This is a genomic window from Colwellia sp. MB02u-9 (genome assembly GCF_014077085.1).
GTDB lineage: Bacteria > Pseudomonadota > Gammaproteobacteria > Enterobacterales > Alteromonadaceae > Cognaticolwellia.
On sequence record NZ_JACGVF010000100.1, the window covers coordinates 173,014 to 230,684 of the forward strand.

General features: G+C 40.6%; 54 protein-coding genes and 1 riboswitch (1 of these 55 running past the window's edge). Of the genes, 27 read left to right on the forward strand and 27 right to left on the reverse strand.

Annotated elements, in window-relative coordinates:
• The 3 genes from H4J65_RS16905 to H4J65_RS16915 form a co-directional block, all read right to left on the reverse strand.
• Nucleotides 1–206: the 5' end (the start) of a M20/M25/M40 family metallo-hydrolase gene (locus H4J65_RS16905; protein ID WP_182198896.1), read on the reverse strand. The gene continues 1,204 nt to the left of window position 1, outside the view; the window shows 206 of its 1,410 coding nt (coding positions 1–206); the start codon lies at nucleotides 204–206; its stop codon lies beyond the left edge, outside the window.
• Nucleotides 207–495: 289 nt separating this feature from the next.
• Nucleotides 496–837, reverse strand: coding sequence for an iron-sulfur cluster insertion protein ErpA (gene erpA / locus H4J65_RS16910; protein WP_146879306.1), 342 nt, complete (start codon nucleotides 835–837; stop codon nucleotides 496–498).
• A gap of 64 nt (nucleotides 838–901) precedes the next feature.
• Nucleotides 902–1,645 (reverse strand): DUF6776 family protein, encoded by a 744-nt coding sequence (locus H4J65_RS16915; RefSeq protein ID WP_182198897.1) that lies wholly within the window; start codon nucleotides 1,643–1,645, stop codon nucleotides 902–904.
• Between the two features lie 58 nt (nucleotides 1,646–1,703).
• Between H4J65_RS16915 and H4J65_RS16920 the strand changes: the two genes are divergently transcribed.
• The 4 genes from H4J65_RS16920 to hemL all read left to right on the forward strand — a co-directional run bounded on the left by H4J65_RS16920 (nucleotide 1,704) and on the right by hemL (nucleotide 6,698).
• Entirely contained in the window at nucleotides 1,704–3,392 is a 1,689-nt protein-coding gene (locus tag H4J65_RS16920) for a chloride channel protein (RefSeq protein WP_182198898.1), read from the forward strand.
• A complete protein-coding gene (locus H4J65_RS16925) occupies nucleotides 3,392–3,823 on the forward strand; it encodes a CopD family protein (protein WP_182183855.1) in 432 nt (143 codons plus the stop codon). Before H4J65_RS16920 ends, H4J65_RS16925 begins: the two co-directional genes overlap by 1 nt.
• A 535-nt stretch (nucleotides 3,824–4,358) precedes the next feature.
• Nucleotides 4,359–5,369 carry an aspartate carbamoyltransferase gene (locus H4J65_RS16930; RefSeq protein WP_220464247.1) on the forward strand — a complete coding sequence of 337 codons (1,011 nt, stop codon included), beginning with the start codon at nucleotides 4,359–4,361 and terminating at the stop codon, nucleotides 5,367–5,369.
• A gap of 45 nt (nucleotides 5,370–5,414) precedes the next feature.
• The gene (gene hemL / locus H4J65_RS16935; RefSeq protein ID WP_182198899.1) at nucleotides 5,415–6,698 is read left to right on the forward strand and encodes a glutamate-1-semialdehyde 2,1-aminomutase; all 1,284 of its coding nucleotides are present in this window, start codon (nucleotides 5,415–5,417) and stop codon (nucleotides 6,696–6,698) included.
• Between the two features lie 90 nt (nucleotides 6,699–6,788).
• Here the strand turns inward: hemL and H4J65_RS16940 are convergent, their stop codons facing one another.
• From H4J65_RS16940 to zapE, 9 genes are all read right to left on the reverse strand, one after another.
• Nucleotides 6,789–7,271, reverse strand: coding sequence for a ClpXP protease specificity-enhancing factor (locus tag H4J65_RS16940; protein WP_259363083.1), 483 nt, complete (start codon nucleotides 7,269–7,271; stop codon nucleotides 6,789–6,791).
• Between the two features lie 11 nt (nucleotides 7,272–7,282).
• Nucleotides 7,283–7,924, reverse strand: a complete 642-nt coding sequence (gene sspA / locus H4J65_RS16945; RefSeq protein ID WP_182136666.1) for a stringent starvation protein SspA — start codon at nucleotides 7,922–7,924, stop codon at nucleotides 7,283–7,285.
• A gap of 96 nt (nucleotides 7,925–8,020) precedes the next feature.
• A complete protein-coding gene (locus H4J65_RS16950; protein WP_182198900.1) occupies nucleotides 8,021–8,719 on the reverse strand; it encodes a cytochrome c1 in 699 nt (232 codons plus the stop codon).
• Entirely contained in the window at nucleotides 8,716–9,984 is a 1,269-nt protein-coding gene (locus tag H4J65_RS16955; protein WP_182136668.1) for a cytochrome bc complex cytochrome b subunit, read from the reverse strand. The genes H4J65_RS16950 and H4J65_RS16955 overlap by 4 nt, the downstream gene beginning before the upstream one ends.
• Nucleotides 9,984–10,574 carry a ubiquinol-cytochrome c reductase iron-sulfur subunit gene (gene petA / locus H4J65_RS16960; protein ID WP_182136669.1) on the reverse strand — a complete coding sequence of 197 codons (591 nt, stop codon included), beginning with the start codon at nucleotides 10,572–10,574 and terminating at the stop codon, nucleotides 9,984–9,986. Before petA ends, H4J65_RS16955 begins: the two co-directional genes overlap by 1 nt.
• A gap of 1,019 nt (nucleotides 10,575–11,593) precedes the next feature.
• The gene (gene rpsI / locus H4J65_RS16965; protein WP_182136670.1) at nucleotides 11,594–11,986 is read right to left on the reverse strand and encodes a 30S ribosomal protein S9; all 393 of its coding nucleotides are present in this window, start codon (nucleotides 11,984–11,986) and stop codon (nucleotides 11,594–11,596) included.
• A gap of 3 nt (nucleotides 11,987–11,989) precedes the next feature.
• A complete protein-coding gene (rplM, locus tag H4J65_RS16970) occupies nucleotides 11,990–12,418 on the reverse strand; it encodes a 50S ribosomal protein L13 (protein ID WP_182136671.1) in 429 nt (142 codons plus the stop codon).
• Nucleotides 12,419–12,647: 229 nt separating this feature from the next.
• Nucleotides 12,648–13,622 (reverse strand): hypothetical protein, encoded by a 975-nt coding sequence (locus tag H4J65_RS16975; RefSeq protein WP_182198901.1) that lies wholly within the window; start codon nucleotides 13,620–13,622, stop codon nucleotides 12,648–12,650.
• Between the two features lie 62 nt (nucleotides 13,623–13,684).
• Nucleotides 13,685–14,800, reverse strand: coding sequence for a cell division protein ZapE (zapE, locus tag H4J65_RS16980; protein WP_182183849.1), 1,116 nt, complete (start codon nucleotides 14,798–14,800; stop codon nucleotides 13,685–13,687).
• Nucleotides 14,801–14,978: 178 nt separating this feature from the next.
• On the opposite strand from zapE, the gene H4J65_RS16985 reads away from it, so the two are divergent.
• Both H4J65_RS16985 and H4J65_RS16990 read left to right on the forward strand, forming a co-directional pair.
• On the forward strand, nucleotides 14,979–15,443 hold the full coding sequence (locus H4J65_RS16985) for a YhcB family protein (protein WP_182183847.1): 465 nt from the start codon (nucleotides 14,979–14,981) through the stop codon (nucleotides 15,441–15,443).
• A gap of 118 nt (nucleotides 15,444–15,561) precedes the next feature.
• On the forward strand, nucleotides 15,562–16,929 hold the full coding sequence (locus tag H4J65_RS16990) for a Do family serine endopeptidase (protein ID WP_182198902.1): 1,368 nt from the start codon (nucleotides 15,562–15,564) through the stop codon (nucleotides 16,927–16,929).
• A 10-nt stretch (nucleotides 16,930–16,939) separates the two neighbouring features.
• Here the strand turns inward: H4J65_RS16990 and H4J65_RS16995 are convergent, their stop codons facing one another.
• On the reverse strand, nucleotides 16,940–17,113 hold the full coding sequence (locus H4J65_RS16995; RefSeq protein ID WP_182198903.1) for a hypothetical protein: 174 nt from the start codon (nucleotides 17,111–17,113) through the stop codon (nucleotides 16,940–16,942).
• A gap of 395 nt (nucleotides 17,114–17,508) precedes the next feature.
• Between H4J65_RS16995 and H4J65_RS17000 the strand changes: the two genes are divergently transcribed.
• Nucleotides 17,509–18,198 carry a glucosaminidase domain-containing protein gene (locus H4J65_RS17000; RefSeq protein WP_182198904.1) on the forward strand — a complete coding sequence of 230 codons (690 nt, stop codon included), beginning with the start codon at nucleotides 17,509–17,511 and terminating at the stop codon, nucleotides 18,196–18,198.
• A 221-nt stretch (nucleotides 18,199–18,419) separates the two neighbouring features.
• Here H4J65_RS17000 and H4J65_RS17005 read toward each other — a convergent pair whose 3' ends face one another.
• A complete protein-coding gene (locus H4J65_RS17005; protein WP_182198905.1) occupies nucleotides 18,420–21,833 on the reverse strand; it encodes an EAL domain-containing protein in 3,414 nt (1,137 codons plus the stop codon).
• A gap of 491 nt (nucleotides 21,834–22,324) precedes the next feature.
• On the opposite strand from H4J65_RS17005, the gene H4J65_RS17010 reads away from it, so the two are divergent.
• On the forward strand, nucleotides 22,325–23,383 hold the full coding sequence (locus H4J65_RS17010; protein ID WP_259367642.1) for a trypsin-like peptidase domain-containing protein: 1,059 nt from the start codon (nucleotides 22,325–22,327) through the stop codon (nucleotides 23,381–23,383).
• A gap of 95 nt (nucleotides 23,384–23,478) precedes the next feature.
• Here the strand turns inward: H4J65_RS17010 and murA are convergent, their stop codons facing one another.
• The 7 genes from murA to mlaF all read right to left on the reverse strand — a co-directional run bounded on the left by murA (nucleotide 23,479) and on the right by mlaF (nucleotide 28,169).
• Entirely contained in the window at nucleotides 23,479–24,741 is a 1,263-nt protein-coding gene (murA, locus tag H4J65_RS17015) for a UDP-N-acetylglucosamine 1-carboxyvinyltransferase (RefSeq protein WP_182136678.1), read from the reverse strand.
• Between the two features lie 27 nt (nucleotides 24,742–24,768).
• On the reverse strand, nucleotides 24,769–25,026 hold the full coding sequence (locus tag H4J65_RS17020; RefSeq protein ID WP_182136679.1) for a BolA family protein: 258 nt from the start codon (nucleotides 25,024–25,026) through the stop codon (nucleotides 24,769–24,771).
• A 24-nt stretch (nucleotides 25,027–25,050) separates the two neighbouring features.
• Nucleotides 25,051–25,347: a lipid asymmetry maintenance protein MlaB gene (locus H4J65_RS17025; RefSeq protein ID WP_182136680.1), complete on the reverse strand. Its 297-nt coding sequence runs from the start codon at nucleotides 25,345–25,347 to the stop codon at nucleotides 25,051–25,053.
• A gap of 62 nt (nucleotides 25,348–25,409) precedes the next feature.
• A complete protein-coding gene (locus H4J65_RS17030; protein ID WP_259367643.1) occupies nucleotides 25,410–26,057 on the reverse strand; it encodes an ABC transporter substrate-binding protein in 648 nt (215 codons plus the stop codon).
• The gene (gene mlaD / locus H4J65_RS17035; RefSeq protein ID WP_182136681.1) at nucleotides 26,057–26,527 is read right to left on the reverse strand and encodes an outer membrane lipid asymmetry maintenance protein MlaD; all 471 of its coding nucleotides are present in this window, start codon (nucleotides 26,525–26,527) and stop codon (nucleotides 26,057–26,059) included. Before mlaD ends, H4J65_RS17030 begins: the two co-directional genes overlap by 1 nt.
• 59 nt (nucleotides 26,528–26,586) lie before the next feature.
• On the reverse strand, nucleotides 26,587–27,363 hold the full coding sequence (mlaE, locus tag H4J65_RS17040; protein ID WP_182198906.1) for a lipid asymmetry maintenance ABC transporter permease subunit MlaE: 777 nt from the start codon (nucleotides 27,361–27,363) through the stop codon (nucleotides 26,587–26,589).
• On the reverse strand, nucleotides 27,360–28,169 hold the full coding sequence (mlaF, locus tag H4J65_RS17045) for a phospholipid ABC transporter ATP-binding protein MlaF (RefSeq protein ID WP_182136726.1): 810 nt from the start codon (nucleotides 28,167–28,169) through the stop codon (nucleotides 27,360–27,362). Before mlaF ends, mlaE begins: the two co-directional genes overlap by 4 nt.
• 366 nt (nucleotides 28,170–28,535) lie before the next feature.
• On the opposite strand from mlaF, the gene H4J65_RS17050 reads away from it, so the two are divergent.
• The 12 genes from H4J65_RS17050 to mgtE all read left to right on the forward strand — a co-directional run bounded on the left by H4J65_RS17050 (nucleotide 28,536) and on the right by mgtE (nucleotide 38,243).
• The gene (locus H4J65_RS17050; RefSeq protein WP_182136683.1) at nucleotides 28,536–29,516 is read left to right on the forward strand and encodes a calcium/sodium antiporter; all 981 of its coding nucleotides are present in this window, start codon (nucleotides 28,536–28,538) and stop codon (nucleotides 29,514–29,516) included.
• Between the two features lie 16 nt (nucleotides 29,517–29,532).
• Nucleotides 29,533–30,498 carry a KpsF/GutQ family sugar-phosphate isomerase gene (locus H4J65_RS17055; RefSeq protein WP_182198907.1) on the forward strand — a complete coding sequence of 322 codons (966 nt, stop codon included), beginning with the start codon at nucleotides 29,533–29,535 and terminating at the stop codon, nucleotides 30,496–30,498.
• A 2-nt stretch (nucleotides 30,499–30,500) separates the two neighbouring features.
• Nucleotides 30,501–31,046: a 3-deoxy-manno-octulosonate-8-phosphatase KdsC gene (gene kdsC, locus H4J65_RS17060; protein WP_182198908.1), complete on the forward strand. Its 546-nt coding sequence runs from the start codon at nucleotides 30,501–30,503 to the stop codon at nucleotides 31,044–31,046.
• Nucleotides 31,043–31,609, forward strand: a complete 567-nt coding sequence (gene lptC / locus H4J65_RS17065; RefSeq protein WP_182136686.1) for an LPS export ABC transporter periplasmic protein LptC — start codon at nucleotides 31,043–31,045, stop codon at nucleotides 31,607–31,609. The genes kdsC and lptC overlap by 4 nt, the downstream gene beginning before the upstream one ends.
• A gap of 31 nt (nucleotides 31,610–31,640) precedes the next feature.
• Nucleotides 31,641–32,120 (forward strand): lipopolysaccharide transport periplasmic protein LptA, encoded by a 480-nt coding sequence (lptA, locus tag H4J65_RS17070; protein WP_182198909.1) that lies wholly within the window; start codon nucleotides 31,641–31,643, stop codon nucleotides 32,118–32,120.
• Nucleotides 32,121–32,852 (forward strand): LPS export ABC transporter ATP-binding protein, encoded by a 732-nt coding sequence (gene lptB / locus H4J65_RS17075; protein ID WP_182136688.1) that lies wholly within the window; start codon nucleotides 32,121–32,123, stop codon nucleotides 32,850–32,852.
• 51 nt (nucleotides 32,853–32,903) lie between these two features.
• Nucleotides 32,904–34,409, forward strand: a complete 1,506-nt coding sequence (locus tag H4J65_RS17080) for an RNA polymerase factor sigma-54 (protein WP_182136689.1) — start codon at nucleotides 32,904–32,906, stop codon at nucleotides 34,407–34,409.
• 36 nt (nucleotides 34,410–34,445) lie between these two features.
• Nucleotides 34,446–34,733: a ribosome hibernation promoting factor gene (gene hpf / locus H4J65_RS17085; protein ID WP_146879615.1), complete on the forward strand. Its 288-nt coding sequence runs from the start codon at nucleotides 34,446–34,448 to the stop codon at nucleotides 34,731–34,733.
• A 29-nt stretch (nucleotides 34,734–34,762) separates the two neighbouring features.
• Complete coding sequence (gene ptsN / locus H4J65_RS17090; RefSeq protein ID WP_182136690.1) at nucleotides 34,763–35,221, forward strand: PTS IIA-like nitrogen regulatory protein PtsN; 459 nt, start codon at nucleotides 34,763–34,765, stop codon at nucleotides 35,219–35,221.
• Between the two features lie 6 nt (nucleotides 35,222–35,227).
• On the forward strand, nucleotides 35,228–36,082 hold the full coding sequence (rapZ, locus tag H4J65_RS17095) for an RNase adapter RapZ (RefSeq protein WP_182136691.1): 855 nt from the start codon (nucleotides 35,228–35,230) through the stop codon (nucleotides 36,080–36,082).
• 6 nt (nucleotides 36,083–36,088) lie between these two features.
• Nucleotides 36,089–36,367 (forward strand): HPr family phosphocarrier protein, encoded by a 279-nt coding sequence (locus H4J65_RS17100; RefSeq protein ID WP_182198910.1) that lies wholly within the window; start codon nucleotides 36,089–36,091, stop codon nucleotides 36,365–36,367.
• Nucleotides 36,368–36,881: 514 nt separating this feature from the next.
• Nucleotides 36,882–38,243 (forward strand): magnesium transporter, encoded by a 1,362-nt coding sequence (gene mgtE / locus H4J65_RS17105; RefSeq protein ID WP_182136693.1) that lies wholly within the window; start codon nucleotides 36,882–36,884, stop codon nucleotides 38,241–38,243.
• Nucleotides 38,244–38,355: 112 nt separating this feature from the next.
• Here the strand turns inward: mgtE and pmbA are convergent, their stop codons facing one another.
• A complete protein-coding gene (pmbA, locus tag H4J65_RS17110) occupies nucleotides 38,356–39,711 on the reverse strand; it encodes a metalloprotease PmbA (protein ID WP_182198911.1) in 1,356 nt (451 codons plus the stop codon).
• Nucleotides 39,712–39,816: 105 nt separating this feature from the next.
• Here pmbA and yjgA point away from each other — a divergent pair, with 105 nt between their 5' ends.
• On the forward strand, nucleotides 39,817–40,338 hold the full coding sequence (gene yjgA / locus H4J65_RS17115) for a ribosome biogenesis factor YjgA (protein WP_182136727.1): 522 nt from the start codon (nucleotides 39,817–39,819) through the stop codon (nucleotides 40,336–40,338).
• A 135-nt stretch (nucleotides 40,339–40,473) separates the two neighbouring features.
• On the opposite strand, the gene H4J65_RS17120 is transcribed toward yjgA, so the two are convergent.
• Genes H4J65_RS17120 through dapA form a run of 4 tightly spaced genes read right to left on the reverse strand, consistent with a single transcriptional unit; the run spans nucleotide 40,474 to nucleotide 44,690 of the window.
• Nucleotides 40,474–41,622, reverse strand: coding sequence for a succinylglutamate desuccinylase/aspartoacylase family protein (locus H4J65_RS17120; protein WP_182198912.1), 1,149 nt, complete (start codon nucleotides 41,620–41,622; stop codon nucleotides 40,474–40,476).
• A 39-nt stretch (nucleotides 41,623–41,661) separates the two neighbouring features.
• Nucleotides 41,662–42,924 carry a PLP-dependent decarboxylase gene (locus tag H4J65_RS17125; RefSeq protein ID WP_259367644.1) on the reverse strand — a complete coding sequence of 421 codons (1,263 nt, stop codon included), beginning with the start codon at nucleotides 42,922–42,924 and terminating at the stop codon, nucleotides 41,662–41,664.
• Between the two features lie 9 nt (nucleotides 42,925–42,933).
• Nucleotides 42,934–43,683, reverse strand: coding sequence for a 2,3,4,5-tetrahydropyridine-2,6-dicarboxylate N-succinyltransferase (locus H4J65_RS17130; RefSeq protein WP_182198913.1), 750 nt, complete (start codon nucleotides 43,681–43,683; stop codon nucleotides 42,934–42,936).
• Nucleotides 43,680–44,690, reverse strand: a complete 1,011-nt coding sequence (dapA, locus tag H4J65_RS17135; protein ID WP_182198914.1) for a 4-hydroxy-tetrahydrodipicolinate synthase — start codon at nucleotides 44,688–44,690, stop codon at nucleotides 43,680–43,682. Before dapA ends, H4J65_RS17130 begins: the two co-directional genes overlap by 4 nt.
• 80 nt (nucleotides 44,691–44,770) lie before the next feature.
• A riboswitch (Lysine riboswitch) is annotated at nucleotides 44,771–45,006 on the reverse strand.
• A gap of 481 nt (nucleotides 45,007–45,487) precedes the next feature.
• On the opposite strand from dapA, the gene H4J65_RS17140 reads away from it, so the two are divergent.
• From H4J65_RS17140 to arcA, 3 genes are all read left to right on the forward strand, one after another.
• Nucleotides 45,488–46,537 carry a methyltransferase gene (locus H4J65_RS17140; RefSeq protein WP_182198915.1) on the forward strand — a complete coding sequence of 350 codons (1,050 nt, stop codon included), beginning with the start codon at nucleotides 45,488–45,490 and terminating at the stop codon, nucleotides 46,535–46,537.
• A 91-nt stretch (nucleotides 46,538–46,628) separates the two neighbouring features.
• Nucleotides 46,629–48,245, forward strand: coding sequence for a sensor histidine kinase (locus H4J65_RS17145; RefSeq protein ID WP_182198916.1), 1,617 nt, complete (start codon nucleotides 46,629–46,631; stop codon nucleotides 48,243–48,245).
• A gap of 369 nt (nucleotides 48,246–48,614) precedes the next feature.
• Complete coding sequence (gene arcA, locus H4J65_RS17150) at nucleotides 48,615–49,316, forward strand: two-component system response regulator ArcA (protein WP_182136729.1); 702 nt, start codon at nucleotides 48,615–48,617, stop codon at nucleotides 49,314–49,316.
• Nucleotides 49,317–49,384: 68 nt separating this feature from the next.
• On the opposite strand, the gene H4J65_RS17155 is transcribed toward arcA, so the two are convergent.
• Nucleotides 49,385–49,732, reverse strand: coding sequence for an Hpt domain-containing protein (locus tag H4J65_RS17155; RefSeq protein ID WP_182136700.1), 348 nt, complete (start codon nucleotides 49,730–49,732; stop codon nucleotides 49,385–49,387).
• Nucleotides 49,733–50,097: 365 nt separating this feature from the next.
• On the opposite strand from H4J65_RS17155, the gene folE2 reads away from it, so the two are divergent.
• From folE2 to H4J65_RS17170, 3 genes are all read left to right on the forward strand, one after another.
• On the forward strand, nucleotides 50,098–51,024 hold the full coding sequence (gene folE2 / locus H4J65_RS17160) for a GTP cyclohydrolase FolE2 (RefSeq protein ID WP_182136701.1): 927 nt from the start codon (nucleotides 50,098–50,100) through the stop codon (nucleotides 51,022–51,024).
• Between the two features lie 685 nt (nucleotides 51,025–51,709).
• Nucleotides 51,710–56,170: a glutamate synthase large subunit gene (gene gltB, locus H4J65_RS17165; RefSeq protein ID WP_182198917.1), complete on the forward strand. Its 4,461-nt coding sequence runs from the start codon at nucleotides 51,710–51,712 to the stop codon at nucleotides 56,168–56,170.
• Between the two features lie 27 nt (nucleotides 56,171–56,197).
• Nucleotides 56,198–57,646 (forward strand): FAD-dependent oxidoreductase, encoded by a 1,449-nt coding sequence (locus H4J65_RS17170; RefSeq protein WP_182198918.1) that lies wholly within the window; start codon nucleotides 56,198–56,200, stop codon nucleotides 57,644–57,646.
• Nucleotides 57,647–57,671: the final 25 nt, after the last annotated feature.

The window sequence follows — 57,671 nt, forward strand, 5'->3', positions numbered from 1 at the left end:
GTTGAGCCCATCATGCGATGACCTACTTCGGTAGTTAATGACTCGATTAATTGGTAGGATAAATCTGATTGCAATGCCGTTGTTTTTAACTGCTTTAATTGCGCTTGTTGCTCAGTATTGAGTTGTTGTGCACTAGTAGCAAAACTACCCACACTCATTAAAATGGCGAGACAAGTGCCGGCAATCAATTTTGTTTTTGGGAACATGTTTTTCCTTAACTGAATTATTTTTTATTGATGGTATCGTTATCATTAATCAACCTAGTATAAGTATCTATAAAAGGTAATTAACTTGCAATCACTTCGCCTGATTTGGGTCATATCACCCATAATAAACCCTAGGTAAGTGTAAAGATAAACTGCCTTTAAAACGCAAAACAAAGAGCCTGTTGCTTTATAACGACAAGTTAGTGATGTGGCATTAGATTTTTAATTCTCGCTCAGCCAAGATCAAAAAAGCCGACAGTCGTCGGCTTTTATTTACAATCGATGGTGATTAAATCGAGAAAGAAGAACCACAACCACAAGTTGTACTCGCATTTGGGTTGTTTACCAAGAAACGACTGCCTTCCAAGCCTTCAGTATAATCAACTTCGCCGTCAACTAAATACTGTAAACTCATGGGGTCAATCACCATGGTAACGCCTTTTTTGACTATGGTCATATCGCCGTCATTGACTTTTTCGTCAAAGGTAAAACCATACTGAAATCCTGAGCAGCCGCCGCCTGTAACGTAGACACGCAATTTCAAGTCTGGGTTTTCTTCTTCCGTGATCAACGATAATACTTTGGTCGCTGCAGCATCGGAAAATTTAATAGGTAATTCAGTATTTGACATATAACTCAACTTAAAACGGATGAACTGAAGTAATTATCTTAAACTTGACTGTTTTAGTCAAGTATTATGGTGAAGTCTGCGTAATATTATCAATACTTTTCAGCCATGGATAACTATGATCGATACGATTATATTTTTGCCATCTGGTTTTTGGCAATATTGCTGCCACATTGATGGTTTCAGGGACAAAGTTTTCCGGTAATGTTAACTCGCCACTTATAATTTGAAAGTATTGAAAGCTAAAAGATAGGTCGTCTTTGTTTAGTATCGTCAACTCAGACAAGGCAATACTCGTTGGCTTATTATTTAAACTCCCAATGATGGTTAGCTCAATAAAACCTTTCGCATAACGCTTACGTAATACTTGTTGCACCAACACCACTTGAAAACGGTAATGAGCAGGACTTTGGCTTTTTGTTAAGGTCACACCGTCAATGACTAGGCCATTTGCTTGTTTCTCAGGTGCCATGACTTTTTCATAAAAAGCGAGTTCTTTTTTAACTTGAAAGTGCGCTTGTTCAATCAATTTTAAGGTTTGTTGGCTGCGTGCATTCGCCATACGTTCAACTTCAAGCTCAACTTCTAACGTGTTGATGTGTTGAGTCTTCTCAGCTAATTGTTGATAGATAAAATCTAAGCGAGCTTTCTGCTGTGCTAAGGTCTGAGTCTGATAGCCATGATAAAAATTACCTAGGCGATAGCCGCAGAAGAATACAATGGCCAAGATGACCAGCAGTAAAATCGCTGAACTAAAGCTTCCAAGGCGCATCACCACAGTGCGAAAATTTATTTTTGCTAACCAATTCATTTGAAAGTATTATGATATCCAGAGTGTCTGTAAGTATGTCCAATAAAAATAACTCAATATGAAGACAATAACTCAACTAAAAAAACGTCTCGCCGTGCCACAAACGTCATGGCAACTCTGTTTACTAGCCGCTATTGGGGGGTTTGCATCGGCGTTGTTAGTTGTGCTATTTATTTTTACCATTGAAGGCATTCAGTTATTTTTTCTGCCCGAAAAAGACGACTATAACAGCATCAGCGCTTTAAGTCGTTTTCAATTACCTATTATGGGTGCTGTCGTTATTCTCTTATTTGCCTGGCTAACCGGTTACAAGTATATCCGCAGCGGCATTCCCTTTGTCTTACATCGCTTAAAAGTTGCCAATGGTGTCATGCCATTTCGTAACACGGTTAATCAATTTATTGGTAGTGCCACCGCACTTGCTGCTGGTTTTTCAGTGGGCAGAGAAGGTCCGGCTGTGCATTTAGGCGCCGCCTGTAGCAGTTATATTGCCAACAAGTTAAATTTACCTTATAACGCCATTCGTAGTTTAAGTGCTTGCGGTATTGCGGCGGGTATTGCCGCTTGTTTTAATACCCCAATAGCCGCGGTTTTGTTTGTGATGGAAGTTATCTTACGAGAGTATAAAGTTCATATTTTTATACCGGTAATGATTGCGGCTCTGGTTGGGTCGATGACCACCAGTCATATTTTTGGTGTCAACCATGAATTTGGCCATTTTACCGCCATTACTTTAAACATCGACCATTATCTTGTTTTGGCTATACTCGGCATGGTGCTAGGTGTTTTCGCCTTTATTTTTAATCGCAACCTAATATTAGTGATCAAACACAGTGCTCGTTTTCATCTTGTGCCAAGAATACTGACTGCGGCATTAATTACTGGCAGCTTGGGTTATGCATTGCCTTATGCGATGGGAACCGATTTAAGTGCAATTAATTTTTCTTTGCAAAATAGTCTTGAATTGCAACTACTCCTGGGTTTATTAGTCGCAAAAGTACTGATGACCATTTTTGCGCTTGGCTTAGGCATTCCCGGCGGTGTTATTGGCCCTATTCTTGGTATCGGCGCTATCGCAGGTACCTGTGGCTCTGTGGTCGCAAGCTACTTTATCGGCGGTAACATTTCTGCCAGTGACTTTGCATTAATGGGCATGGCCGGCTTTATGGCTGCGACACTTAATGCCCCATTAGCTGCATTGCTCTGTGTGGTGGAATTGTCTAATCAGATAGAGATTATTGTACCCGCCATGATAGTTATCACTAGTGCTTGTGTGTTTTCTGGACAATTTTTTGGTAATCGTTCAATTTTCATTCTCCAGCTTGAGATTCAGGGCTTACCCTACCGACAACCCCCTATTGAGAAGTTCTTACAGCGCATTGGAGTCATTGGGGTGATGGATGAGCGCATCACCCTGTTGCGACAAGTCGATGATAAGACTATTGCCACGGCATTATCAAAGCAAAAACCACAGGATAATATTATCCACCAGATAAAACGGCCTGATGAAACAACACAATTTGTTTTTTACCAGCAAAGTATGACGGATATAGACGCTAAGCCGACGCTAACAAAACACACACTGATCCCGCTTTCTAGCCAATCGACACTGACTGAAGCCTATTTACTGCTAATGAAAAAAAGGACGGGTGGTGTTTATATATATCAAGATAATCCAGATGAAATTATGGGTATAATAACCTTTGATTATATTAGCTCTTATTTATTAAAAGGAAAAACCAACTGATGGTTACCATTCTCTGGCTTAAAGCATTCCATGTTTTTTTTATGGTCGCGTGGTTTGCCGGTATCTTTTATTTACCGCGCATTTTTGTTAATCATGCCGAATCAGCTGAACCTCTTGTACATCAACATCTTAAAGGCATGGAGCGACGATTACTTTATTTTGTTACCCCCTTTGCCCTATTGACGGTTTTATTAGGTATTGCCATTATTTATCAATATGGCTACCCCTGGTTTGTGGCGGCAAAATGGTTACATGTAAAAATATCCTTGGTGCTGCTATTACTCATTTATCATGGTTACTGCTTTAAATTAGTCAAAATATTTGCTGCTGATAAAAATACTCGTTCTGGCAAGTTTTATCGCATTTTCAACGAAGTGCCTGTAATTATCTTACTGATTGTCATACTGCTAGTTTACCTAAAACCTTTTTAAGTTTGGCATATTAAGCTGTTGGATATAACCTGATATATCCAACGCGAATTAAAGCTCAAAGGCTATACTCATCAGTGCTGAAAGGTGCAATTATACTGCCCTGTACAACACGTACAGGGTGTTAGGTAAGCCTTACTCTAGCCTATTAAATTGACGGTGAAAAGTAAGACTTATCCGCTATAGCAAGTCGTAATATCTAAGCATAATATCAAGCCGTAATACCAAACCGTAGACTTAAATGCTGAACAAGCAAACAGGCATCTTATGCTGTCTCTCAGTGGCGCTTAGTCACCTTACTATAACCCTTGAATTGCCCAGGCTATAATCTTGTTTAACCCTCTCAACCTTTCAGTCAAACTCCAGATATTTTCTTAATTCAAATCTTGATAATACATTCTCAGCATTGAACTTTTATGCTATATTTCGCAACAATTTTTCGTTGTTGGCTCAACAGCAACGGTCCACTATATAATGAAATTATCAAATCAGCTGGCACAGTGCCTTGCTCAAGATTTCGATAATGTAGGTATTATCTATGATGAAATTTGAAGGAAGCCATATCTTATCTGTATCGCAGTTCGATAGAGAGAGTATTTCCCGTATTTTAGAGATTTCAACCTTAATGGCGCCCTACGCCATGCGAAAAAAGCGCTGTCATGTGCTTGAAGGCGCAATATTAAGTAATTTATTTTTTGAGCCCAGCACCCGCACCCGTGTTAGCTTTGGTACCGCCTTTAATTTACTGGGTGGCTTTGTCAGAGAAACCGTTGGACAAGAGAACTCTTCGCTTTCAAAAGGCGAGTCATTATTTGACACTGCCCGTGTTATTAGTGGTTATTCAGACGTGATTGCCATGCGCCACCCCACCATGCACTCGGTTGCTGACTTTGCTAAAGGCAGCAGTGTGCCTGTGATTAATGGTGGCGACGGCGCTAACGAACACCCGACACAGGCGCTACTGGATTTATTTACCATACAGTCAGAAATGGCGCGTTATGACATGGGGCTAGACGGCTTAAACATTGTCTTAATGGGCGATCTTAAACATGGTAGAACCGTGCATTCTCTGTCAAAATTAATTAGCTTATATAACAATATCAAAATCACTATGATTGCCCCTAAGGCTCTGCAAATGCCAGATAGCATAGTGGCTACCTTAACTGACGCCGGACACCAAGTGGTTATTACTGACAAAATTGAAGGCAATTTGGCCTGCGATGTTATTTACCAAACCCGTATTCAACAAGAGCGTTTTGCCAGTAAAGATGAAGCCGACTTATACCGTGGCCACTTTAGTTTGAATCGAAAAATTTATCAGCAATATTGTCACGAACATACGGTGATCATGCACCCATTACCGCGCGATTCTCGCGCTGAAGCTAATGAACTCGATATCGATTTAAATGACCTAGATAATTTAGCAATATTTCGCCAAGCGCAAAACGGTGTACTGGTACGTATGGCATTATTTGCCCTAAGTTTAGGGGTTGAAAACCAACTTAGCCATTATGAAAAGCCGGTAATTTGGCACACCAATAAATACTAATTTTAACCTCAATAGTTAGGTTACCTTAACAGCGAGTAGCATATTATGACAAAAAATTCTCAGCAATTATTTAATGCCGCCCAAGACATTATTCCTGGTGGCGTAAATTCACCGGTTCGTGCCTTTAATGGCGTAGGTGGCACACCACTGTTTATCAAGAAAGCTCAAGGGGCTTATATTTTTGACGTTGATGGTAAGCAGTATGTCGATTATGTTGGTTCATGGGGACCGATGATTTTAGGCCACAATCACCCAGCAATTCTGGCCGCCGTGATTGAAACTGCCCAGAACGGGCTTAGCTTTGGCGCTCCAACAGAACTCGAAATAACCATGGCTGCAAAAGTGCGTGAAATGGTTCCTTCAATGGAAAAATTACGTATGACCAGTTCAGGCACTGAAGCAACCATGAGCTCTATACGATTAGCCCGTGGCTTTACGGGTCGTGACAAAATATTAAAATTTGAAGGTTGTTATCACGGCCATGCCGACTCTTTATTGGTCAAGGCTGGCTCAGGCATGTTAACCATGGGCGTGCCAAGCTCTCCCGGTATTCCTGAAGATGTTGCTAAACACACGTTAACCGTTAGCTTTAATAACCTTGATGAAGTCAAACAAATTTTCGCTGAAATGGGTGATGAAATCGCTTGTATCATTGTGGAACCTGTTGCTGGCAATATGAACTGTGTACCACCGATCGAAGGTTTCTTGGAAGGATTACGCGCCATTTGTGATCAATATAAAAGCCTGTTAATTTTTGATGAAGTCATGACCGGCTTTCGCATTGCTTTAGGTGGAGCCCAAGCTCACTACAACATAGTGCCTGATTTAACTACTTTAGGTAAAGTTATCGGTGGTGGCATGCCGGTAGGAGCTTTTGGTGGTAAAAAAGAAATCATGGATTACATTGCCCCTATTGGACCTGTTTATCAAGCGGGTACATTATCAGGCAACCCTATTGCTATGGCAGCCGGTTTGGCGACGTTAAATGAGCTATCTAAAGGTAATAAGCACGAACAACTCAGTGCTACGACAGAAAAGCTAGCAATGGGCTTAAAAGCCGCTGCAGAGCGCAATGGTATATCATTAGCGGTTAATTATGTTGGCGGTATGTTCGGTTTCTTTTTTACTGAGGAAGAGACCGTGACTTGCTTTGCTCAGGCAACCGCATGTGATGGTGAAAAGTTTAAACGCTTCTTTCATTTAATGTTGGATGAAGGCGTTTATCTTGCCCCTTCTTCATTTGAAGCCGCCTTTGTATCAACGGCACACGGTGAAGTAGAAGTTGAATTTACCCTAGCCGCAGCTGATCGTTGTTTCGCTCAACTGTAAACTTTACATTATCAAGCAGACATTAAAAAAGGTAAGCATAACGCTTACCTTTTTTAATGGTTAACAAAATTATAATATACTTAATTTTGCTTAATTTTTTACTACCGACAGGCTGGGCTTTTTCACTTTTGATGCTTGAGTGCTTTGCTGCTTAGCTGACGTTTTAGTCGTTGTCTTGCTATCTACTGCTTTGACTGAAGACATTTTCACCGGTGAAGGTAAAGGTTCCTCAGTAATAGTGCCTGGCTCAGGGTGCTCAATCGCTAGCGATGTGCCAGCACCATTTTCTTTGGCATAAATAGCCACAACAGCACCATAAGGTATGCTCATGTTTTCAAGCTTGCCGCCAAAACGTGCGCTAAGCTCGATAATTTCTTCACCCATGGCAATACTACCGACAGCTGACGGCGAAACATTTAACACGATTTGACCGTCATTAACATAAGACATAGGCACCATAACACCATAAACATTCACATCAACAACAATGTAAGGTGTTAAGCCGTTGTCAAAAATCCAGTCATAAAAAGCCTTAACAACATAAGGCTTATTTGAACTCATTTCACTTGTCATAGCTGACGACTTTATACTGGAGCGCCAAAGCGTAGTTCACGCTCAGACTCAGTTAATGCCGCTTGAAATGATTCACGTTCAAACACTCTTAACATGTAAGTTTTTAATTCTTTTGAGCCTTCACCATCCAGCTCAATACCCATAACAGGTAAACGCCACAATAGTGGAGCTAAATAACAATCAACCAAACTGAATTCTTCACTCATAAAATAAGGTGCTTCATTCAAAATAGGCGCAACACTTAACAAGCTTTCTTTCAATTCTTGACGTGCTTTTGCGGCTGCATCGGCTGGTCCACTGTAGATGATTTTAGCTAGGCTGTACCAGTCTTGTTCGATACGATGCATCATTAAACGGCTACGACCACGAGATACCGGGTAAACTGGCATAAGTGGTGGATGCGGAAAACGTTCATCCAAGTATTCGATAATAATTGACGCTTCATAAAGCGCTAATTCGCGATCAATTAACGTAGGCACTGTTCCATACGGATTTAAATCCAATAAATCCTCAGGTAAATCGGCTAAGTCAACCAAGTTAATGTCAACTCCGACACCTTTCTCTGCCAACACGATGCGGGTTTGATGACTATACATATCATCTGCATGCGAATATAAAGTCATAACAGAGCGTTTGTTTGCGGCGATGGCCATAATGCCTCCAAAAAATTCTTATTTAAAAAACTAACAAAGGGGGCCAAAGCCCCCAGTAATATCTAAAGTTTACACGGTTTCACAAAACATTTGTAATTAGTGTACATCTCTCCAGTATTCTTTCTTCAGTAAATAGGCAAAGAACAACAAGATAAAGAGGAAACCAATAACCCAATAACCTAGGCTTTCACGCTCAAGTTTATTTGGCTCACCGGTGTATTCCAAGAAGTTGGTTATATCACGAACAAAAGTATCATATTCTTCTGTTGTCATTGAACCGCCAGTAGCCTCAGAAAGATTACCGTGCTCATCTATTGTTTTAACACCTTGAAGGTTTTGTAATACATGTGGCATACCCACATCTTTAAAAACTTTATTGTTCACACCAAACGGACGACTTTCATCAACATAAAAAGATCGCAAGTAAGTGTAAATCCAATCAGGGCTTCTAAAGCGTGCTTCAAGTGTTAAATCTGGTGGCGCGCCACCAAACCACTTAGCCGCATCTTTAGCTGGCATAGTATTGGTTATATGATCACCCACTTTTTCACCGGTGTACATATAATTTGCTAGGCCATCTTCATCAGAAATACCCAGGTCAGCAAAAGTGCGATTATAACGCTGATACTGCAACTGGTGACAAGCTAAACAATTATCAATAAAAGCTTCAAAACCACGTTTTAACGAGGCTTTATCACGTAAGTCATTATTAGCCTCATCTAATTGTATGCTGGGCCCAGCTGCCGATGCGAGCATAGGAAGCACAGCTAAAATTGCTATAATAAATTTTTTCATTTTCCTGTCACCCTATCTGGAACTGGCTTCGTTTTTTCGTTTTTACTGTAAATCCAGATAGCCACGAAAAAGCCAAAGTAACCGAAACTTGCCACAACACCAATCATGTTATTCAGTGGCGATGCAGGTAAAGTACCTAAAACACCTAAAATAATAAAACAAATAGCGAATTGAACAAGGTTTACCGTATGAGCGGTACAACGGTAACGTATTGATTTAACCACACCACGGTCACACCAAGGCAACATGAACAAGGCGATAATCGCACCAAACATACCCACAGCGCCTAAAAGCTTATCAGGAATAATACGTAAAATGGTGTAGAAGGGACCAAAGTACCATACAGGTGCTATATGCTCTGGTGTTTTCAGGCCATTAGCCGGCTCAAAGTTTGGCGCTTCTATAAAGTAGCCACCACCTTCTGGCGCAAAGAACATAACCCCACAGAATATAATTAAGAAGATCACAATAGCGACCAAATCTTTTACTGTGTAGTAAGGATGAAAAGGTATAGCGTCAACAATGTCGTACTTCTTAGTGTACTGCTCATGAAAGGCAAATTTACTTAACTCTTCGGGAGCCACGCTGCCTTTAGGCTTTTTAATATTAGTGCCGTCTGGGTTGTTTGAACCCACTTCATGTAGCGCTAAAATATGTAGGAAAACTAACACGACCAGCACTAATGGCAAGGCAATAACATGTAAGGCAAAGAAACGATTTAATGTCGCTCCTGAGATAACATAATCACCACGTATCCACAGCGTTAAGTCATCACCAATGATCGGAATAGCACCAAAAATGGAGATAATGACTTGCGCTCCCCAATATGACATATTACCCCAAGGTAATAAGTAGCCCATAAAGGCTTCAGCCATTAGTACCAAGAAAATCAGCATACCAAACAGCCACAATAATTCACGAGGTTTTTGGTAAGAGCCATACATCATGCCACGGAACATATGCATGTAAATAACAACAAAAAATGCTGATGCACCCGTTGAGTGCATATAACGTAATAACCAACCGTAGTCGACGTCACGCATAATATACTCTACAGAAGCAAAGGCACCTTCACCTGATGGTTCGTAGTTCATTGTTAACCAAACACCCGTTAACAATTGGTTGACTAAAACAACACTCGCTAAAATACCAAACACATACCAAAAGTTGAAATTTTTTGGTGCTGGGTATTGTGTAACATGCTTGTTTATTGCTTCCATTAAAGGTAGACGCTGTTCGATCCAATCCATTAATTTAAAAGACATTATGCTTCTCCTCCAGACACACCAATGAGTAAGGTATCTTCATTTGGGAAAGAGTGTTCAGGCACCATCAAGTTAGTCGGTGCTGGGACATTTTGGAAAACACGACCGGCCATATCAAATTTAGAGCCATGACAAGGACAGTAAAAACCGTCTTTAACACCAGCAACTTCCTGATCAAAATCACCTTTGCGGTAAGTTGGTGCACAACCTAAATGTGTACATACACCCAGTGCCACCAATAAATCAGGTTTAATCGAGCGATGTGCATTCATCGCATAAGCAGGTTGTTGTGGCACTTCTGATTGTGGATCTTTTAATTGGTCATCATGTGTACTTAAACCAGAAAGAATTTCTTCTGATCTACGTACCACATACACTGGTTTACCGCGCCATTCAGCACGAATTAATTGACCAGGCTCTATTTTGCTTACATTGACTTCTACTGGCGCACCTGCGGCTTTCGCACGAGCACTAGGGTTCCAAGAACCAATGAAAGGCACAGCCACACCGACAACACCAATACCACCGACTACCGAAGTAGCTGCAGTCAAAAAGCGTCGACGACCGTTGTTAACAGGCGCATTGCTCATTCAAACTCTCCAATTATTATCTAGCTAATACAACAACACATGACTAAGAGGATTACCTAGTAATTGTGTAGATTGTTGATCTACTAAATCAACGATAAAAAAATTGCTCTGATAATAAAGAAAACCCTCGTTTTTTACAAGGCAATTAACCTTTTTCAAGACAGGTTTATGCAAATAAAAGTCAATTATTATAACCACACACTAAGTGAATAAAAACCATTCGTATTTAGATTTTTTTAACTTGCAAGTTGCCATAAAATGGCGGTCAGTTTTAAGTGTTTAACTGGCTATTAAAAAGAAAAAGCACCACGCTGTTGGTTAAAAGTTTACTTGTAGGCTGGGGATGTTTGCCATCTTGGCGACATGATCACTGAGCTAAAAGTGACCTTGCACCTTAAAGCTCATTTGTTGATTAAAGTACACAGATACATTACACCCATGGAGTAAAATTCAATCCGGATAATGGCGATAAATAATCATATTCTCATGGCTATGGTTATAGTTATGGCTCCAGACTAAACATAAGTACCTACATCCCTGCAGGTAATGCGCTTAATGGAGGCTTACATGGCAGTAAACCGTTAAAACAACACATGAGCATATTCTTGAGTAATAGCTCGCGTATATGCTCGTTCACAACGTATTAGCTTATTATGTTGCGCATTGGCATAGTGAACAGTTGATTTATCGTTTGGGTACAGAACACTTTGCTACAGAATAAGTAATATATAACACCCAGAAAATTTTGCCATCGCCGCACTTTCACATCGACGTGCATGAATGCACGAGTGCCATAGAGCCATCCTCTTAAAGGGATATAAGACTAATCTCATTAATTTCTTGTTCATTTCACTGAGTTAAAGTAAGCGGATAGTTAATCCATTTAGTATCAGTCATTAGAGTAATGCAGGAGCAATTACCGAGATGGCTAAGAACGACCCTATAATCGTGAGATAGACGGTATTTTTGACATAAAAAAACCGGCAGAAGCCGGTTTTTGAAATAACATAACGTAAATATTAACGTTTTGAAAATTGTGGCTTTTTACGAGCCTTGTGTAGACCAACTTTCTTACGTTCAACTTTACGAGCATCACGAGTAACGAAACCAGCATTACGTAGAGCACCACGTAAAGTTTCATCGAACTCCATTAATGCACGAGTAATACCGTGACGAATTGCGCCAGCTTGACCAGAAATACCACCACCTGTAACAGTGATGTTAAAATCAAACTTTTCTAACATTTCAACTAAGTCTAATGGTTGACGAACAACCATACGAGCCGTTTCACGGCCAAAGTATACAGAAATGTCACGTTTGTTAATTGTGATTGCACCGTTACCAGCTTTCATGAACACACGAGCAGTTGAGCTCTTGCGACGACCAGTACCGTAATATTGATTATCAGCCATGACTTACAGCTCCAAAAGTTGTGGTTGTTGTGCAGTATGTTTATGTTCAGTACCCGCGTAAACTTTAAGCTTACGGAACATTTCACGACCTAAAGGACCTTTAGGTAACATACCCTTAACTGCGAATTCAATAACGCGCTCTGGAGCTTTTGCGATTAGCTTTTCAAAACTAATTTGCTTAAGACCACCAACAAATTCTGTATGCGAGTAGTAAATTTTACCCTTCGCTTTATTACCAGTTACTTTTACTTTCTCAGCATTGATAACAACGATGTAATCGCCAGTATCTACATGAGGAGTAAATTCTGCTTTATGCTTACCGCGCAAACGGCTTGCAATTTCAGTAGCGATACGGCCTAAAGTTTTATTTTCGGCGTCCACTAAGAACCATTCGCGTTGTACGCTCTCTGGTTTAGCTACAAAAGTTTTCATTAAAAAACCCAATTATATAAATGTTACTTAAATAATAACCTAAGAAAACCTCAAGTTATCCGTTAAAGACTACGCCATTGCCCCTTCGAGCATCGAGTCCGTTGCCGGTCCTCTGGAAAAAGAACAGGCTTTGTAACGTAGGGAAGCCGGATTATACAGAACAATACGCAAAAGATCACGCCTAATCATTGATCTTTCTTTATAAGCCAAACGAAATTAACAAAAAGTGCTACTCGTGCTGATTAAACGCTTCATTCAACTGTGATTTACTCATTTTCAATCTACTCAACTGCAATTTTACATAACTAATAGTATGAGCTTCAATGCGCTGATATAGCTCAGGATAAAGCACTCTAATTTGCCTTAATGCTGATATTGTTGCTAACTTGTAGGCATACGTTGCCGATAAACTGGCGGCCTGGGCATAACTTGCTCGCCAAAGCTCGTCAGGTAATTTTTTACCTTTTACTTCGCTATACGCCTGAGTTATTTCTTTCATCAGTAAATGGTTATATTGATAGCTACCGCTAAGAGCAGAAAATGCACTGATTGCCTTTTCATTTTGTTGCATCATGGCATAAATTTCTGCATCTATGATGTGAGCAAATGCTTGTTGGCGTTTAATAAAGGCCGCAACAAAATGCTGATTAACCACACGCATTGAAAATAAATCAGCTTGCCATGTTTTAAACTCGGTTTGATCAGTTAGTTGCCAAGGTACTATAGGCAAATCATCAGACGGATACTGTTGTGATATTGTCTTAGCATGCGCACATAAATCTGCACTGATTTCAGGGTGATATTGCTGAATTATTCTCAGTCGTTCTGTATAAGCATAGGCGTATACTCTGCTAAAAACTTGGTAATACAACTTATTACTATCTTGCAATATCAGTTTAGCGTTTTCATCAATTAGCTGATGATTTATTATCGCTTGATCAATAATGACTTGATTCACTAAAGTAAATCCGGCATTAATCGCGTGCTTTACCGCTTGAGTATTTTCCTCGCACGCGCGATTAAATAACTGAGCACGCCATATCAAATGCTCACTCTGCCACATAGTCAAAATAGCTTTTGGCAGATATGCTTCTGTTATTTCGAGTGATTTCCTAAAAGGATTATCAGTGACCCCAGCAAATACATTTAACGACACTAGCGCCATGAATATGACGCTAAAGCTAACCACCCGCTTGTTAATCATTTTTTATAAACTCCTTTTCAATATAAAAACAACTTATGATGTTTTACTCATAAAAACATTAATTATGGTAAATGCTCACTCGCTAAATAACTGTGTGACTGCATTTCTTGTAGTCGACTTAAACAACGCTTGAATTCAAAGCTTAAACGACCGTTAACATATAAACACTCTAAAGCGACTTCTGCCGAGATGATTAATTTAACATTGCGCTCATAAAATTCATCGACTAAGGCAATAAATCGCCGTGTACTGTCATCATTATCAACGCCCATTTGCGTAACATTAGCCAGTAATACCGTATGATATAGACGGCTGAGCTCCATATAGTCGCTCTGACTACGCGCAGACTCACACAAGGTTGAAAACTCAAAGTGCACCACGCCATCTGATTCCTGAACCGTGGGTAATGGGCGATTATTAATTTCAATAACCTTGTCTTTTTGACCCGCTTCAAGTGACAAACTTTGAAAGTAATGCCTTAAATTGTCATCAGCTTGTTGATCCAAGGGAAAATGAAATATTTCTGCTTGCTCCAAAGTACGAAGACGATAATCGACACCGCTATCAACATTGATAATATCGCAACATTGATTAATTAACTTTATTGCCGGCATAAAACGTTCACGTTGTAAGCCATTGCGATATAAGTCATCTGGAATAATATTTGATGTCGCCACAAGCGTGACATTGTGGGCAAATAATTCTTCAAATAAAGTCCCTAAAATCATAGCGTCGGTAATGTCTGAAACAAAAAACTCATCAAAGCAGATAATGCAGGTTTCATCGGCAAAACGTTTGGCAATAATTTTTAGTGGGTCAGATTGCCCTTGAAGCAATTTTAACTCTTCATGCACACGATGCATAAAGCGGTGGAAATGCACGCGCATTTTATTAGAAAAGGGTAAGCCATCATAAAAGGTATCAACCAGATAGGTTTTACCACGCCCAACACCCCCCCAAAAATAAATGCCCTTTATCTGCTTAATTTCTGGTTTTTTTACCACGCGCTTCCAGCGATTAAGCACCTTTTTAAAGCCCGTTACCGGTAAGGGTTGAGTCATTAAATCGTCGTACAAACGTTGTAAATTTTTAACTGCATTTTCTTGTGCCGCGTCAAAGAGAAAATCATCGCGGGTTAAATCTTGTGTGTATTTTCCAATTGGAGATAATTTGATCATTTAACTGCCATTTAATTAATACTGACTTTATTTTTTATAACGTTTAAGCCAACTAAGCTTGAAATATTTTTTTTTACAAATATATTCATTAGGTAAGTAGCGTGAAGCACGTTATATTAAATTTATTGAAGCTTATTTTCTCTAATTTTTTCCATGAATACAATGAAGGTAAAGAAATATGAATGTTGTTTTAGGGCTCGGACTATTTATCGTTGGCGCAATTGTCGGTTTTTTTGCTAACAGAACGCTTTTCTCATCGGCACAAGAAACACAAAAACTTGCGACTAAAGCCAGTCAAAGTGAAGCAGAATTAGCACGATATAAACTGGACGTAGCAGATCATCTTGCAAACTCCGCCAATTTACTTGAGCAAATGAACAGTACCTGCCAAGTTGCTATGACTCAAATGGCGCAAAGCACCCAACTGTTGCAACAAGTAACCCCTGATCATATTGAAAGTATGCCCTTTTTCTCTAAAGAAACCCAAGAGCAATTAGCGGAAACGGTAAATTTACGACACGACAAAAATCTACGTAAAAATGACGAAACAACATCAGAGCCTCCGTTAGATTATTCCGGCGCGCCCAGTGGCTTGTTTAATGATAAGAAATATAGTGCTACAAATGCTGAAAAAAATAATTAGGAACTAATCTTTTTATTGCAGGTCTTTAATTGAGTGACCCAACAGGTTTGTTTAACTGATTTATGTAACTAAACAATCCTGTTGCTTATACATACTTTAATTAGGAGTTTTCTGTTACATGAAGAATTTATCAGTTTTAATCAATATTGTCTTACTTTCCTCAACGATTGCCATGGCAAGTTTACCCGCACAAGCCAAATTACCTCAATCGTTCAATGGGCAAAATATGCCTAGCCTTGCACCTATGTTAGAACAAGTAACACCGGGAGTTGTGCTCATTTCAGTTCGTGGCACCCATGAAGTTGAACAGCGTGTGCCAGAAGCTTTCAAATTTTTCTTTGGTAACCCCCGCCAAGGTCAAGGCCAAAGCCAACAAAAAGAACGACAGTTTAGGGGTTTGGGCTCAGGTGTCATTCTTGACGCTGACAAAGGTTACATTGTCACTAACAGCCATGTGATTAACGATGCTGACGAAATTCAAATTACGCTAAAAGATGGTCGCCAACTTGACGCTAAAAAAATTGGTGGTGATGAAGCCAGCGATATCGCTTTATTACAGATAGTAGCGGATGACCTTGTTGCAGTAAAAATCGCAGACTCTGACAACATACGTGTGGGTGATTTTGCGGTTGCTATAGGCAGCCCATTTGGCTTAGGACAAACGGTTACCTCTGGTATCGTCAGCGCCCTAGGTCGTAGTGGCCTAAATGTTGAAAACTACGAAGATTTCATTCAAACCGATGCCGCGATTAATAGTGGTAATTCAGGGGGTGCCTTGATCAACTTACGTGGTGAGCTTATTGGTATCAACACCGCCATTTTAGGTCCTAACGGTGGCAATGTTGGTATTGGTTTTGCTATTCCAAGTAACATGGTACAAAACTTGGTTAATCAAATTATTGAGTTTGGCGAAGTACGACGCGGCGTTTTAGGTGTTGCCGGTCGCAGTGTAACCAGTGAAATTGCTAAAGCAATGGAACTTGATATTAATCAAGGCGGTTTTGTCGAACAAGTCATGCCAGATTCAGCCGCTGATGAAGCCGGTATTCGTGCCGGTGATGTTATTATTAAAGTTAACGGTAAAATGATTAAAACCTTTAACGCACTCAGAGGTAAAATTGGTTCAATTGGCGCTGGGCAAACAGTAAAAATTACCGTGATCAGAAAAGACGGTAAAGAAAAAACCTATGACGTTACTTTGAAAAAAGCTGACATGGCTAATATTGAAGCCGCGAGTTTACATCCCATGCTTGATGGTGCTGAGCTAGAAAATAACAGTCAAGGTACTGGTATCAGTGTTGCTGAAGTTGCTGAAAACAGCCCTGCTGCTGCCGTGGGTTTACGCAAAGGTGATGTTATTAATGGTATTAATCGCCAACCCATTAATAACATTGGTGAACTACGTGGTTACTTAAGTGATCATAAGGGCGTTTTTGCACTGAATGTTCAGCGTAACAATACGTCATTGTTCTTGATGATCCGCTAATACTTTCACCTTAAGAGCTATCACTAGCTGCTAACGGCACGGTATAAACCCTAACCGCCAACCTAAGCACTAAACCTAAGCCTGTCAAACGACAGGCTTTTTTTATAATATTTATTCTACCGCGATCAACGATTAAACCTTTAACTTGCCATGGATTAAGACGTATTTGACCACTATGTCTCACGTTGCAGGCTCGCCTTTACTTTAACTGTGAACAAAATTACCAGCAATATAGCTAGAACTTATGCTAAACAGCTTCACTAACAAAGGGATAAGTGCGCTAAGTATTATTGAGACTGAAATCTAATAACACTTGCTTGTATCCCATCTGGGTAAACTAAAGGCCCACCTCTTGTCAACTGAACAAGTCTGTTGCTCAGTTCAACTTTCACCAATGTTTAGTCTTTGGCCAGCAAGTTTGAACAGGTAGACTATTACAAGTAAAAAGTGGCTGGGTAAACCAACAACTTTTATTGTCGAACAAGGTAAACGCTCAGCTCAGTGAGCGATTTTTCAGCAGAGATAAATTATATGCTATTATAGCTTAATATTTTTTTTACCCTTTAAGTAAGGCTTTATATGAAATTAACTTCTTTGCAATCAAAACTATTAGCTGCACTTATTGCCATACTCTTATTCTCTGCCGTTATTTATTTTTACTCATCAAAAGATACAGCGCTGCCTAAAATGACAGTGCAAGAAAAAAAGGCCAGGTTTAAAAACCTTATTATTCCGGCAGTAAACGATGTTTATGCTGAGCTTATGGTCCGATATAATAAGGTTTCAGCGTCACTAGAATCAGGTAGTGATGCCGATAGAATAGCCAAGCTGAAAGTGGAATATAAAGCAAAAAGCGATGCAGAGCTGTTAATGGCACTGAAACCGCACCCTAAAAGTATTGCGATTGCACAAGCCGCAATGGAAAGTTCTTGGGCAACATCTCGTTTTTTTAGAGAAGCTTATAATATATTCGGTGTTTGGTCGTTTGATAAAGATGAACCTAGAATTGCTGCCCTTAAAAAACGCGGTGATAAAACTATTTGGGTCAAAGAATATCCATCGATAAAAGCCTCTGTTAGCGACTATTATCGAACCATTGCCCGTGGTGGTGCATTTAAAGAGTTTAGAAAATTAAAAATGAAAACCGATGACCCATTTGCTTTAGTTAAAAAATTAGACCGTTATTCTGAAAAAGGTGCAGAATATGGTCATGAATTAACCTCGATTATTAAGTTTAATAAATTTCATCAACTTGATGCTAATAACTAAAATACGCATAATTCAAGTAGTATGCGCTAAAATTAGCGATGAAATTAGCTATGATATTTAATCTCACCTTAGATTTATAGCATTGAAATATTTCATATAGGCTAGAGAAATAAGTTAGAGAAATTTTTAAGCGACAACAAGCCTATTGATGACAGCCTGCAACAGATTTTATTGCAGGCTCATTGATGATGATGTTATGTCTCAGATCCAAAAAATTTTAGTTATTTGCGCAGTGGTTGGGGTTTTCCAACTGCATATCCTTGGACATAATTCACTCCCAGTGTTTTCAATACAGCTAACGTCTGATCATCTTCAACCCACTCGGTAATAGTTTGCATATCCATCACCTGAGCAACATCATTGATCGACTTTACCATCGCTAAATCTATTGGGTCTTGAGCACAATTTTTGACCAAACTGCCATCAATTTTCAAATAATCTACCTGCAGGTTTTTCAAGTAAGTAAAAGAATACATACCTGAGCCAAAATCATCTAGGGCAAAACGACATCCCAATGCTTTTAAGCTACTAATAAAGCGTTTAGCTTGCTGTATATTTCTTATCGCTGAGCTTTCTGTGATTTCGAAACAGAGTTTATTGCACCATTGAGGATTGTTTTTTAAACTATTTGTCAGCAAAGCTAAAAATCCCTCATCACTCAAAGATTGAGCAGAGATGTTGATACTGCAAAGTAATAAGCCATTGAGTTCATCAGGATATTGTTGGAAAAATTTAAGCGCGGAATTAAGCACCCAACGATCAATCTGGATCATCATGTTATATCGCTCAGCCGCAGGTAAAAATGCCCTAGGGCTAACCAATGTGCCATCGTCTTCTTCTAGACGTATTAATAGCTCATAGTACTTACCCGGTGGGTTTTCATCCAGTGGCAGTATGGCCTGACGATAAAGTACAAAGCTGTCATTTTCAAGTGCGGCGGTAATACGCGCCACCCAATGCATTTCTCCATGACGCTTTGATGTTTCTTCATCTTCTTCGGTATACACATGTACGCGATTGCGGCCAGCATCTTTAGCCATATAACAAGCGACATCTGCGGTACTTAAGCTCTGACTGTAGTTTGCTGTATTTTTATCAATAACCACTAAACCTATGCTAAGCCCTAAAGTAAAACTTTTGTCATGCCATATAAAGCGAAATTCTTCCACTTGTTGGCGTAACATCTCAGCAGTATTTGTAGCCTGCGCTAGAGTACAATTGAGCAATAGCACACCAAACTCATCGCCCCCTAGTCGCGCTAAAGTATCACTACCTCTTATGCGAGCTTGTAAGAGTGATGTCAATTGCACTAACAATTCATCACCGGCCAAATGGCCACAAGTATCATTAACTATTTTGAATTGATCTAAATCAATGTAGAGCAAGCTGTGTTGAGAATTTTCCACCCTAGCAACCGACACGGCATGTTCAAGTCGTTCTTCAAATTCGATGCGGTTAACCAAGCCGGTTAGCGAGTCATGTTTAGCCCTATGTTCTAACTTTTGCGTAATCAAATGCATTTCAGTAATATCGTACAAAATCAATACGCAACCAATGGCCTGACCGAGTTTATTTTTAATCGAAGTTAAGGTGCATCGTAAAATGTATTTTTGTGCACTAATTAATAAACCCATGGTTGCAGAGCTGTCGCCAGACATCGCCTCATCAATGCAATTTAATAATAATTTTTCCATCGAATGGTGATCTGTAATATCCAATAAAGGCATTACCTGATACAACAGTTGTCCTTGAGCTTTTTTTGATGACCACTGGGTAATAGTTTCAGCTACTGGGTTGAGATTATTAATTTTACCGTTTATGTCCATAGTGATCACGCCCTCACCAATCGACAATAAGGTAACCTGAGATAACTCTTTCTCGCGATATAAAGCGTCTTGCGCTGCGCTGAGTTGTTTATAACGTTGTTGTAACTCTGTACGAGCCCGCAATAATATAAACATGATCCAAAATACACCGATAGCTAAACTAAAGGCTAATAACGACAACACAATAATATCCCAACGCCACAACTGACTTTGGTAGCGATCAAGTCGCAGAGCAATATTATAGCCCGGTGGCGACAATGCTACTGTTTGGCTAAGACGTATATCCTCGTTATCTTTTAGTAAGCTACGATCAACCACCTGGCCATCATGGGTGATCATGCTGACACCAAATTGATGTAAAATTTCATCACTAACCACAGTTTTAAACAAAGCGGGAATTGAATATACCCCGGCGAACAAACCCATAAATTCATTACCACGATAAACCGGCACCCAAACCTCAAAAGACGCAGGCCCCTGAATGGCGACGAATGGGTGAGTGTAAACTGGCAAACGCAACTCTTTTGCTAAGCGAGACGCACGACGAGGCTCTTTAAGGTCAACTTTAAGACCTATGATTTGTTCATTTCCGGTTAAGGGAGCAACGTTGCGAATGATAAATTGCGCATCAATCCAAGTAATATTGATCAACTCTGGATGAGCACTGACATAATGACTCACTCGCTGTTGAAATTTCTGATGGGTTAAGTTATCTGATGTACGCGCCAAATTTAATAGCCCAATATAATCTAGGCTTTCCTTCAAGCGTTGACGAATATCAACTCGAATGGTTTCCGCTTTTTCAAGTAGTTGTTGGCGTTGTGCATTATTGATTGAATAGTAGCTTAACCCTGTGATGACCGCACAAAGCAAAATAAAAGCCCCTGCCAGTGCTGCTGGGCCAGTCCAGGTTAACTTATAGAGCATTTGTCTGAAAAAACATATCAGCAATACAATCGCCATGCAGGCCACTATAACAATATTTGATATTAGCGTTAACGGTTGAGTATCTTGTTTTATCGCCAACTGCCAAACACTATTGGGTAGGTCAATATTAACCATTACGGCTGTTTTGTCTGCCTCGCTAAACAAATCATTATTGCCCCAGAATGCTGGCTGCCATCTATTGTTGATTTGTTTACGTAAAGCTAGGCTTTGCTCATTCCCCAAACTAAGCAGATCTGTCTCTTGTAATAACTCATCCCAGTCTAAGAGCAGAATGCTTAAGCCCCAGCTTTGTGTGCTCTGATTAGCCTTGTTTTTGATATGAACCGGTTGACGAACGATCAAAGCAAGCCCGCCCTGTCGTAAATTTAAGGGCCCTGAAATAGTGGCGGTGTTACTCTGATAAGCCAATAACACGTCCGCTTTCCGATTAACATCGGCGAGGAGATCATGCCCCAAAGCAGCTTTATTATTGGTCAAAGGATAAATATGTGATAACACGCTATTACGTGCTAATTGCAGGCTACGTAAACTTGGATGGCGTTCAAACATACTATGTGCAATGACTTCAAAATCAGATTGATCTATTTCTGGTGATAACTGCACATAAGACTCAAGCTCATCAAGCATAAATAGCCGTGAATCGATGCTGTCTTCAATCTTGTCCGACATGAGCGATAATTTTTGCTTAAGAATATTATTTCGCTCATTAGCCACGTTGGAGATGTAAATATTGCTGAGTAAAAATAATGCGCCAATAATTAAGGCGAGAAAAAATAGAAAGGTTCCTGAAGTACCAAAACCAAAAAACCTCAACACATCAAGTTTTTTCTGGGGTAATTCTTGCTGATTATATGGTTTCAACAGCGGCTCCGTTAGGCGTAAAAATTACAAATAGTATTCTGAATTTCATCAATTTTGTACCTTATATTAAGCCAGAATATCACAAGTTTGGTTTTCTACATCAGCTAATAATGATGATTAAAAATTTTAATTTCAACAGATAGATTAAAAAATTAGAACCTTGGTATCACTCGATGCCGAGCAGGCATTAATCACTTTATCTTTTTATCGTAAGCTTTGTTGCTTTTTGGCGTTGACGGTTATTATCTAGCGAACAGGCAATTTGCTCACCGCTAGCAGGATAAAAATACAACTTAATAACGCTGCAAGTCCTCGCTGATATTAAAGCTTTGAACTATTTAGCTAACAAAATCAGTCTTTCAACTCGTTAACCCAGGCTAATCTCTAGCCCATACTCAACGTCAGCTCAGTGATTATCTAAGACAAAAACTTTATAACAACAAAGGCTTTATGTTAATCTATAAAAAATCAGACCAATAAAAATAATCCTGTTGAAAATTATCACTGCCCTAAAGTTTTTCATTCGTTCAGCTAGCTACGGTGTCATGTTTGCGTTGGTTTTGTTGATACTAGTCCCTGAGCTGCGTGAAAAAAACATACTTCCTTGGCAATTATTTACCAGCGTCGAGAAAATACAAGCGCCTTTGTCTTATGCAAAAGCAGTGCGTTTAGCTGGCCCTGCTGTAGTAAATATTTACTCTGAAGAAATTCAAGTAAACCCAACTTATGGCCGCCAACCGCGCAAAGTAACCCGCTTAGGTAGTGGCGTTATTATGCACGGCCAAGGTTATATTTTAACCAACTACCATGTGGTACAAAGTGCTGATTTAACTGTAGTGGTGTTACAACGAGGCCAAGAGCTTCATGCTGAACTCATTGGTTATGATGTTTTGACCGATCTTGCTGTCTTAAAAGTACAAGCGAACAATTTGCCGGTTATTCCTCAAATGAGCACATTAACACCGCAAGTCGGTGACGTAGTATTAGCCATAGGTAATCCGCTAAATTTAGGACAAACGGTTACTCAAGGCATTGTCAGCGCAACCGGACAAAGTGGGCTAAGCACCAGTTATTTACAATTTTTACAAATGGATGCTGCTATTAATGAGGGCAACTCTGGTGGTGCTCTGATAAATTCTAATGGTGAGTTAGTCGGCATTAATTCAAGAAAATTTACCCAAGCGAATCCTAATCTCAATATTCAGGGCATATTTTTTGCTGTACCTTATCAATTAGCACGTACCATTATGTTAAAAATTATTGAACATGGTCGCGTGGTGCGTGGCTGGCTTGGTGTTGAGGCAAACGATTCTGTGACCAATCTTAAGGGCTTTATTATTGGTGCAGTAACGCCAGAGAGTCCGGCCATGAAAGCTGGATTACAATCAGGTGATGTGGTTTATCAAATAGACGATATTCGATTACAAAATGCCAAACAAGGCTTAGACGTTGTAGCTGAGGCTGCGCCAGGTACAGTATTGAGCTTTATGATCTCTCGCGATAATCAACAATTAACCTTACCTGTAACTATTGTTGAAGTGCCAAAGTAAATCCTGCTAGCAATTCACCAAACAACTCACCAAGCAAATAAAAATCCCAGCAAAGTAGCTGGGATTTTTTATCACTCGCTAACCATTAATTAAGCTTAGTTAATGGTGATACGGGTGATATTTGCGCCTAACGCTTGCAGCTTATCTTCAATTTTTTGATAGCCACGATCAATATGATAAATACGGTCTACTTGCGTTTCAGTACTTGCAACGAGTCCGGCGATAACTAAGCTCGCAGAGGCACGTAAATCAGTCGCCATCACTTGCGCACCATTTAACTGCTCCACACCGGTACTTATGGCTATATTGCCTTCAAGACTTATATTTGCCCCCATACGCTGTAGTTCAGGCACATGCATAAAGCGATTTTCAAAAATCGTTTCGGTTGTTGTTGCCGTGCCATCAGCTATCGCATTAAGGGCAACAAATTGTGCTTGCATATCGGTTGGAAATGCCGGATGAGGTGCGGTGCGTATATTGACCGCTTTTGGCCTTGAGGTCATTTCCAGCTCTATCCAGTCATCACCTGTAGTGATATCTGCGCCAGCTTCTCTTAACTTAGCCAGTACCGCGTCTAAAGCTTTAGGATCAGTGTTTAAACACTTTACTTTACCTTGAGTGACCGCCGCTGCAACTAAAAATGTACCGGTTTCTATGCGATCTGGCATGACTGAATAACTTGCACCATGCAGTTTTTCAACGCCGGTAATCGTTAAGGTGTCTGTGCCTGCGCCTGAAACTTTAGCACCCATGCCGTTTAAACAATGCGCTAGATCGACAATTTCAGGCTCTCGCGCTGCATTCTCGATAATAGTAATGCCATCAGCCAAAGCTGCAGCCATCATTAGATTTTCAGTACCGGTAACACTGACGGTGTCCATAAAGATAGTCGCACCTTTAAGTCGACCACTATTGCGCGCAATGATATAACCATTTTCAACCGCTATGTCTGCACCCATCAGCTTTAAGCCATGAATATGCAAGTTAACCGGTCGCGCGCCAATGGCACAACCGCCAGGTAAAGACACTTCAGCATGACCAAAACGTGCCAGTAAAGGCCCTAAAACCAAGATAGAAGCGCGCATAGTTTTCACTAACTCATATGACGCGCGACAATGCGCGATGCTACTAGCATCAATCATCAAGCTACTCTCACTAAGCCACTGGCATTTAGCACCTAATTGTGACAAGAGTTTAATCGTCGTTTCTATATCATTAAGTTTCGGAACATTGGAAAAAGTAACCGGAGTTTCTGAGAGCAATGCCGACATTAGAATAGGTAATGCCGCATTTTTTGCACCTGAAATAGTCACTTCGCCATGTAGTGGTTGCCCACCAATAATTTTAAATGCGTCCAAGAGTATATTCTTTTATGTCGGTGTGAATTAAAGGGGTAGGTTAAACATTTTTTCACGGCGCCAGTCAGACGTTGTGAAGGTTTTAATGGATACCGCGTGAATGACACCTTCGTTAATAATTTTCGCTAAAGGGGCATAAATAGTTTGTTGTTTTTTCACTCGGCTTAAATCACCTAAAAAGTCAGCAATGGCAATTACTTTACATTGTGAACCATCGAATGCTACATGAATCTCGTCTAATTCAACGGCATCGGTAATTAATTTTTCTATCTCTTTTACTTCCACTTTTTGCTCCAAATAGCGTGTAGATTAAGGGGTTTCTATCGGCAATAACGTATCAACTGCACTTAAGGTTGCCAGTTTTAATAAATCTTCAGGTAAATTAATCAAACTGATATGACAAGCTTTGCTGGCCGCCAGTTCAATTAATAATAAAATCCATGCTAAGCCTGCGGTGTCAACTTGACTCACCTTAGCCAAGTCAATAATAATTCGTTCATTATTGACTAATTTACGGTACTTTTTATCAAATGCAGGCGTTATTGTAGCACGGGTTAACGCACCACTAAAAATCGCTTTTTGCTCTGCTTGTTGGACTTCTATCATTTTTATCTACTAACAACCTTATAATACGCTACTTTGTCTGTATGCTTGGCAAAAATTAACTTTTATGATTTAAAAACAATACTCTTTGCACTTTTTTCTTTTAGCATTTCAGTGACATGAGCTAGCCCTTTTTGACGGATCAAACCACTTAACTCCGCTTGTTTGCTGTCAAGTAAGCTGACACCTTCTGCTACCATATCATAGGCTTTCCAGTCGCCGGTTTTTTTATGCTTACGCACACGAAAGGAAATATTAATTGGACCGCGACCTGGCTCTATTACACTCGTATCAACAGACACTACGCGATGTTCAGCAAAATCTTCTGCCGGTGCAAATTCGACCTTTTGGTTATCGTACAAGGTAAAAACCTGCGCATAAGCGGTGATAAGATACTCACGAAATGCCGGTACAAACTCAGCTCGGTCAGCCTGATTGGTTTTCTTGAAGTTGCTGCCAATCACTTTATAAGCGGCATATTGATAATTTATATACGGCATTAATTCTTCGCGAACGATGGTTTTCAATAAATTAGGCTCTGCACGTATCGCCACTTGTTCATCAGCAAAACGCTTAAAAGTAATCTCGGCAACCGTTTTAATCATTTGATAAGGGTCTTTTTTATCAACATCTCCTGTGGCGCTAACCGATATCGAAAAACCTAGCAGTGCTAAACAAAAAAAGCATTTTTTCATCGCATTATTTATCATCATTAATCACCGCTGCCTTGGCTGAATAAAAATTGACCGATCAGTTCTTCTAATATCAATGCAGGTTTGGTGTCTTCAATATAATCACCTGGTTTTAAGATTTCAACTGAGCTATGAATAAAGCCTGGTAACAAACCTACATATTGTTCACCTAATAAACCCGCCGTTAATATTGACACTGAAGTCGCTTCTGAGAAGTTATTATACTCGGCAAAAATTTCTAACGTCACTAAAGGCGTATAATCTGCACTGTCTAACGAAATTGCACTGACACGGCCGATAACAACACCCCCGACTTTTATTGGCGAGCGAACTTTCAAGCCGCCAATGTTGTCAAATTTGGCATATAACTGATATGTATTGCCAGTTCCTGTAATACCGCTGTCAGCTACTTTTAGTGCTAGCATTAACAATGCAGCAATACCAATTGCAGCAAAGAGTCCGACCAATAATTCTATTTTTTTCGACACCATGTCTTCCACCAAATTCAAATAATATTTAACTAAATAACCGCTATAAATTTTTACAAAAATTAACTTGTAAACATTATCGCGGTTAATACAAAATCTAATCCTAAAACTAATAGTGACGATTGCACTACGGTTGAAGTGGTTGCTCGGCTAATACCTTCAGAGGTTGGCTCACAAGCATAACCTTTATAAACCGCGATCCAAGTCACCACAAAAGCAAATACTACGCTTTTAATAATGCCATTTAAAACGTCTTTTTCGAAAGACACTTGTGACTGCATTACCGACCAAAACGTACCGCTGTCAACACCTAACCAATCAACACCGACTAAATGAGCGCCTAAAATACCCACCGCAGAGAATATAGCCGCTAACAGTGGCAAACTGATAAAACCAGCCCAAAAGCGCGGGGCAATAACACGACGCAAAGGATCTACGGCCATCATTTCAAGGCTAGAAAGTTGCTCTGTTGCTTTCATCAAACCTATTTCAGCGGTCAGCGCAGACCCAGCTCGACCAGCAAAAAGTAAGGCGGCAACCACTGGACCTAACTCACGTAATAACGACAAGGCGACCATTGGTCCTAAGCTAGCTTCAGCGCCAAAATCAACCAGAATAGTATAGCCCTGTAAAGCCAATACCATGCCAATAAACAAACCCGAAACAACGATGATAACTAAAGATAATACGCCAACAGAGTACAATTGGCTCAACAACAAAGGAAAACCTTTGCGTGGGTTTGGAATATGCAAGAGCGCTGATGCTAACATCAACAAAGCTCTGCCTAAGCCTGAGATTTGTTCGATAATGCTATGACCCAATATTTGCAGCTGATTCACTTCTCAACACCTCGACCAATTAACTCTTCACTATATGACGCCGCAGGATAATGAAATGGCACTGGGCCATCAGCTTCACCTTTAACAAATTGCTGCACTAAAGGTGAGGTGTGCGCGTAGATTTCTTCTGGCGTACCTTGGCCAATAATTTTTTGCTCGGCAATAATATAAATATAATCTGCAATACTCATCGCTTCTGGAACATCATGAGAAACCACCACAGAGGTTAATCCCAATGCATCACCTAGTTGATGAATGAGCCGGACAATCACACCCATAGAAATAGGATCTTGGCCAGCAAAAGGCTCATCGTAAAGTATCAATTCAGGATCAAGCGCAATTGAACGAGCTAATGCTGCTCGACGCGCCATACCACCAGAGAGTTCATTGGGGCGTAAATTTCTTGCACCACGCAAACCCACCGCTTCTAATTTCATTAGCACCATTTTTTCAATGATGTCTTCTGATAACTGAGTATGCTCGCGTATAGGAAAGGCGATATTGTCGTAAACACTCATGTCGGTAAACAAGGCACCACTTTGAAATAACATACTCATACGTTTACGTATGTCATATAACGCACTACGAGACAATTTAGGAATGTCGTGGCCATCGAAAAGGATCTGCCCAGACTCTGGTTTAATTTGACCACCAATTAAGCGCAATAACGTTGTTTTACCAATACCACTTGGCCCCATTATCGCGGTAACTTTACCTTTAGGAATAGACAAACTAATGCCATCATAAATAACACGCTCGTTACGCTTAAAGGTCATGTTTTTGATATCAACTAAAATTTCAGACATATCGCTTGGAATAACATCACTGTTAATTATTGTTTTATGTAGTAGAATTCTACCGCAGCGCAACACCTCAGTCATTACAAATTCACAACTATTTAGTGCTAAAAGAGTAACCAAAAGTATATAAATGTAACGCAAGTGTAAAGTTAGCGTAATGAATAAGCCTTTTTTTTGGCTTAGTTATTTTATTGTGAATCCACGTGCCAATAATATCAGAAAAAGTTTATAATGCTTTTCGCTCACGTTATGTTAGCAAAATGAGTATTAATTGAGTGTCATCGGTTACCATCAGTGGTTTATAATTCCTCTTTGTCTTTCATCAATTAGCACAAACACTATTTATTTATCTTAGCCAAACAGGAGCTTTGAATGTTCATCCAAATTTTGATCTTATTACTTTCACTAATCACTTTAGTGTGGAGTGCAGACAAATTTGTATTTGGTGCCTCAGCATTAGCACGAAATCTGGGTATTTCTCCCATGATAATTGGCTTAACTATTGTTGCTATGGGCTCTTCAGCACCTGAAATGATGATAGCGGTCACCGCTTCTTTACAGGGTAATGTAGATACTGCCGTCGGCAATGCCATTGGCTCAAATATTACCAACATTGCGTTAGTGTTAGGCTTAACCGCACTGTTTCATCCTTTATCCGTTTCCTCAACGACCATTAAACGTGAAATCCCGCTTATTTTGGTTGTTACGGCTATCGCGACATATATGCTAGCAAACAGCAACTTTAGTTTTAATGAAGGCTTAATACTGATTATTGGTTTTGTCCTTTATATCGCCACCTTACTTGTCGTCACGTTAAGGCGTGCAAAACAAAACCCTATCGACGATAAAATGGTCTTAGAAGCAGAACAAGAAGTGCCTGATGGGGTCAGTACCAAACAATCGGTAATCTGGTTAGTGGTCGGTATGATACTACTGCCGCTCAGTGCTAGTTTTCTGGTTGATTCATCAATATTTATCGCCAAAGCTTTTGGTATTAGTGATTTAGTCATCGGCTTAACGGTTATTGCTATTGGTACTAGCTTACCTGAGTTAGCTGCCAGTATTATGAGCATCATTAAAAAAGAAGATGATTTAGCGCTCGGTAATATTATTGGTTCGAATATCTTTAATATTCTTGCGGTTTTATCGTTAGCTGGCTTAATTGCGCCAGGCGATATCGATAATGCCGCCGCGGTGCGTGACGCGCCATTTATGCTGGCAACAACCTTCTTATTATTTATACTTTGTTTTAGTCGAGGTGGAAAGTTTCGCATCACGCGGGCGAAAGGGTTACTATTATTAGCCGTATTTATTGGTTATCAAGTGCTACTTTTTAGTCAAATCAACAGGTAACAAGTGGTTTATAGCAATGAAAAACTTTAAACAATTAGCCCTAAATGTCATTAACATTGAGCAGCAAGCTATTGCACAATTGTCGCAATTTATTGACGACGACTTTGTTCAAGCTTGTGAGTTAATGTTTAATTGTCGGGGCCGCGTCATCGTGATTGGTATGGGTAAGTCGGGGCATATTGGTGGCAAAATTGCCGCAACCTTGGCGAGTACTGGCACACCCGCATTTTTTGTTCACCCGGGTGAAGCAAGCCATGGCGATCTAGGTATGGTGACTGTTGATGACGTGGTACTGACCATTTCTAATTCGGGTGAAACTGGCGAAGTCTTAGCCATTATTCCGGTCCTAAAGCGTATCGGCACAAAACTTATCGCCATGACGGGTAATCCTGACTCTACCCTGGCTAAACTTGCCGATAGCCATGTTTGTGTAAAAGTAGCACAAGAAGCTTGCCCATTAGGCTTGGCACCCACCTCTAGCACCACAGCAACCTTAGTGATGGGCGATGCCCTAGCGGTAGCTTTATTGAATGCGCGCGGCTTTACTGCCGATGACTTTGCCTTATCTCACCCCGGTGGCAGCTTAGGTAAAAGGCTATTATTACGTTTGGCCGATATCATGCACAAAGACGAACGTCTGCCCACAGTAAGCCAAGAAGCTAAAATAAAAGATGCCTTAGTTGAAATGTCACTCAAAGGCTTGGGTATGACCGCTGTTGTTGACGCAAACAATCGCTTAATAGGTCTGTTTACTGATGGTGATTTACGCCGTATTTTAGATGAAGAAATTAATATTCATCAAGATAGCATTACCAGCGTAATGACAAAAAACCCTTTAGTGGCTAAGCAAGATATGCTGGCGGCTGAGGCATTAAAGATCATGGAAGACAAAAAAATTAACGGCTTAATTATTGTTAACGATAATAACCAACCCATTGGCGCGATGAACATGCATGACTTATTAAAATCTGGAGTGCTCTAAAGTTGAACAGTTTATACGGAAAAGTAGCGCCAAGTGTTTGGCAAAAAGCGCAAAAAATCAAACTCTTTGTTTGTGATATAGACGGCGTTTTTTCAGATGGTCGTATTTACTTAGGTAATAATGGTGAAGAATTAAAAGCCTTTCATACTAAAGATGGTTATGGCGTTAAAGCCTTAGGTGCAAGCGGCGTTGATGTAGCGGTGATCACGGGCAGAACCTCAACTATTGTGCAAACCCGGATGAGTGCATTAAATGTTAAGCACATAGTACAAGGTGAAGAAAATAAGCTACCGGCTTTAAAAGCTATGCTCGCCGCATTAAAGTTAGCGCCTGAACAAGTGGCTTACATCGGCGATGATATGCCAGATTTTGACTGCCTTAATTATGTTGGTTTTAGTATTGCGGTCAATGACGCACACCCCGCCATTTTAAAATCTTGTGACTACACCACCTATACCCGAGGTGGTTTCGGCGCCGTGCGCGAGACTTGCGATCTTATTATGCAAAGCCAAAACACCTTAGCTGATGCAACGGGTTCAAGCGTATGAATCGCATATACCTTGTTAGTATAAGCTTATTTTTATTGGCCTTAACCACCTATGGCTTACTTGAATGGTATGGCGCGAAGGAAGAAACCAGCAACATTCTCGATACCGCGAATAACCCTGAATTTATTGCTGAAAACCTTAACAGTGATGTTTATAAAACCACTGGGGCATTATCTTATAATGTAGAAGCAAAACGCATGGAACATTATGCTGAATTAGGGGTCACACACTTTGAATATCCACGCTATACCTTATACCCAAGGAACAACAAACCTACTTGGCAAATCACCGCCAATGAAGGCACCTTGTATAATAACAATCGCGTAAAATTAGCAAATCGCGTACGTTTAATCGCCACTGATAAAGAAAGTTTGATACAGGAAGTGCATGGTAAAAATTTAGAAATGGACTTAAAAACTAATATTATCAGCTCAGAGCAAACTATCTTAATATTAGGTAAAGGATTTACTATGTATGGCTCAGGATTAATTGTAGACTTAAACACAACACAGATGACATTGACCGAACATGTACAAACTATTTATAAAAAAATTAAAAAATAACTTATATTGTCTCACGGCGTTAGCATTATTAGTGCCTGTCGCAAGTGCAGAAAAATTTAACGTAGAACAAGAGATTAAAATATCTTCTTCACGCCAAGCTGCCGATCTCAAAAATAAAATATTCAGTTATATTGATAATGTCATTATTTCTCAAGGCACACTAACCATACATGCCGAGTTAGTACAGGTTATCACCCAAGAAAACAGTGACAGCAAAATTTATATTGCCAAAGGCTCTCCAGCGACCTTTGAACAAACGCTTCAAGATGGTAGCCCAATCAATTTGCAAGCCAATGAAATCCGTTATGAGCCGAGTATGAATACCGTCGTTATTTCAGGCAATGCTCTCCTTAGCCAAGAAGGCAGTAAAGTGAGCGGCAGTAAAATCACCTACAATTTTGCCACAGAATATGTCAATGCCGAAAGCCTTGAAAATGCTAAAGTTGAAACCGTATTACAGCCAAAGAACAAAACTGAATTGCCTATAAAATCAAAGGATAAGCAAGAGTAAATGTCAACTTCTACATTATCAGCAACCGGCCTTGCCAAGTCCTATAAAGGCAGAAAAGTGGTTAAAAACGTCAGTATGCACGTTTCCGCTGGACAAATTGTTGGCTTATTAGGGCCAAATGGCGCAGGTAAAACTACCTCTTTTTATATGATTGTTGGCTTGGTAAAGAACGACAGTGGCTCAATTGTCTTAAATGATGAAGATATAACCTTACTGCCGATGCACGAGCGCGCGAGAAAAGGTATCGGTTATTTACCACAAGAAGCCTCTATTTTTCGTAAGTTATCGGTTCATGACAACATCATGGCCATTTTACAAACACGTAAATCACTTAGTGATGTTGAGCGACAAGAAAAACTTGAACATTTATTAGAAGAGTTCAACATAGGCCATATAAAAGATAACTTAGGCATGAGTTTATCTGGCGGTGAGCGCCGACGAGTTGAAATAGCCCGGGCATTAGCCGCAGATCCTAAATTTATATTACTGGATGAACCCTTTGCCGGTGTTGACCCGATTTCAGTAGGTGATATAAAAAAAATTATCCTACACTTAAAAGATCGTGGCATAGGTATATTGATCACAGATCACAATGTGCGCGAAACACTTGATGTTTGTGAGCATGCCTACATCGTTAGTCATGGCGAACTTATCGCTGAAGGTAATTCAAAGCAAATTCTTGCAAATCAACATGTAAGAGATGTATACCTTGGTGAACAATTCACGCTATAGTGAATAAAACCAATTGAATTAATGAATTTGAATAGGGAAAAGAAAACGTAAATGCGTCCTACTCTGCAACTCCGTATCGGACAACAGTTAACGATGACCCCGCAATTGCAGCAGGCGATCAAACTGTTGCAATTATCAACTTTGGATCTTCAACTAGAGATTCAAGAAGCACTTGAAAGTAATCCTTTGCTTGAAGTTGACGAAACGCACGATAACAATTCAGAAAGTACCCCTGACCATTTAGAAGCAGGATATTCGGTAACGGTAGGCGAAAACTCAGCAGCATCCTCTGATGGCAGCGAAGACTCCACTCCCTCGATAGACGAAATTAGCTCCTCTGAAGGTTTAGCAAAAACAGACATCCCCGAAGAACTCAACAGCGATAGCACATGGGATGATAACTTCAGTGCTGGTGTTAGTAGTGGCGGTGTTGGCCATGCCTCAGAAGATTATACTTATCAAGGTGAAACGAAAGACTCATTACAAGACCATCTAATTTGGCAGATGGAACTAACGCCCTTTACTGACACTGATAGAACCATTGCCATTGCCATTATTGAAGCCATAGATGAAGCCGGTTATTTAACCGTTTCAGCCGAAGAGATCTTAGAGAGTGTCGGTATTGATGGTGTAGAACTTGATGAGATTGAAGTGGTGTTAAAGCGTATTAACGTATTTGACCCCATTGGTGTTGCCGCTCGTTCAATTCCAGAGTGCTTGCGTATTCAGCTCAATCAATTTGCTAAAGATACCCCTTGGTTAGCGGAAAGCAAAATCGCCGTCAGCGAGTATATTGACTTGCTCGGTAATCGTGATTATCGTCAATTGATGCGTAAATTACGCTTGAAAGAAGAGCAATTACGCGAAGTTATTCGCCTAATACAAAGCTTAGATCCCCGTCCAGGTGATAGCGTCATCAAAAGTGAAGAACAATATGTTATCCCAGACGTGTCTGTTGAAAAGAAAAACGGCCGCTGGACAGTAGAGCTCAATCCTGACACTGCCCCTAAACTATCGGTTAATCAGCAATACGCCGCTATGTCTCGTTCAATGAAGTCATCTACTGATAATCAATTTATTCGCTCTAACTTGCAAGAAGCAAAATGGTTTATTAAAAGCTTAGAAAGCCGTAACGAAACACTTTTAAAGGTTTCAAATTGCATTGTGCAACGCCAACAAGGCTTTTTTGAACACGGACCTGAGTCAATGCGCCCTATGGTATTGAACGATATTGCCGAAGCCGTAGATATGCATGAATCAACCATTTCTCGTGTGACCACGCAAAAATATATGCACACACCTAGAGGGATTTTTGAGCTTAAGTACTTTTTTTCTAGCCACGTAAGTACTGAAAACGGCGGCGAATGTTCATCAACGGCTATTCGTGAATTAATTAAAAAGCTAGTGGCTGCCGAAGTACCTGCAAAACCACTCAGCGACAGTAAAATGGCAGATATTTTAGCAGAACAAGGTATACAAGTGGCAAGGCGTACCATTGCCAAATATCGAGAGTCACTTTCTATACCGCCATCAAATCAACGTAAAAGCCTATTGTAGGCAGTTTTATTCAGCCAATAAAGAGGATTGAAATATATGCAAATTAATCTTACTGGACACCATGTCGATGTTACCGATTCATTACGTGATTATGTCAATGGCAAGTTTGAAAAACTAGAGCGTCACTTTGATCATATCAATAATGTACATGTAGTATTAACGGTAGAAAAACAGAATCAGATTGCCGAATCAACGGTGCACTTAAGTGGCACTGAAGTTCATGCTAAGGCACAACATAGTGACATGTATGCATCGATTGATGCATTAATTGACAAGCTAGATCGCCAAATCTTGAAATATAAAGGCAAAATCAACAAACATTAGCGCCATTTCGCTATAGGTCTTAGAAGTTTATGAAGTTGCAAGACATCTTAACCCCGGACTGCACTATTTGTGCAGCACCGGGTGCCAGTAAAAAACGTATATTAGAATATTTAAGTCGCTTGGCCGCCGATAAACTCGACAGCCATGATACTTTTCAGCTCTTAGAAAGCTTAGTTAAGCGTGAAAGATTGGGCTCAACGGGCATAGGTAATGGCATTGCTATACCTCATGGCCGTTTAGAAAATGCTACGCCTACGAAACCTATTGCCGTGGTTATTACCACAGAACAAGCGATTAATTTTGACGCTGTTGATCATCGTCCCGTTGATATTTTTATCGCCTTATTTGTTCCTGAAGAAGAATGCCAGAGCCACTTGAGTACGCTGCAAAGTATCGCAAAAATTTTTCGTAACAAGCAATTTTGCAAGCAAGTGCGTAAATGCCAAAGTAATCAAGAACTGTTTCAGTTAATACAACAAGCGAGTTAAACACGGATGAAATTAATTATTGTAAGTGGCCGTTCAGGCTCAGGGAAAAGTGTTGCACTGCGTGTTTTAGAGGATTTAGGTTATTATTGTGTTGATAATATCCCTGTCAACTTGTTACCCGCACTTACCCATACGGTGATTAATGATTATGAAAATGTTGCCGTAAGTCTCGATGTTCGTAACCTGCCAGCCGATCCTAACGACGTACCCGAAATTATTGAATACCTGCCTAATGCAGTAGAATTGAGCATACTGTATTTAGATGCTGATGATAGTGACCTTATTCGCCGGTTCAGTGAAACGCGACGTTTACATCCGTTGATCAAGCAAAATATTGCGCTAGACCAAGCAATTGCCTTGGAGAAAAAATTACTTGAGCCCATTTCCAGTCGGGCTGACTTATACATCAATACCAGTCAACTAACACCACACCAACTCGCTGACTTAGTTAGAGAGCGAATTCTGGGTAAAACGTCTGGTTCAATGGTGGTTGTGTTTGAATCATTTGGTTTTAAACATGGTGTACCACAAGATGCTGATTATGTTTTTGATGCCCGCTTTTTACCTAACCCATTTTGGGATAAAGAGCTAAAAGGCTACACAGGTTTAGACAAACCGGTACAAGACTTTCTTGCTAGCCAGCCCATTGTGACTAAATTTGTTTGGCAAATTAACAGTTTTATGATGACCTGGTTACCCCACTTAGAACGTAATAATCGCAGTTATATCACCATTGCTATTGGTTGTACGGGTGGCAAGCATCGTTCGGTCTATATTGCCGAATTACTGGCAAATAATATGCGTAAAGAGCGTAAAGATGTGCAATCTCGCCACCGTGATTTAACCGTTGAAGGCACGTAAGCTAAGATGAGCAAACATACGAGCCGTAATGTACTTATCATCAATAAACTTGGGCTACATGCCCGAGCGGCTTCTAAGCTTGCCCAATTAAGCCAAAAATTTACCGCTAAAGTCATTATTGAATTAGACGAAAACCGAGCAGACGCGAATAGTATTATGGGGCTAATGCTGCTGGCAGGCGCCCAAGGTAAAACCGTCAAGGTTATTGCCTCTGGCCAAGATGCTGAACAAGCCTTAGCAGAAATTTGCCAACTCTTTAGTAACAAATTTCATGAAGCCGAATAGTAACAGAGCACTTCTTCCTTGCTAAGCACGTGCTTAAGTCAATAAAAAAGCTGCTAAAATGGCTAGATTACGGTAAACTCTACGCGGATAATTATTAACGAACCCTAGTGATTAAAATAATATACTAGCCAATTTAGCGCTACATTAAAGCCTTTAGAACAAGCGAAATAACTCAAGCATACCCGTTTTCAACTTTGTCTCCTGAGTCGCACTACCGTCCAAGTCTATCGGCGCTTATGTTTATTTATTTGCTATAACAAAACCTTAATAGTTATCTCTCATAATAGGATCTGTTTAACTTGCTGGGTTAACATTGAACTCGCTTCAGTGGTGTTAGATAAACCCAAAGATAATAGTGTTAGTTTGCAAGTGCTATGGCGTGCTCATACGTCTATGTAGCCAGCCACACATCATGTGTTTGCTGAGCCTACCTACTAAACAAACGGCACTAAAGTAAGTTCAACAATCCCTAATAATTTTCAGTTTTCGTTTTACAACGGCAAAAGGTGAATATATGCCGGAAGGTTCTAAACAAGAATACAATCATCAGCGCCTTCAGCAGGTTAATGATGCCCTCGATAGTGGTATGTTTGTCCATGTCCGCAAGCTATTGCAAGACATGCCCGCTTACGATCTCGCTTTATTATTAGAGTCATCGCCAAGCAAAAGCCGTGTCGCGCTTTGGCAGCTTATTGATGCCGATCACCACGGTGATGTGCTCGAAGAGTTAAACGAAGAAGTTCGAAAAGGCATTCTGAAAAATATTCATCCAGAAAAACTAGCTGCCGTTGCAGAGGGAATGGATGTTGATGATTTAGCTGAAGTTTTTAGAACACTGCCTGACACAGTTTATCAGGAAGTGCTTAACGCGATGGACTGGCAAGATCGCCATCGTGTTGTAGCTGCACTTTCATTTGAAGAAGACACGGCCGGCGGTATCATGAATACCGATACCATCTCTATTCGTCCTGATGTTACGGTAGATGTGGTGCTGCGTTATTTACGACTTCGCGGTGAATTACCTGAAGCAACCGATTCTTTTTATGTCGTTGACAGAGCCGATCATTTCCTTGGTTCAGTGTCTTTATCCGCTATTGTTACTGCCAAAGCAGAAACCATTATCTCAGACCTCATCAATAAAGATATTCAAGCCATTACCGCCGATATGAATGAAAAGGATGTCGCGCAGCTATTTGAGCGCTACGATTGGTTTTCTGCTCCTGTTGTCGATCACGAAGCACGACTACTGGGTCGTATTACCATAGATGATGTTATTGATATTATTCGTGAGGAAGCCGAGCATTCTATGATGAGTATGGCGGGTCTAGATGACGAGGCTGACACCTTTGCTCCGGTCTTGAAAAGTACCCAACGCCGCTCTATTTGGTTAGGCGTGAACTTAATCACCGCTCTTCTGGCTGTCGCAGTGTCGAGCATGTTTGAAGGCATTCTAAATCAACTGGCTATTTTAGCAGTGTTAAACTCTTTAGTGCCTAGCATGGGCGGTGTCGCCGGCAACCAGACTTTAACCTTAGTTATCCGCGCTATGGCCTTAGGGCATGTTGGTGAAAGTAACTCGCGAATTTTACTCTATAAAGAATTGGCCATTGGTTTTTTTAATGGTCTAATTTGGGCGGTGTTAATCGCTTCGGTTGTGGCGATTTGGCAGCAAAACTTAATGCTGGGCGCCATCATTGCCTTTGCCATGTTAATGAATATGACCGCGGCTGGCATTGCCGGTGTTACCGTGCCATTAATGTTGAAAAAAATGAATATAGATCCCGCCTTAGCCGGTAGTGTTATTTTGACAACGGTTACTGATGTCGTGGGTATATTTGCCTTCTTAGGCACAGCGACCTTGCTGCTAGGAAAATAAACCATAGCGATAAGCTTTCAGTTTAAAGCTGTCAGTAAACAACTGAAACTAGTTACCGTTCACTTGTTTTTTCTGACAGCTGACAGCTTTTAACTTCAAACTTCTATTATTTTTAACTGCCCGCTACTTGCATCTGGTTAACAATAATAGAACCGGTGCGAATACTGCCTCGCATGTCGGTATCGTTACCAATAGCGACAATTCCAGCAAAAATATCCTGTAATTTACCCGCAATGGTAATTTCATCCACTGGATAAGCTATTTCGCCATTTTCTACCCAAAAGCCTGCTGCACCGCGAGAATAGTCACCGGTCACTACATTCACGCCTTGCCCCATCAACTCGGTTACTAACAAACCCGTGCCTAACGTTTTTAACATTGCATCAAAATCACCGCCTTGGCCTGCGTCTTTCATGCCGAGTTGCCAATTATGAATGCCACCGGCATGACCGGTTGATTTCATGCCTAACTTACGCGCTGAATAGCTAGTTAACAGGTAAGTGGCTAAACTGCCATCCGTAATAATTTCACGATCTAGGGTAGCGACACCTTCGGCGTCAAAAGCACTACTTGCCAAGGCCTTTTTCAAATGAGGGCGTTCACTGATGCTTAAAAATTCAGGAAAAACTTGTTGGCCAATGGCGTCCATCAAAAAAGAAGATTGTCGATACAAATTACCACCACTAATCGCGGCAATAAAATGGCCAAATAAGCTATTGGCCACATCAGCTCGAAACATCACAGGTACTTTAGCGGTCGCTAACTTACGAGCACCTAAGCGTGATAATGTTTCTTTAGCCGCTTGTTGCCCTATGTTGGCTGCACTTTCCATCGCGTCAAATTCACGACTCACGGTATAAGCATAGTCTCGCTGCATGTCATCACCTTCTTTGGCAATCATCACACAACTTAAATTATGCCGCGTACTCGGATAGCCCACTAGCTGCCCCTGACTATTGCCGTAAACTTTAAAACCTTCAAAGCTCTCTAATGTGGCGCCGTCTGAATTAGTAATACGTTTGTCATAGCCAAGTGCAGTGTCTTCACAGGTTTTTGCTAAACTAATCGCTTGCTCTGTGGTTAACGCTTTAGGGTGATATAAATCTAAGTCTTCAGGCGTCATCGACAATAAATCTTTATCTGCCATACCTGAGCATTCATCAACAGAGGTATATTTAGCAATATTTACCGCGGCTTCTATGGCTTGTTTTAAAGCTTTTTCAGATAAATCAGCCGTAGAAGCACTCCCTTTACGACCGTCTTTGTAAACGGTAATACCAAGCCCACCATCATTGGTAAATTCAACATTTTCAACCTCGCCTAAACGGGTACTCACGCTAAGACCTTGTTGGCGACTCATCGCAACTTCAGCACCATCGGCTCCGAGTGATTTAGCCATTGTCATGGCGTCATTAACACGTTTTTTCACATGTTCTATTTGCATTTGAATACTATCTGAATCGCTCATAGGTAAATTATTTCTCACATTTTATCGATACATGCAACAGGAATGTTTTTGCTGATACTGCTTTGTTGTATACTATAGGTAATTATCACTTTATTGCTTAACATTATGCCCCACTCTGCCAACGATATCGATGAATTAGAAGAAGAATTACTGAGTAAATCAGAAATAAAACGAGAAATGCATCGACTGCAAGACTTTGGCCTGATCATAGTCAAAATGTCGAAGCATCAACGCAGCAAGCTACCGCTGACTGATGAACTGAAAGCCGCTATGCTGCTAGCAGATAAAATCACCAATAAGCATGAAGCTATGCGTCGTCATGTCCGTCATGTCGCGAAAATACTGTCTGAAATGGATCTTGAGCCGATTAAGCAGGCAATGGACGTTATGGCCAATAAACATCAGCAAGAGTCGGTCAAATTTGAAAAGCTCGAAAAATTGCGTGACGACCTGATAGCAGACGGTAATGACACCATTGAAGCCTTGTTAGCCGAATGCGACAGCATGGAAAGGCAAAAGCTGAGACAATTAGTCCGTCAGGCGAAAAAAGAGCACGGTGCTGAAAAAATCGGCAAACATTACCGTGACTTGTTTACTTACTTAAAAGAACACGTAGTTTTTAAGTAAGTAAGGTTTAAGTACCTAAGGCTTAAGTAGCTAGGGTTTAAATCGCTATTAAAAAAAATAGCCCTTATAAGGGTACAAAAAAAGCGCCTTGATTAAAAGCTAAATCAAGGCGCTTTTTCTTGTTAAAACGCGCGATTATAAAATACTAAACTTACTAAATACTTTATAAAGTTCAGTGCCTTGATTGACACTCGCCGATGCAAAATGCAAAATCGGTATGACACTATGATCTAAGGTTATATAGTGTAATGGGTCACCATCACCATAATTATCCATACGTAGAATACGCGCTAAGGGCTCTCCTGCCGCTAAAGGCTGACCAAATTGAGCCAAATAATCCACCATCCCGCCCATGGGTGAATATAGTGCCTTATAATCGGCTAACATACAGCTATAACGCGTCATGGTTTTCGGCTGGTAATCTTGGCTATTGATCACACCTTGATACTGCAGATAACTTAAAATACCTAACGCATCTTCACGGGCAACCTCTAAATCAATCTGCTCTTGTGAGCCCAGCTCAACAGTAAAACTCTCTTTAATAATAACATCTTGGCCTTGATTAGCCTCAGTTTTAGTTATAGGGAAGTCACGGCCAAGGGCAGCAAAGGTCTGCTGTAACTGCCACCAAGGACAGAAAGTGGCTTCATCTAATGCACCGCCAAAGTCGTTAGGAATCAATAAAGTATGTGGAATATCAAAGTACTTTGCACTGGCTATGGCATATTCAGGACAATATAAGTGCTTACTGGAAATCGGCCCAGTGTGCAGATCTAAAACAATATCAGCTTGATGTGCTAGGCGTTGCAGTTGAAAGGCAATACGTTGCCCTGTCGTCAGGCCATAAATATTATGATTTAACTTTTCGGTTATTTGCTCCAGCATTAACGCTTTAAACGCGCGCTCAATTTCAGCGCTAGTCGCGGTTAAATGCGCTTGTGCAAACGGCGCAATAATATCGTCATCAAAATGAAACATCCGGTTCCAGTTAACGCCGGTAATGGGATCAAATCGTCCTAAGGTATATTCCCCGTTTTTATGATTACAAGCGACAGGGTTGGCATAAGGCACGAGCGTAATACTGCCATTTAATTCAAGGGTTTTTAATTGCTCTAACAACTGAAAAATAACCGCATTGCCCTGCACTTCTGCGCCATGCATATTAGCCTGAATATAAACATCAGGCCCCTGCTGTTTACCCTTAATACGATAAACCGGCACGGTAAGCGCAGCACCACTGGCCATTTCACCGACATGCATCACTTCTTTACTGATTAAATTCATAAATAATCTCTTACCAATCAAACGACTTTATTGACTAGGTTAACGTAAATACCAAGTTGCAGGCTCTGCTGCACGTACTTGCTCAATTTTGCCTTGCTGTAAAACATATTCAGCGGCAATTTGATGACAAAGAAAAAACGGCATACTTTCAGTAAAGCCATAAGCGCCGGCTAAACCAAAAATTAATTGGTCACCCACTTCAACATCACTGGCTATTGCCAAGGTACCCAATTTATCTAAACTGGTACAAAGCGGGCCATGTAGATCAAAATAACAAGGGCTTGCTGCTGACTCTCTCAGCATGGCGACAGGAAAGGGCTGTTCAGTAATTGCCGGGCGAATTAAATGATTAATGCCACCGGCAAGTACTAATTGTTGCTGCTGAAAGTTTTGTTTACGGTCAACAACCGAAGTCACGTAATAGCCCATGTCAGCAACAGCAAAACGACCTAGCTCTAGCCAGAGTTCGCTAACACCTGCCTGTGCTTTTATTTTGGCTAAGTCAGCAACAATTTTTTTCCAGCTTAGGCCTTGCCCTGTTTGCAGGTAATCGACACCTAGGCCACCGCCTAAATCTAAGACTTCTAACCTCATGCCCAATTGTTCTGCTAGCGATAACAATGGCGTAACCATTTGTGACCAAAGCTCAAACATCCGAGCATTGCTGAGCATATTTCCCCATTGGAAAATATGCAAGCCATTAATATTTAACGCCGGAAAGTGACTAACTTTTATGGTTTGCCACTCTTGGCAAGATAAACCAAAAGGCGTCACTTCATTACCCCCTAAAGGATTTTTCTCACCTTCTTGCCACTGTAATTGTACTCTTAATAATACTTGTGGTTGGCAAGCCAATGCTATTGCTGCTTCATTAAGCCATTGCAACTGGTTCAAACTCTCCACGACAAAAGTGCGCACGCCTTGGCTTAAGAAGGCTTTCATTTGTCGCTTTGATTTGGCCGGACCGGTATTGAGAATGCGATCGGCTTGCACATTTTGTGCTAATACTTGCGTTAGTTCGCCTTGACTCGCCACATCAAAATTAAAACCTTGCTGCGCTAAGGTGCTTATTACACGCGACAAGGGATTAGCCTTAACAGCAAACCAGAGTTTAATCACCTCTTGTTGCATCAACACCGACAAGTGTTGCTCAAGATAGTCTAAATCGTAAAGAAAAAAACCGTCTTCATCTTGCTCAGCTTCCACACTGTTTTTAAGTGCTTCACTGTGCTGTGCTAGCGGTGCAAGTACCTCAGGTCTAAGCCAGTTTGGCCTAGCTGTCGAATTTAACATGGCAGTCATTTTTTGATCCTAACGCAGTACAGATTCAAGTTCTAAAGCGGCATTACTTTTTGCATCTCGGTATTTAACAATTAATGCGCAAGCCATATTAAGTCCTTGCTGCTGAGCCCAGTCACCCGCAACCGGTCGTGTACCTGGCACCACAACAGCGTTTTCAGGAATATCAGCACCTTTTTCCAGTATCACATTATTGACACAGTCATAAACAGCTACCGAGGCCGACAAAGATACGCCTGGGGCTAAAACCGCACCTTTTTTCACTACAATGCCTTCGACAATAATCACGCCAGCACTTAAAAAGGCGTTATCTTCAATAATCACCGGACTAGCACCAATCGGCTCAAGCACACCACCAATTTGTACCGCGGCAGAAACGTGAACATTTTTGCCTATTTGTGCGCATGAGCCAATCAAAGCATGGCTGTCAATCATAGTGCCGCTATCAACAAAAGCGCCAACATTAATATAGGCTGGTGGCATAATAATGACGCCTGGCGCCACATAGGCACCACAACGAACCGACGAACCACCCGGCACCATTCTGACCTTATCGGCAACGGTGAACTCGCGTGCGGGTAAGTTATGCTTATCCACAAAGCCACGATAAATACCATCGAACTCAGTATTTTCTCCCGCTTTAAATGCCGCTAAAATGGCTTGTTTCACCGCAGTATTGACTTGCCAAGTGCCATCGCTATTTTGTTCTGCTGCACGAACTTTACCGGTTTCTAAGTCTGTTAATGTTTGTTGCCAAGTCATGATTTTATTGCTCGTAAGTTAGTTAAATCTAAAGAGTGAGGGGTTTGTGCATTTAAAATGTCATCAGTCGTGTGATGCTGAGCTAGTGGGTTGCTGCTGTTACTCGCTAACCATTGCTGAATGTGTTGATGAATGTCGAGTAAACCGTGTTGCGCTGAAAGTTCTGCTTGGCATAAGGGTAAACGAAGTTTTGCCGAGCTAATAGTGTTCAACTCAGCCATTAACACTTTTACCGGTATCGGACTAGACACTTGAAATAATGCCGATATTGCTTTATGCCAAAGCGGAAAAAGTCCTTCATGTTGATGAGCTAAGGCCATAGCAACATATTGCCGAGTGGCTTCTGGCCAAACGTTAGCGCAAACCGACACCAAACCTTTAACATTGGCACTCGCAAGGTATGGCATCATAGCGTCTTCACCACTATACAAGTCCAGGTTAGGGCAATGCTCTCTATAGGCCAGCAGTTTATTAAGATCGCCACTGGCTTCTTTTAATGCCCAACAGTTTTTATGGTTTTGTAATTGTTGTAAGGCCGAAAAGGAAATTTCAACACTGCTGCGTGAAGGCACGTTATAAAGCATACAAGGGACGTTTGCGGCATCGAGTAAACTTTTAAACCAAGCGGTTTGACCTACGGGCCCCGGTTTGGCGTAAATAGGGCTAGTAAGTAAATAAGCCTTTATCGGCAATTTATTGCATTTAGCTATCCAGGCCAGTTGCTCGTTAAGATTATAGCCACCAACAGCAACCATTATTGGCACTTGTAACGTCATCGCACAAACATATTGCACTATACTTAAATGCTCTTGCGCGGTTAACGCTAAACCCTCGCCCGTGCTGCCCAGTAATAAAATGCCATTGTGGGCCGCATTTTGTTGTAGCACTAGCTTACGCAAACTAACATAGTCGATGCCGTCATCATCAAATAATGGCGTGATCAGTGCGGTCCAAACCAAAGGTCGGTCTGTTATCAGGTGATTTTCTATCGGTTTTGTTTGATTCATTGCTCTCGAACTCTTGTCGTTCGGAGAACTTTTAGGCGCTTGTACAGACAAAATTTCTAGGATGAAATTTGGCCTTTACAAAGGCCAGAAGCTCTCCACCTAGTTAGGTGACAGTTGCAAGGATTCAACCTAGTAGCCATCGAACGTATCCGATGGCTATAAAACTTAATGGTTATATATTAACAACTAAGCCTTAACAACCGGCAATTACCTTATCAACAAGGCAATTACCTCGGCGTTAAACCCCCTCATTATTGCTCACTAGAGTTTGATCTCTTCACAATAACTACCTGGTTAACGCTCCTCTTCTGGCCCTTTATTGACGGTGATTAATTTTTTACGATTAATCACACTGGAATAAGGGACAACAATATTAAAACATTTAAATATAAGCACAGTCAATAGACGGCTAGACGTATGCCACAATTTAAATTTAATAGTTTGATTTTACTGCTTTTATTTCTTTTTCTAATCAGTAAGTACGATCTTGTCCTCAATAACTAGAGTGCCCATCACTAAAATAAGCTACGCCCGATAAGTTGAACTGGGTCAAAATAGCTCACTCCCTGTGGACTAAAGATGGCGAGATAATTAAATTCGCGTAGACTACGCAGCACTATGACACATTCACTATGGCGGTATTAATGAATACTCGCTCAGTTCGCCCTGTCATTATGATAAGTTTTCTTTAAAGTAACGCCGATATTTGTAGATAACTTGACCCATAAATATCGTCAATAAATAGCACCCATAAATAACCCCCATAAATAATAGTTAGCTTAATTACAGGTATCTTCATGGCAATAAGTAACATTAACCAATTATTAAACCGCAATATTGAGGCACTAGCCGCAACCAGACCTCTTTTGGTTAATATCGCAGACGATGGTTTTATTAACCATTACTTAAGTCAGCATAGCGCTGCTCATATTGATAGTTACCACACTAATTATGCTGAATATAAAACTTGTCAGCAATTGAAAAACACCCGTGTAGACGCACATTTTTGCGTCGAGTATATCGCCAAAACTAAACATGATATGGCGATTATTCATTTTCCAAAAAGTAAGGCTGAATTTAGTTTTACCTTAGCTATGCTCGCTGAGTCAATGACAGACGATGCCGCCATAGTCATTGTTGGGGAAAATAAAGCGGGGGTAAAGTCAGCCGAAAAACTCGGTATTGATTACCTAGAATATTGCCAAAATGTTGACGCGGCAAGACATTGCTTAATGTACATTGGCAAATTAAAACCCTCATTACCTCGCTTTGAACTACAAAAATTTTATAAATACTACCCAATGCAGGTACAAGATAAAGTACTAAAAATTGCCGCTTTACCAGGCGTATTTAGCCAAAATGCACTAGACACGGGTACAGAAGTTTTATTAGCACACTTACCTGAGGTTATTTCAGGTAAAGTGTTAGATTTTGGTTGTGGTGCAGGGGTTATTGCCGCTTATATCGGCACAGTTCACCCAAAAACAACATTAACCTTGGTTGATGTCAGTGCGTTAGCCTTGCATTCAGCGCAAACAACACTGTCTTTAAACCAGTTAAGCGGGCAATATATTGCCTCAGATAGCTTATCTACTGTTCAAGAACGCTATGATTTTGTCATTTCCAACCCACCATTTCATCAGGGCGTAAAAACCCATTATGGCGCTACCGAACAATTTTTAGCCGAGATAAAGCAAAACTTAACCAGCAAAGCCTGCATTACCATTGTCGCTAATAGTTTTTTGAAATACTTACCCATCATGGAAAAAGCACTGGGTAAAACAAAGACCTTAGCGATTAAAAAAGGTTTTGCGGTTTATCAGTGTTATCTTAATGGGAAAAAGTAACGAAAAATGTGTGATTGTTCAAAGCCATAATATTTTCTACAAGCACTTTTACAAGCACTTTATAGCCACCATTAATTGAGTTTAATACTGTATGTCAACAATCAAACCTATTTGGTCTCTTCGTCGTATTTGCTTGAGCACCGTGATCAGTGCCATCACATTATTATCACTATTGAGTCTCTCAATCATTACCCAACAATTTAACAACAGTTATCAGCTCAGTGCCACTAGTCAAATAAAGCATTGGGCCACTGTTTTGGCCGATGAAAGTCTGCCCTATTTAGTTAACTCAGAACGATTAGCACTAAAAGATAATTTTTCATTACCCCAGCACATTCCTAATTTAAATTACTTACACCTTTATAAATTCAATAGCGACACTGATAAACTGACTTTTTTTTACAGTTACAAACGTAATGAACAGCGGGCTAGCATTGCGCAAAAATCGCATGACGTTAAAAATTTATTAACACCAAGATTCAAAGAAAAACACCTTGAGTATATGCAAGCCATTAAAGTTAAAGAAAAAATTATCGGTTATATTTATTTGCAAAGCAGTAGCGAGTACCTCACACAGATAACTGATAAATTATTAATCATCAGCATTATCATTGTTTTTATAGTATTTATTATCGCCATTTTTATAGCGCTCAAACTTGAGCGCTATATCAGTGCGCCATTCTCTTCTTTGATTAACACGGTACAAGTTGCCGCTCGACAAAAAAACTTTCAACAACAATGCGACACTATGCCATATCGTGAAGCTGACATTTTAGCCCTTAATATTAATATGTTATTTGCTCGCATAGATAAACACATCACACAATTAAATGCTCAGGGGCAGCAGAGTCTTGAGCACTCACAAGCATTAGAAAATAAAATTAACAAACGTACCGACGCCCTGAAAGAATCTAACCAAGAGTTACTCTCTACGTTAGAGAAACTCCATCAATTTCAAAGCCAATTGGTTGAAAGCGAAAAAATGGCCTCACTGGGAGATATGGTTGCCGGCGTTGCACATGAAGTCAATACGCCGATAGGCTTAGGGGTTACGGCCTCAACATTATTAGCCGATAGATTAGATGAAATTAAACAAGCTTTTGATAATAAAACCCTAAAATCGAGCCAATTAAAAAAGTTTTTGCATGACAGTTGTGAAAATGTCGCCATTATCTATCGTAATCTAAAACGTGCCGCTGACTTAATATCCAGCTTTAAAAAAGTCGCCGTAGACCAATCAAGTGAAGACCTACGTACTGTCGACGTTAAGCAGCTTTTAAACGAAGTTTTACTCAATCTCAAACCACAACTCAATGTGTTACCCTACATTATTGATATTGATTGCCCTAATGATTTAACCATTAATAGTAAACCAGGGCCGATTAATCAAATTCTTATTAATTTGATCATGAACTCCATTATTCACGGTTTTGAAGGTAAAGATGAGGGCCGCATTTCAATCACAGTTATGTCACTGAGCAACCAACTTAACATCCTCTATAAAGATGATGGCATTGGCGTTGCTGAATCAATAAAACATAAGGTCTTTGAACCGTTTACCACCACAAAGCGTGGTGAAGGGGGTAGTGGTTTAGGCATGCATTTAGTTTATAATTTAGTGACTCAAGCACTTGGTGGCTCAATAGTACTGAGCAGCGAATTAGCGCATGGCGTTAGCATAGAAATTAACTTTCCTATAAATAAGTAGCCAATTAATTCGCTTTTGGTTAAATTTCAATAGGGTTTATAGTTAACTTGTTGACAATATAGTTTATAGTTAAGTTATTGACAATGTAGTTAAGTTGTTAAGTTGTTAACGATTTAGGGCTTTAAACCCGTTAAATGAACATTTATTCGCTAGCACTTAGCATAATCTTACGTCACCATTATTTTAAAGTGATAAAAAGCAGTAATTAGCCTGCTATTGATTGTTTTTTAACGGTCGCTTCTATACCATGTGCCGATTATTTATTAGCCATCAAATAGTCTATAATTGCATGGTCAGGAATAAACACGTATTAATACAAATAAAATTAAAATTTGAAAAAATCAAACTTCACGGAACTGGACAATGAACATGCAAAAACCTCATATATTAATCGTAGAAGACGAAGACGTCACCCGCTTTAATTTAAGAAATTTATTTGAAGCTGAAGGCTATCAGGTCTCCGAAGCAATAGATGGTGATAGCATGGAAAGCGCGCTAACCAACAGCATAATAAATTTAATTATTATGGATATTAATTTACCGGGCAAAAATGGACTATTACTTGCAAGAGAATTAACCCGCCAGAACGACTTAGGCTTAATTTTTCTGACCGGTCGCGACAGTGACATTGACAAAATTCTTGGGCTAGAAATTGGCGCTGACGATTATCTAACTAAACCGTTTAATCCACGTGAACTGACGATTCGTGCGCGCAATATACTCAGCCGCATGTTACCTAGCAATGTAGAAAAAAACGATGCACTTATTAGCTTTAATCAGTGGTCTCTGGATGGCAATGCACGAAAAATGACCACACCAGATAATCGAGAAATATCAATTCCTCGTGGTGAATACCGCGCGCTACGTTTACTTATTGCTAATGCCGGACAAATTGTTACCCGCCAACAATTGATCAAAGAAATGACCGGTCGCGACTTACGCATTAATGATCGAACAGTTGATGTGACCATTCGTCGCTTACGTAAACATTTTGAGTCCGTAGAAAGTTCACCAGAGTTGATCAACACTATTCATGGTGAAGGTTATCGATTTATTGGCCAACTAGATTAATAGCGCTATTAGCAGGGTAAAATGATTAATCTGCTAATATTAACCTGCTAATATAGTGACTTCTCAGGCTATTGCTCAGACAACCACTGTTGAAAAGCAGTAATGGCTTGTTGGTTTAACAAACTCAGTGCTTGCAAGTGCTGAGTCTTTGTTTCACTATCTTCAGCCGATTTTTCTATCAAGATAAGTTTCTGGTGTACTTGACTTAAACCTGTACTGGCTGCAGCCCCTTTCATTTTATGGCATTGCTCCTGCCATGCCTTTTGATCCACATTAACAATGGCATGATTAATCGCCGTTAAATACAACGCAGACTGCTGAATATATAAATCCAACATTTGTTCAATCACCGCTAGGTCTAACGCTTCTAAATAGCCATTAATCAAGATTAAATCTATGTGCCGTGTTGTTACCATGAAGTCTCCTTAGTGACGCCAGCTTTTCACTACGTCGAATTAAAATTTTAATGTTATTTATATGATAGCAAACAACATTTTAACCTGAAGTTATTACTTATACATCCCCTGTTTATAACAGATATTAAATACAACTACCATATACTAGAACAATATCAACATAGCTATGACAAACATTGCTTTTAGGGGGTATTTCGTTCAAAATAGCCGCCTTTTTCCGGACCAATGCATTATCTTCCACTTTGTTAACTACTTGTGGAAACTGTCATTATTTTTACGACAGTAATGCTACTTATAATTTTACTAGCTACTGAAGTTACCATAGATAACCCTTTACCTAGTGCACAGCGAACAGCGGAGTCAAAATGCCAACATTAATGCCTGATATAGCAAATCACACCACAGCACAAACTGAGGGGACTTTGGATTGGGTCGGCATGAGTAATATAGAAATGCCTATCATGGTTGCCTCAAAAGGCCAATCAGAACGTATGGTTTCAGCCTACGTAGATGCGTTTGTTAACCTTAAAGAGCCACAAGCGAAAGGCATACATATGTCGCGTTTATATCTGCTCCTTGATGAACTATCAAACTCAAATGTTTTAAACCATCAGAGTTTAGTGACCTTATTAGACGGCTTTATCAGTAGTCACCAAGAGCTAAGCGATAATGCCCAAGTTAAGTTTAGTTTTGACTATCATCTGCGCCGCAAATCACTGATTAGTGGTAAACAAGGCTGGAAAGCCTATCCCGTTACTATTACTGGGCGCTTAAATAAAGGTACGTTGGATATCGAGCTTTCTGTTGACGTGCGTTACTCTTCAACTTGCCCTTGTTCTGCAGCCTTGGCTCGTCAGCTTATTCAGCAAGCTTTTAAAGAAAAATTTATTGGCCAAGCAGATGTGGATTTAACCGACGTACATGAATGGCTTGGTACTACCGAAGGTATTATGGCCACGCCACATAGCCAACGCTCTGTTGCTGAACTTAAAGTTAAACTTAATCGCTCAACCACTGAATTTCCCATTACAGATCTTGTCGACTTAATTGAAAATTCACTAAAAACACCCGTTCAAGCGGCAGTAAAGCGTGAAGACGAACAAGAGTTTGCCCGTTTAAATGGTCAAAACTTAATGTTTTGTGAAGATGCGGCTCGTCGTTTACAACACACCATGAATGCCTCTGAGCAATTTGATGATTTTTGGCTACGTATTAATCATTTAGAATCGTTACATGCCCATGACGCCGTGAGTGTGACGACTAAAGGTATTGTCGATGGCTATAAAGCTTAACTTAAAGTTTAGCTTAAAGCTTAACCCAACCAATTAAGCTTTAAATCAATCATCCCTAGTTATTTTTAAAATGGCTAGGGATTTTTGTTTCTGCCGCTATAAAAGCAACAAGCGTTTTCTAATTGAACACTAGACTGGCTATAGCCGAATTGAAGTATAAGTAAAGATAACGCTGCAGTGGCTTGTTTTAACCAGTAGAAATGATCAGAAAATTAGTGAACTTGCTATTAGGACGCTATTAATTCTCAATGCCCAAGTGCTTATCACCCCCGCCTACTAACCAGTGTTTATAATAACGGCTACAACCATGACTAAAATACTCAGCGCTAATGATAACGCTGAATAAATAGTGCATACAAAACACGACAAATATTAACGTCTTAAAAAATTAGAATGTAATAAAATTACAAAAAATAAGGTGATAATAATATTATTAGCTAAACACCGTGCATAAACTACCAAATATGATGAAAAAAACCTAAATATCAGGCTACCTGCTTTTATCTGAAAATAAGGATGTAAAATAATAACGAGCATTTACTCTATTCAGATTGACGTTTTAATTTTAAATGTTTAATGTGACAAGTCCTTCGCGACGAATTCGGGATTATTTATGCACTTAAAGTATAATTTTATTCTATTCTCACCCAACCGAATTGCCGAGGTCTTTATTTAGGAGAAAATAATGCAACTTTACGACCATTCATATCAAAAAGACAATTGTGGCTTTGGGCTTATTGCCCATCAGCATGGCGAAACAAGTCATAAGCTCGTAAAGACTGCCATTCAAGCCTTAGACCGAATGCAACATCGTGGCGGTATCGCTGCCGATGGTAAAACCGGTGACGGTTGCGGTTTATTAATGCAAAAGCCTGACAGTTTTTTCCGCGCAGTTGCCGAAGAAAATAACTGGCCATTAGGCCGAAAGTACGCAGTAGGCATGATTTTTCTTAATCCAGATCCTATTAAAGCCAGCGCGAGTAAAAAAATTCTAGAAGAAGAATTAGCACGCGAAACCCTTACCTTAGTTGGCTGGAGAATCGTCCCCACCGATACCAGCACCTTAGGTGAAATTGCCAAAGGTAATTTACCGGCTATAGAACAAGTTTTTGTTGATGCGCCATCAGGCTGGCGAAACCGAGATCTTGAACGCCGGTTATATATGGCACGACGACGGGCAGAAAAACGCATCAGTGATGAACGTTTCTATGTCGCCAGTTTGTCGTGCTTAGTCACCATTTACAAAGGCTTAATGATGCCGGTAGATTTGCCCAATTTTTATTTGGATCTCGCCGATATTCGTATGCAAACTGCTATTTGCCTATTTCATCAGCGCTTCTCTACTAATACTTCCCCCGAGTGGCACTTGGCACAACCTTTTCGTTATTTAGCACACAACGGTGAAATTAATACTATTAAAGGTAACCGTCAATGGAGTCGCGCGCGCACCCACGGTTTTAGATCGCCCTTATTACCCGACTTACAAGATGCAGCGCCCTTTGTTAATGAAAGCGGCTCTGACTCTTCATCATTAGACAACATGCTTGAGTTATTTATGGCGGGCGGCATGGATCTTTACCGCGGTATGCGATTATTAATGCCACCTGCTTGGCAAAGCAACCCGTTAATGGACGATGATTTAAAAGCTTTTTATGAATTTAACTCTATGCATATGGAGCCTTGGGACGGACCCGCAGGTGTTGTGGTCACCAATGGCCGGCATGTAGCCTGTAATTTAGACCGTAATGGTTTACGTCCTGCACGATATGTTATTACTCGTGATGGTTTTATTACCTTAGCTTCTGAAGTCGGTATTTGGGATTACGGCGAAGATGAAGTGGTTGAAAAAGGCCGCGTAGGCCCAGGTGAAATGTTAGCCATTGATACCTATACAGGGAAAATTTTCAACTCTAATGCAATCGACAATGAGCTAAAAGTTCGCCATCCCTATCGTCAATGGTTAGACAATAACATTCGTCGCTTAGTCCCTTTTGATACATTAGCCGCGAACTTGATTGGTCAACGGATATTTAGTGATCAAGAAATCGCTCAATATCATAAAATGTTCAACTACAGCTACGAAGAAATACATCAGGTCGTCAAAGCGTTAGCTGATAACGGTCAAGAAGCTACCGGCTCGATGGGCGATGACACCCCAATGGCAGTATTATCGAGTCAGTCGCGCTCGCTTTATGATTATTTCCGCCAACAATTTGCTCAGGTCACTAATCCACCTATTGACCCCTTGCGTGAACGCTATGTTATGTCGTTAGGCACTTGTATTGGCCGTGAGCATAATGTTTTTAATGAAACTACTGGCCATGCCGACCGTATTCTATTTGCGACACCGGTATTAATGTATACCGGCTTAAAACAATTACGCGAGCTAGACCCTGAACATTACCGCTCAGATACCTTAACCTTAAACTATGATCAAGCCGAGGGTTTAGAAGCCGCTATCATTCGCTTGTGTGATGAAGCTGAAACATTAGTCAGAGATAAAAACACCGTAATCTTAGTGTTATCAGATCGCCATATACATAAAGGTATGTTGCCCATTCCTGCCGCAATGGCGGTGGGTGCCGTGCAAAAACGTTTAGTTGATAAGCAATTACGTTGTGATTCCAACATTATTGTCGAAACCGCTTCAGTGCGTGACTCACATCAATTTGCCGTGCTGCTTGGCTTAGGGGCAACGGCGATTTACCCTTTCTTAGCTTATGAAACTATTGAACAACTGGTTGAACAAAAGCAACTTAACCTCACGGCCCGCGAAGCCATCGTAAATTACCGTGAAGGCATTAATAAAGGCCTATTAAAGATATTATCAAAAATGGGTATTTCTACCATTGCCAGCTACCGTTGTGCCGGACTATTTGAAGTTATTGGTCTTAATAGTAAGATTATGGCACTTTGTTTCCCTGATTTACCTAGCCGTATTCAGGGCGCTGACTTTACCGACATTGAACAAGACAATATAAACCTAGCTCGCAAAGCCTTTATGCCACATCAAAAAATGAGTCATGGCGGTTTACTAAAATATGTCCACGGCGGTGAATACCATGCCTATAACCCTGATGTAGTGAGCACGCTACAAGCGGCGGTACGCAGCGGCAACTATAGTGATTACAGAATATTTGCTGACCACGTTAACCAACGTCCACCCGCAGCATTGCGTGATTTATTAGCCCTAAAAGACGATCAAACCGCCATTGATATCTCCGAAGTTGAAGCAGAGTCTGAACTGTTTAAACGCTTTGATAGTGCCGCTATGTCAATTGGTGCCTTAAGTCCTGAAGCACATGAAGCGCTAGCGATTGCGATGAATCGCCTAGGTGGTTTCTCAAATTCTGGTGAAGGCGGTGAAGACGAACGTCGCTACGGCACAGTCAAAAACTCGCGTATTAAGCAAATTGCCTCTGGGCGCTTTGGCGTTACACCGTATTATCTGGTGAATGCTGATGTGCTGCAAATCAAAGTGGCACAAGGTGCAAAACCAGGTGAAGGTGGTCAATTGCCCGGTGATAAAGTCACGCCGTTAATTGCAAAATTGCGTTTTTCAGTGCCTGGAGTAACCTTAATATCACCGCCGCCACATCACGATATTTATTCGATTGAAGATCTCGCACAACTGATTTTCGACTTAAAGCAAGTCAATCCTAAAGCGATTATTTCCGTAAAACTGGTTTCAGGTCCAGGTGTTGGCACTATCGCCTCAGGCGTTGCCAAAGCCTTTGCTGACTTTATTACTATTTCTGGTAATGACGGTGGCACAGGTGCCAGCCCATTAACCTCGGTTAAATATGCCGGTTGCCCGTGGGAGCTTGGCTTAGCTGAAGCGCACCAATCACTGGTCACAAACGGTTTACGCCACAAAGTGCGTTTACAAGTTGATGGGGGTCTAAAAACTGGCTTGGATATTGTTAAAGCCGCTATTTTAGGTGCCGAAAGCTTCGGTTTTGGCACCGCGCCTATGGTGACTTTAGGCTGTAAATTTCTGCGTATTTGTCATTTAAATAATTGTGCCACAGGTGTAGCAACACAAGATGAAGTGCTACGTGAACAATTCTTTAAGGGTTTACCTGAGCAAGTGATGAATTATTTTAAATTTATTGCGCAAGATGTGCGTGAAATTTTAGCCAGTTTAGGCGTTGAAAGCTTAACCGCTATTATTGGTCGTACAGATTTATTCGTCCCCTTGGCCGGTATTACCGCCAAGCAACAAAAACTAGATTTAAGTCCCATTATTGCGCCGGTTGTCGCCGGTGATGATACCACCTTATATCAAACGGCTAGCAATGAACCCTTTGACAAAGGCGTGTTAAATCAGCGTTTACTCGCGCTTGCCTCACATGCGATTGCCCACAGTAGTGGCGGCGAATATCGTTTAACGATTCAAAACACCGATCGTTCTGTCGGTGCTTCATTATCGGGTGAAATTGCCTCTAAACATGGTGACCAAGGTATGGCAGCTGACCCGATTAAAATATTTTTCAATGGCACTGCCGGTCAAAGCTTTGGTGTCTGGAATGCTGGCGGCTTAGAAATGACTCTAACAGGTGATGCCAACGACTATGTTGGTAAAGGTATGGCCGGCGGCAAATTAACCATCAAACCGCCCAAAGGCGTAGAATATTTAAGTCATAAAACTATGATTATGGGCAATACCTGTTTATACGGAGCAACCGGCGGTAAGCTATATGGTTGTGGCCGTGCAGGTGAGCGCTTTGCGGTGCGAAATTCCGGCTGTCATGCCGTTATTGAAGGTACCGGTGATCATGGCTGTGAATATATGACCGGCGGCATAGTGACGGTTTTAGGTCAAGTGGGCGTTAATTTTGGTGCCGGTATGACTGGCGGCTTCGCTTATGTTTTAGATGAGCAAGACGACCTAGCCATACGCCTGAATAATGAATCAATTGAAATGTTAGCGATAGATGAGCTTAATATTCACCAAGAACATCTACGTGGCATTATCAACCAACACTTAGATGAAACTGGCAGTTTAAGAGCAGAAGAAATTTTAACTCATTTTGCCACTTACGCACCGCTATTTAAGCTGGTTAAGCCAAAGGCCGTTGATGTAAAAACCCTATTGGGACATCGTAGCCGTTCATCTGCAGAACTTCGTGTTCAAGCACAATAATGAGTACACGCGTGGAGCAGCTATTTCATGAGTAAAAATATTTATCAATTTATCGATGTTAAACGCATCGAACCGCCTAAAAAAGCGATAGCAGAGCGTAAAATAAATTTTGTAGAAATTTATCAACCCATGAGTAACGAGCAAAGTGCCGGCCAAGCGGATCGCTGCTTAGATTGCGGTAACCCTTATTGTGAATGGAAGTGTCCTGTGCACAATTATATCCCGCAATGGTTAGAGCTAGTGACCGATGGCAAAATTATGGAGGCTGCAGACCTTTGTCATGAAACCAACAGTTTGCCTGAAATGTGTGGTCGTGTTTGCCCACAAGACAGACTTTGTGAGTCAGCCTGTACGCTCAATGATGAATTTGGCGCCGTGACTATTGGTAATATTGAAAAATACATTACCGATACCGCTATAGCTCAAGGTTGGAAACCTGATTTATCTCAAGTCGTTGCAACTGGTAAGCGTGTGGCCATTATTGGCGCTGGTCCTGCTGGCATAGCTTGTGCTGATGTCTTAACTAGAAACGGTGTTCAAGCGGTTGTTTTTGACAAACATCAGCAAATTGGTGGCTTACTCACTTTTGGTATTCCGGCCTTTAAATTAGAAAAAGAAGTTATTCAAACCCGCCGAGAAATTCTTGAAGGTATGGGTATTGAGTTTCGTTTAAATATCAATGTTGGTGTCGATATCAGCTTTAATGATATCAGTGATGAATTTGACGCGGTGTTTTTAGCCCTTGGTACCTACACTGACATGACAGGTGGTTTTGAACATGAAACGGCGCCAGGTGTCTACAAGGCACTAGATTTTTTAACCGCGAACACACAAAAATTAATGAAACTTTCTCAAGAGGATGGCAACGTTAACGCCAAACCTTATGTGAACTTTTCAGCTAAAAAAGTGCTTGTGCTTGGCGGTGGTGATACCGCAATGGATTGTGTCCGTAGTTCAATTCGCCAAGGCGCAAGCGAGGTAACTTGTGCCTATCGTCGAGACGAAGCTAATATGCCAGGCTCACCACGTGAAGTAAAAAATGCCAAAGAAGAAGGCGTAGATTTTCAGTTTAATATTCAACCAATTGATATTGCAACTGATGATAACGGTAATGCTTGCGGCGTTAAATTTATCAAAACACAACTTGGTGCGCCAGATGTTAAGGGGCGAAGAAACCCTGAAGCTATTGCCGACTCTGAATTCATCATGCCTGCTGATGCCGTGGTTATTGCTTTTGGTTTTATGCCAAGCCCACCACAATGGATGAAAGATGCGGGTGTTGAAGTTGATGCAAAAGGACGAGTAATTGCAACCGATAATAGCAGTTTTGCATTGCAAACCACTAAGGAAAATATTTTTGCTGGTGGTGATATGGTGCTAGGCTCAGATCTTGTCGTCACCGCTATCGATCAAGGTCGAAAAGCCGCCATGGGCGTACTAGATTTTGTGTTAACCGCCCAAGAAAAAGAAGCATAGTATTGCTTAAAACAATTAGCCTAAT

Excerpts from the sequence above, each read along its gene's own strand:
- erpA (WP_146879306.1), bottom strand. The coding sequence starts at position 837 with ATGTCAAATACTGAATTACCTATTAAATTTTCCGATGCTGCAGCGACC.
- H4J65_RS16915 (WP_182198897.1), bottom strand. The coding sequence starts at position 1,645 with ATGAATTGGTTAGCAAAAATAAATTTTCGCACTGTGGTGATGCGCCTT.
- H4J65_RS16920 (WP_182198898.1), top strand. The coding sequence starts at position 1,704 with ATGAAGACAATAACTCAACTAAAAAAACGTCTCGCCGTGCCACAAACG.
- H4J65_RS16925 (WP_182183855.1), top strand. The coding sequence starts at position 3,392 with ATGGTTACCATTCTCTGGCTTAAAGCATTCCATGTTTTTTTTATGGTC.
- H4J65_RS16930 (WP_220464247.1), top strand. The coding sequence starts at position 4,359 with ATGATGAAATTTGAAGGAAGCCATATCTTATCTGTATCGCAGTTCGAT.
- hemL (WP_182198899.1), top strand. The coding sequence starts at position 5,415 with ATGACAAAAAATTCTCAGCAATTATTTAATGCCGCCCAAGACATTATT.
- H4J65_RS16940 (WP_259363083.1), bottom strand. The coding sequence starts at position 7,271 with ATGACAAGTGAAATGAGTTCAAATAAGCCTTATGTTGTTAAGGCTTTT.
- sspA (WP_182136666.1), bottom strand. The coding sequence starts at position 7,924 with ATGGCCATCGCCGCAAACAAACGCTCTGTTATGACTTTATATTCGCAT.
- H4J65_RS16950 (WP_182198900.1), bottom strand. The coding sequence starts at position 8,719 with ATGAAAAAATTTATTATAGCAATTTTAGCTGTGCTTCCTATGCTCGCA.
- H4J65_RS16955 (WP_182136668.1), bottom strand. The coding sequence starts at position 9,984 with ATGTCTTTTAAATTAATGGATTGGATCGAACAGCGTCTACCTTTAATG.
- petA (WP_182136669.1), bottom strand. The coding sequence starts at position 10,574 with ATGAGCAATGCGCCTGTTAACAACGGTCGTCGACGCTTTTTGACTGCA.
- rpsI (WP_182136670.1), bottom strand. The coding sequence starts at position 11,986 with ATGGCTGATAATCAATATTACGGTACTGGTCGTCGCAAGAGCTCAACT.
- rplM (WP_182136671.1), bottom strand. The coding sequence starts at position 12,418 with ATGAAAACTTTTGTAGCTAAACCAGAGAGCGTACAACGCGAATGGTTC.
- H4J65_RS16975 (WP_182198901.1), bottom strand. The coding sequence starts at position 13,622 with ATGATTAACAAGCGGGTGGTTAGCTTTAGCGTCATATTCATGGCGCTA.
- zapE (WP_182183849.1), bottom strand. The coding sequence starts at position 14,800 with ATGATCAAATTATCTCCAATTGGAAAATACACACAAGATTTAACCCGC.
- H4J65_RS16985 (WP_182183847.1), top strand. The coding sequence starts at position 14,979 with ATGAATGTTGTTTTAGGGCTCGGACTATTTATCGTTGGCGCAATTGTC.
- H4J65_RS16990 (WP_182198902.1), top strand. The coding sequence starts at position 15,562 with ATGAAGAATTTATCAGTTTTAATCAATATTGTCTTACTTTCCTCAACG.
- H4J65_RS17000 (WP_182198904.1), top strand. The coding sequence starts at position 17,509 with ATGAAATTAACTTCTTTGCAATCAAAACTATTAGCTGCACTTATTGCC.
- H4J65_RS17025 (WP_182136680.1), bottom strand. The coding sequence starts at position 25,347 with ATGATAGAAGTCCAACAAGCAGAGCAAAAAGCGATTTTTAGTGGTGCG.
- H4J65_RS17030 (WP_259367643.1), bottom strand. The coding sequence starts at position 26,057 with ATGATGATAAATAATGCGATGAAAAAATGCTTTTTTTGTTTAGCACTG.
- mlaD (WP_182136681.1), bottom strand. The coding sequence starts at position 26,527 with ATGGTGTCGAAAAAAATAGAATTATTGGTCGGACTCTTTGCTGCAATT.
- mlaF (WP_182136726.1), bottom strand. The coding sequence starts at position 28,169 with ATGTCTGAAATTTTAGTTGATATCAAAAACATGACCTTTAAGCGTAAC.
- H4J65_RS17050 (WP_182136683.1), top strand. The coding sequence starts at position 28,536 with ATGTTCATCCAAATTTTGATCTTATTACTTTCACTAATCACTTTAGTG.
- H4J65_RS17055 (WP_182198907.1), top strand. The coding sequence starts at position 29,533 with ATGAAAAACTTTAAACAATTAGCCCTAAATGTCATTAACATTGAGCAG.
- lptC (WP_182136686.1), top strand. The coding sequence starts at position 31,043 with ATGAATCGCATATACCTTGTTAGTATAAGCTTATTTTTATTGGCCTTA.
- lptB (WP_182136688.1), top strand. The coding sequence starts at position 32,121 with ATGTCAACTTCTACATTATCAGCAACCGGCCTTGCCAAGTCCTATAAA.
- H4J65_RS17080 (WP_182136689.1), top strand. The coding sequence starts at position 32,904 with ATGCGTCCTACTCTGCAACTCCGTATCGGACAACAGTTAACGATGACC.
- hpf (WP_146879615.1), top strand. The coding sequence starts at position 34,446 with ATGCAAATTAATCTTACTGGACACCATGTCGATGTTACCGATTCATTA.
- ptsN (WP_182136690.1), top strand. The coding sequence starts at position 34,763 with ATGAAGTTGCAAGACATCTTAACCCCGGACTGCACTATTTGTGCAGCA.
- rapZ (WP_182136691.1), top strand. The coding sequence starts at position 35,228 with ATGAAATTAATTATTGTAAGTGGCCGTTCAGGCTCAGGGAAAAGTGTT.
- H4J65_RS17100 (WP_182198910.1), top strand. The coding sequence starts at position 36,089 with ATGAGCAAACATACGAGCCGTAATGTACTTATCATCAATAAACTTGGG.
- mgtE (WP_182136693.1), top strand. The coding sequence starts at position 36,882 with ATGCCGGAAGGTTCTAAACAAGAATACAATCATCAGCGCCTTCAGCAG.
- pmbA (WP_182198911.1), bottom strand. The coding sequence starts at position 39,711 with ATGAGCGATTCAGATAGTATTCAAATGCAAATAGAACATGTGAAAAAA.
- yjgA (WP_182136727.1), top strand. The coding sequence starts at position 39,817 with ATGCCCCACTCTGCCAACGATATCGATGAATTAGAAGAAGAATTACTG.
- H4J65_RS17120 (WP_182198912.1), bottom strand. The coding sequence starts at position 41,622 with ATGAATTTAATCAGTAAAGAAGTGATGCATGTCGGTGAAATGGCCAGT.
- H4J65_RS17125 (WP_259367644.1), bottom strand. The coding sequence starts at position 42,924 with ATGACTGCCATGTTAAATTCGACAGCTAGGCCAAACTGGCTTAGACCT.
- H4J65_RS17130 (WP_182198913.1), bottom strand. The coding sequence starts at position 43,683 with ATGACTTGGCAACAAACATTAACAGACTTAGAAACCGGTAAAGTTCGT.
- dapA (WP_182198914.1), bottom strand. The coding sequence starts at position 44,690 with ATGAATCAAACAAAACCGATAGAAAATCACCTGATAACAGACCGACCT.
- H4J65_RS17140 (WP_182198915.1), top strand. The coding sequence starts at position 45,488 with ATGGCAATAAGTAACATTAACCAATTATTAAACCGCAATATTGAGGCA.
- H4J65_RS17145 (WP_182198916.1), top strand. The coding sequence starts at position 46,629 with ATGTCAACAATCAAACCTATTTGGTCTCTTCGTCGTATTTGCTTGAGC.
- arcA (WP_182136729.1), top strand. The coding sequence starts at position 48,615 with ATGCAAAAACCTCATATATTAATCGTAGAAGACGAAGACGTCACCCGC.
- H4J65_RS17155 (WP_182136700.1), bottom strand. The coding sequence starts at position 49,732 with ATGGTAACAACACGGCACATAGATTTAATCTTGATTAATGGCTATTTA.
- folE2 (WP_182136701.1), top strand. The coding sequence starts at position 50,098 with ATGCCAACATTAATGCCTGATATAGCAAATCACACCACAGCACAAACT.
- gltB (WP_182198917.1), top strand. The coding sequence starts at position 51,710 with ATGCAACTTTACGACCATTCATATCAAAAAGACAATTGTGGCTTTGGG.
- H4J65_RS17170 (WP_182198918.1), top strand. The coding sequence starts at position 56,198 with ATGAGTAAAAATATTTATCAATTTATCGATGTTAAACGCATCGAACCG.